Source organism: Brevundimonas sp. EU05-FHT14B07 (genome assembly GCF_058790795.1).
The window spans coordinates 110103-159481 of record NZ_JBYTCZ010000004.1; the positions used below are offsets into that span (position 1 = coordinate 110103).

The 49379-nt window shown below is 66.3% G+C and carries 54 protein-coding genes and 1 tRNA gene (1 of these 55 only partly in view); 39 read left to right on the plus strand and 16 right to left on the minus strand.

What is annotated here, in order from left to right:
* The 3 genes from AC3WRC_RS10940 to AC3WRC_RS10950 form a co-directional block, all read left to right on the plus strand.
* Positions 1-1515: the 3' portion of a response regulator gene (locus tag AC3WRC_RS10940; RefSeq protein ID WP_492303861.1), read on the plus strand. Its footprint begins 624 nt before the window's first position; 1515 of the gene's 2139 nt are visible here — the last part of the coding sequence; the start codon falls outside the window, past its left edge; it ends in the stop codon at positions 1513-1515.
* Between the two features lie 185 nt (positions 1516-1700).
* Entirely contained in the window at positions 1701-2750 is a 1050-nt protein-coding gene (locus AC3WRC_RS10945; RefSeq protein ID WP_055754647.1) for a ribonucleotide-diphosphate reductase subunit beta, read from the plus strand.
* Between the two features lie 48 nt (positions 2751-2798).
* Entirely contained in the window at positions 2799-3434 is a 636-nt protein-coding gene (locus AC3WRC_RS10950) for a glutathione S-transferase family protein (RefSeq protein WP_492303862.1), read from the plus strand.
* A gap of 6 nt (positions 3435-3440) precedes the next feature.
* Here the strand turns inward: AC3WRC_RS10950 and AC3WRC_RS10955 are convergent, their stop codons facing one another.
* A complete protein-coding gene (locus AC3WRC_RS10955; protein ID WP_492303863.1) occupies positions 3441-3941 on the minus strand; it encodes a hypothetical protein in 501 nt (166 codons plus the stop codon).
* 146 nt (positions 3942-4087) lie between these two features.
* Here AC3WRC_RS10955 and AC3WRC_RS10960 point away from each other — a divergent pair, with 146 nt between their 5' ends.
* Together AC3WRC_RS10960 and AC3WRC_RS10965 are read left to right on the plus strand one after the other, a co-directional pair.
* A complete protein-coding gene (locus AC3WRC_RS10960; RefSeq protein WP_066625141.1) occupies positions 4088-4351 on the plus strand; it encodes a hypothetical protein in 264 nt (87 codons plus the stop codon).
* A 65-nt stretch (positions 4352-4416) separates the two neighbouring features.
* The gene (locus AC3WRC_RS10965) at positions 4417-5508 is read left to right on the plus strand and encodes an NAD(P)-dependent alcohol dehydrogenase (RefSeq protein WP_492303864.1); all 1092 of its coding nucleotides are present in this window, start codon (positions 4417-4419) and stop codon (positions 5506-5508) included.
* A 4-nt stretch (positions 5509-5512) separates the two neighbouring features.
* On the opposite strand, the gene AC3WRC_RS10970 is transcribed toward AC3WRC_RS10965, so the two are convergent.
* Both AC3WRC_RS10970 and AC3WRC_RS10975 read right to left on the minus strand, forming a co-directional pair.
* Positions 5513-6985: a sensor histidine kinase gene (locus AC3WRC_RS10970; RefSeq protein ID WP_055809375.1), complete on the minus strand. Its 1473-nt coding sequence runs from the start codon at positions 6983-6985 to the stop codon at positions 5513-5515.
* A complete protein-coding gene (locus tag AC3WRC_RS10975) occupies positions 6982-7731 on the minus strand; it encodes a TVP38/TMEM64 family protein (RefSeq protein ID WP_284878085.1) in 750 nt (249 codons plus the stop codon). Before AC3WRC_RS10975 ends, AC3WRC_RS10970 begins: the two co-directional genes overlap by 4 nt.
* Positions 7732-7857: 126 nt before the next feature.
* Between AC3WRC_RS10975 and rpmH the strand changes: the two genes are divergently transcribed.
* From rpmH to yihA, 4 genes are read left to right on the plus strand one after another with little or no spacing between them, the layout of a single operon-like run.
* Positions 7858-7992 (plus strand): 50S ribosomal protein L34, encoded by a 135-nt coding sequence (gene rpmH, locus AC3WRC_RS10980; RefSeq protein WP_003164000.1) that lies wholly within the window; start codon positions 7858-7860, stop codon positions 7990-7992.
* A 30-nt stretch (positions 7993-8022) separates the two neighbouring features.
* Positions 8023-8427 (plus strand): ribonuclease P protein component, encoded by a 405-nt coding sequence (rnpA, locus tag AC3WRC_RS10985; protein WP_055754640.1) that lies wholly within the window; start codon positions 8023-8025, stop codon positions 8425-8427.
* The gene (gene yidC / locus AC3WRC_RS10990) at positions 8424-10220 is read left to right on the plus strand and encodes a membrane protein insertase YidC (protein ID WP_055754639.1); all 1797 of its coding nucleotides are present in this window, start codon (positions 8424-8426) and stop codon (positions 10218-10220) included. The genes rnpA and yidC overlap by 4 nt, the downstream gene beginning before the upstream one ends.
* Positions 10217-10870: a ribosome biogenesis GTP-binding protein YihA/YsxC gene (gene yihA, locus AC3WRC_RS10995; protein ID WP_055809369.1), complete on the plus strand. Its 654-nt coding sequence runs from the start codon at positions 10217-10219 to the stop codon at positions 10868-10870. Before yidC ends, yihA begins: the two co-directional genes overlap by 4 nt.
* 256 nt (positions 10871-11126) lie before the next feature.
* Here yihA and AC3WRC_RS11000 read toward each other — a convergent pair whose 3' ends face one another.
* Positions 11127-13982, minus strand: a complete 2856-nt coding sequence (locus tag AC3WRC_RS11000; RefSeq protein ID WP_492303865.1) for a M16 family metallopeptidase — start codon at positions 13980-13982, stop codon at positions 11127-11129.
* Positions 13983-14172: 190 nt separating this feature from the next.
* Between AC3WRC_RS11000 and AC3WRC_RS11005 the strand changes: the two genes are divergently transcribed.
* Positions 14173-15411 carry an argininosuccinate synthase gene (locus tag AC3WRC_RS11005; RefSeq protein WP_066625161.1) on the plus strand — a complete coding sequence of 413 codons (1239 nt, stop codon included), beginning with the start codon at positions 14173-14175 and terminating at the stop codon, positions 15409-15411.
* On the opposite strand, the gene AC3WRC_RS11010 is transcribed toward AC3WRC_RS11005, so the two are convergent.
* From AC3WRC_RS11010 to AC3WRC_RS11020, 3 genes are read right to left on the minus strand one after another with little or no spacing between them, the layout of a single operon-like run.
* On the minus strand, positions 15408-16709 hold the full coding sequence (locus AC3WRC_RS11010) for a PQQ-dependent sugar dehydrogenase (RefSeq protein ID WP_492303866.1): 1302 nt from the start codon (positions 16707-16709) through the stop codon (positions 15408-15410). The two genes, AC3WRC_RS11005 and AC3WRC_RS11010, sit on opposite strands and share 4 nt — an antisense overlap.
* Positions 16710-16752: 43 nt before the next feature.
* A complete protein-coding gene (locus AC3WRC_RS11015) occupies positions 16753-18090 on the minus strand; it encodes an acetyl-CoA hydrolase/transferase family protein (protein ID WP_492303867.1) in 1338 nt (445 codons plus the stop codon).
* Between the two features lie 37 nt (positions 18091-18127).
* The gene (locus AC3WRC_RS11020) at positions 18128-18904 is read right to left on the minus strand and encodes a phosphatase PAP2 family protein (RefSeq protein ID WP_492303868.1); all 777 of its coding nucleotides are present in this window, start codon (positions 18902-18904) and stop codon (positions 18128-18130) included.
* A gap of 273 nt (positions 18905-19177) precedes the next feature.
* On the opposite strand from AC3WRC_RS11020, the gene AC3WRC_RS11025 reads away from it, so the two are divergent.
* Positions 19178-21067, plus strand: a complete 1890-nt coding sequence (locus tag AC3WRC_RS11025) for a ribonucleoside-diphosphate reductase subunit alpha (RefSeq protein ID WP_492303869.1) — start codon at positions 19178-19180, stop codon at positions 21065-21067.
* Between the two features lie 171 nt (positions 21068-21238).
* Positions 21239-22090: a lipid A-modifier LpxR family protein gene (locus AC3WRC_RS11030; RefSeq protein ID WP_492303870.1), complete on the plus strand. Its 852-nt coding sequence runs from the start codon at positions 21239-21241 to the stop codon at positions 22088-22090.
* Between the two features lie 4 nt (positions 22091-22094).
* On the opposite strand, the gene AC3WRC_RS11035 is transcribed toward AC3WRC_RS11030, so the two are convergent.
* A complete protein-coding gene (locus tag AC3WRC_RS11035; protein ID WP_492303871.1) occupies positions 22095-23849 on the minus strand; it encodes a gamma-glutamyltransferase family protein in 1755 nt (584 codons plus the stop codon).
* Between the two features lie 144 nt (positions 23850-23993).
* Here AC3WRC_RS11035 and AC3WRC_RS11040 point away from each other — a divergent pair.
* Both AC3WRC_RS11040 and AC3WRC_RS11045 read left to right on the plus strand, forming a co-directional pair.
* Positions 23994-24070 (plus strand) — tRNA-Arg (locus AC3WRC_RS11040).
* 634 nt (positions 24071-24704) lie between these two features.
* On the plus strand, positions 24705-25310 hold the full coding sequence (locus AC3WRC_RS11045; protein WP_492303872.1) for a hypothetical protein: 606 nt from the start codon (positions 24705-24707) through the stop codon (positions 25308-25310).
* Here the strand turns inward: AC3WRC_RS11045 and AC3WRC_RS11050 are convergent.
* The gene (locus tag AC3WRC_RS11050; protein ID WP_492303873.1) at positions 25307-26431 is read right to left on the minus strand and encodes a tyrosine-type recombinase/integrase; all 1125 of its coding nucleotides are present in this window, start codon (positions 26429-26431) and stop codon (positions 25307-25309) included. The two genes, AC3WRC_RS11045 and AC3WRC_RS11050, sit on opposite strands and share 4 nt — an antisense overlap.
* A gap of 415 nt (positions 26432-26846) precedes the next feature.
* On the opposite strand from AC3WRC_RS11050, the gene AC3WRC_RS11055 reads away from it, so the two are divergent.
* Positions 26847-27539 (plus strand): hypothetical protein, encoded by a 693-nt coding sequence (locus AC3WRC_RS11055; protein ID WP_492303874.1) that lies wholly within the window; start codon positions 26847-26849, stop codon positions 27537-27539.
* Positions 27540-27547: 8 nt separating this feature from the next.
* On the opposite strand, the gene dnaN is transcribed toward AC3WRC_RS11055, so the two are convergent.
* The 6 genes from dnaN to AC3WRC_RS11085 are packed head-to-tail and all read right to left on the minus strand — an operon-like array spanning position 27548 to position 32560.
* Entirely contained in the window at positions 27548-28678 is a 1131-nt protein-coding gene (gene dnaN, locus AC3WRC_RS11060) for a DNA polymerase III subunit beta (RefSeq protein ID WP_492303875.1), read from the minus strand.
* The gene (locus AC3WRC_RS11065) at positions 28675-29040 is read right to left on the minus strand and encodes a hypothetical protein (RefSeq protein ID WP_492303876.1); all 366 of its coding nucleotides are present in this window, start codon (positions 29038-29040) and stop codon (positions 28675-28677) included. The genes dnaN and AC3WRC_RS11065 overlap by 4 nt, the downstream gene beginning before the upstream one ends.
* Complete coding sequence (locus tag AC3WRC_RS11070) at positions 29040-29708, minus strand: hypothetical protein (protein WP_492303877.1); 669 nt, start codon at positions 29706-29708, stop codon at positions 29040-29042. The genes AC3WRC_RS11065 and AC3WRC_RS11070 overlap by 1 nt, the downstream gene beginning before the upstream one ends.
* The gene (locus AC3WRC_RS11075; RefSeq protein ID WP_492303878.1) at positions 29708-30124 is read right to left on the minus strand and encodes a hypothetical protein; all 417 of its coding nucleotides are present in this window, start codon (positions 30122-30124) and stop codon (positions 29708-29710) included. The genes AC3WRC_RS11070 and AC3WRC_RS11075 overlap by 1 nt, the downstream gene beginning before the upstream one ends.
* Entirely contained in the window at positions 30124-32076 is a 1953-nt protein-coding gene (locus AC3WRC_RS11080) for a ParB N-terminal domain-containing protein (protein ID WP_492303879.1), read from the minus strand. Before AC3WRC_RS11080 ends, AC3WRC_RS11075 begins: the two co-directional genes overlap by 1 nt.
* Positions 32077-32089: 13 nt before the next feature.
* A complete protein-coding gene (locus AC3WRC_RS11085) occupies positions 32090-32560 on the minus strand; it encodes a hypothetical protein (protein WP_492303880.1) in 471 nt (156 codons plus the stop codon).
* 260 nt (positions 32561-32820) lie between these two features.
* Here AC3WRC_RS11085 and AC3WRC_RS11090 point away from each other — a divergent pair, with 260 nt between their 5' ends.
* The gene (locus AC3WRC_RS11090) at positions 32821-33396 is read left to right on the plus strand and encodes a hypothetical protein (protein WP_492303881.1); all 576 of its coding nucleotides are present in this window, start codon (positions 32821-32823) and stop codon (positions 33394-33396) included.
* A 24-nt stretch (positions 33397-33420) separates the two neighbouring features.
* On the opposite strand, the gene AC3WRC_RS11095 is transcribed toward AC3WRC_RS11090, so the two are convergent.
* Positions 33421-34125 carry a LexA family protein gene (locus AC3WRC_RS11095; protein WP_492303882.1) on the minus strand — a complete coding sequence of 235 codons (705 nt, stop codon included), beginning with the start codon at positions 34123-34125 and terminating at the stop codon, positions 33421-33423.
* Between the two features lie 78 nt (positions 34126-34203).
* Between AC3WRC_RS11095 and AC3WRC_RS11100 the strand changes: the two genes are divergently transcribed.
* The 23 genes from AC3WRC_RS11100 to AC3WRC_RS11210 all read left to right on the plus strand — a co-directional run bounded on the left by AC3WRC_RS11100 (position 34204) and on the right by AC3WRC_RS11210 (position 49192).
* Positions 34204-34497, plus strand: coding sequence for a hypothetical protein (locus AC3WRC_RS11100; RefSeq protein WP_492303883.1), 294 nt, complete (start codon positions 34204-34206; stop codon positions 34495-34497).
* On the plus strand, positions 34494-34955 hold the full coding sequence (locus tag AC3WRC_RS11105; protein ID WP_492303884.1) for a hypothetical protein: 462 nt from the start codon (positions 34494-34496) through the stop codon (positions 34953-34955). The genes AC3WRC_RS11100 and AC3WRC_RS11105 overlap by 4 nt, the downstream gene beginning before the upstream one ends.
* Positions 34952-35200, plus strand: coding sequence for a DUF6525 family protein (locus AC3WRC_RS11110; protein WP_483736274.1), 249 nt, complete (start codon positions 34952-34954; stop codon positions 35198-35200). The genes AC3WRC_RS11105 and AC3WRC_RS11110 overlap by 4 nt, the downstream gene beginning before the upstream one ends.
* Positions 35197-35643: a hypothetical protein gene (locus AC3WRC_RS11115; protein ID WP_492303885.1), complete on the plus strand. Its 447-nt coding sequence runs from the start codon at positions 35197-35199 to the stop codon at positions 35641-35643. The genes AC3WRC_RS11110 and AC3WRC_RS11115 overlap by 4 nt, the downstream gene beginning before the upstream one ends.
* A complete protein-coding gene (locus AC3WRC_RS11120) occupies positions 35640-36041 on the plus strand; it encodes a hypothetical protein (RefSeq protein ID WP_492303886.1) in 402 nt (133 codons plus the stop codon). Before AC3WRC_RS11115 ends, AC3WRC_RS11120 begins: the two co-directional genes overlap by 4 nt.
* A gap of 70 nt (positions 36042-36111) precedes the next feature.
* Entirely contained in the window at positions 36112-36762 is a 651-nt protein-coding gene (locus AC3WRC_RS11125) for a hypothetical protein (RefSeq protein ID WP_492303887.1), read from the plus strand.
* The gene (locus tag AC3WRC_RS11130) at positions 36759-36989 is read left to right on the plus strand and encodes a hypothetical protein (RefSeq protein WP_492303888.1); all 231 of its coding nucleotides are present in this window, start codon (positions 36759-36761) and stop codon (positions 36987-36989) included. Before AC3WRC_RS11125 ends, AC3WRC_RS11130 begins: the two co-directional genes overlap by 4 nt.
* Positions 36986-37333, plus strand: a complete 348-nt coding sequence (locus AC3WRC_RS11135) for a hypothetical protein (RefSeq protein ID WP_492303889.1) — start codon at positions 36986-36988, stop codon at positions 37331-37333. Before AC3WRC_RS11130 ends, AC3WRC_RS11135 begins: the two co-directional genes overlap by 4 nt.
* Positions 37334-37389: 56 nt before the next feature.
* Complete coding sequence (locus AC3WRC_RS11140; RefSeq protein WP_492303890.1) at positions 37390-37647, plus strand: hypothetical protein; 258 nt, start codon at positions 37390-37392, stop codon at positions 37645-37647.
* Positions 37640-38077, plus strand: coding sequence for a helix-turn-helix domain-containing protein (locus tag AC3WRC_RS11145; protein ID WP_492303891.1), 438 nt, complete (start codon positions 37640-37642; stop codon positions 38075-38077). Before AC3WRC_RS11140 ends, AC3WRC_RS11145 begins: the two co-directional genes overlap by 8 nt.
* A complete protein-coding gene (locus tag AC3WRC_RS11150) occupies positions 38074-38481 on the plus strand; it encodes a hypothetical protein (RefSeq protein WP_492303892.1) in 408 nt (135 codons plus the stop codon). Before AC3WRC_RS11145 ends, AC3WRC_RS11150 begins: the two co-directional genes overlap by 4 nt.
* On the plus strand, positions 38474-38701 hold the full coding sequence (locus AC3WRC_RS11155) for a hypothetical protein (protein WP_492303893.1): 228 nt from the start codon (positions 38474-38476) through the stop codon (positions 38699-38701). Before AC3WRC_RS11150 ends, AC3WRC_RS11155 begins: the two co-directional genes overlap by 8 nt.
* Positions 38698-39039: a hypothetical protein gene (locus AC3WRC_RS11160; RefSeq protein WP_492303894.1), complete on the plus strand. Its 342-nt coding sequence runs from the start codon at positions 38698-38700 to the stop codon at positions 39037-39039. The genes AC3WRC_RS11155 and AC3WRC_RS11160 overlap by 4 nt, the downstream gene beginning before the upstream one ends.
* Positions 39040-39075: 36 nt before the next feature.
* The gene (locus AC3WRC_RS11165) at positions 39076-39348 is read left to right on the plus strand and encodes an HNH endonuclease (RefSeq protein ID WP_492303895.1); all 273 of its coding nucleotides are present in this window, start codon (positions 39076-39078) and stop codon (positions 39346-39348) included.
* 28 nt (positions 39349-39376) lie between these two features.
* Positions 39377-40360 carry a helix-turn-helix domain-containing protein gene (locus tag AC3WRC_RS11170; protein WP_492303896.1) on the plus strand — a complete coding sequence of 328 codons (984 nt, stop codon included), beginning with the start codon at positions 39377-39379 and terminating at the stop codon, positions 40358-40360.
* Positions 40353-41150, plus strand: a complete 798-nt coding sequence (locus tag AC3WRC_RS11175) for a hypothetical protein (RefSeq protein WP_492303897.1) — start codon at positions 40353-40355, stop codon at positions 41148-41150. Before AC3WRC_RS11170 ends, AC3WRC_RS11175 begins: the two co-directional genes overlap by 8 nt.
* 242 nt (positions 41151-41392) lie before the next feature.
* Entirely contained in the window at positions 41393-42010 is a 618-nt protein-coding gene (locus tag AC3WRC_RS11180; RefSeq protein WP_492303898.1) for a hypothetical protein, read from the plus strand.
* Between the two features lie 13 nt (positions 42011-42023).
* Positions 42024-44093 carry a terminase gpA endonuclease subunit gene (locus tag AC3WRC_RS11185; RefSeq protein WP_492303899.1) on the plus strand — a complete coding sequence of 690 codons (2070 nt, stop codon included), beginning with the start codon at positions 42024-42026 and terminating at the stop codon, positions 44091-44093.
* Positions 44094-44095: 2 nt separating this feature from the next.
* Positions 44096-44323, plus strand: coding sequence for a hypothetical protein (locus AC3WRC_RS11190; protein WP_292045853.1), 228 nt, complete (start codon positions 44096-44098; stop codon positions 44321-44323).
* Entirely contained in the window at positions 44320-46014 is a 1695-nt protein-coding gene (locus tag AC3WRC_RS11195; protein WP_492303900.1) for a phage portal protein, read from the plus strand. Before AC3WRC_RS11190 ends, AC3WRC_RS11195 begins: the two co-directional genes overlap by 4 nt.
* Before the next feature lie 29 nt (positions 46015-46043).
* Entirely contained in the window at positions 46044-47630 is a 1587-nt protein-coding gene (locus AC3WRC_RS11200) for a S49 family peptidase (protein WP_492303901.1), read from the plus strand.
* A 71-nt stretch (positions 47631-47701) separates the two neighbouring features.
* Positions 47702-48070, plus strand: coding sequence for a head decoration protein (locus AC3WRC_RS11205; RefSeq protein ID WP_492303902.1), 369 nt, complete (start codon positions 47702-47704; stop codon positions 48068-48070).
* A 108-nt stretch (positions 48071-48178) separates the two neighbouring features.
* On the plus strand, positions 48179-49192 hold the full coding sequence (locus AC3WRC_RS11210) for a major capsid protein (protein WP_492303903.1): 1014 nt from the start codon (positions 48179-48181) through the stop codon (positions 49190-49192).
* Positions 49193-49379 lie beyond the last annotated feature (187 nt).

A 49379-nucleotide genomic window follows, 5' to 3' on the forward strand; every position in this document is an offset into this window, starting at 1 on the left:
GCCGCCCTGCTGGTGCTGGTCGGCGGCGTCACGCTTTGGGCCTTCACCCAGTCGTCGGCGCCGGTGATGTTCGCGGTGTTTCCGCCGCTGATCCTTCTGGCCTTCCGGCTGTGCCCGCCCACGACCGCCTGCGCGGTGGTGCTGGTCGCGGCCATTGGCGGCGCCGCCACGCTGAGCGGGCATGGGCCGGTCGTGCTGACCCGCCTGCCGTCCGATCCGGTTCTGGCGGCCCTGCCCGAAGTGATGCGCCAGATGAATGTGTTTCATCTGTTCTTGCTGTGCGTCGTCGGGTCGGTCCTGCCCATCACCACCCTATCGACCGAGCGTCGGCGGCTGACGGCGCGTCTGCGGGCGCGCACGGCGGCGGCCCTGGACGCCCTGGCCCGGGCCAAGCGCGCCGACGAGGCGAAGTCGCGCTTCCTGGCCTTGATGAGCCACGAGATGCGCACGCCTCTGACCGGGGTCACCGGCTATGCCGACCTGCTGTCGCGCTCGACCAGCCTGGACGCCGAGGGCCATCGGCAGGTCAATGCGGTGCGCCAGTGCGGCGAATCCATGCTGCGTCTGGTCGAGGACTTGCTGGAGATTTCGCGCGGGGGCGACGAGGTCGTGCTGAAGCCCGCCGATCTGCGCGCCCTGATCCAGGACGCCGTGGCGCCGGCGCGCGAGTGGGCCGAGATCCGCAGCCTGTCGTTCGATCTGCACATCGCGCCGGAGGCCGAGGGCTGGGTGCTGACCGACATGCGGCGGCTTCGCCAGATCCTGCATCACCTGACGCTGAACGCCTCGAAATTCACGACGCGCGGGGGCGTGACCGTCACGGTCGATCGGACCGACGACCGGCTGCGGATCGCCGTTTCCGATACCGGCTGCGGCATGGACGCCGAAACCCTGGCGGGCGTGTTCCGCCTGTTCGAACAGGCGGACGCCTCCACCAGCCGCGCGCATGAGGGGGCGGGCGTCGGCCTGGCTCTGGCCAAGAGCCATGCCGAGCGCCTGAACGGAACCATCGTCGTCGAAAGCGTCCAGTGGCAGGGCTCGACCTTCACCTTGGAGATCGAGGCGCCCCTCGTGGCCCCCGTAGAGACGGACGGCGGCGCGCCGCTGGACAGCCGCCGTATGCGGGTGCTGATCGTCGACGACCACCCGGCCAATCGGGATCTGCTGCGCATCATGCTGCAGGCCGCCGATTGCGATACCGCCGAGGCCTGCGATGGGCGCGAGGCGGTGAACGCCGCCTCGGCCGAGGCTTTCGATCTGATCCTGATGGATGTGCGCATGCCCGTGATGGATGGTCTGGCCGCCAGCCGTGCGATCCGCGCCCTGGCCGATCCCGCCAGCCGAACGCCGATCCTGGCCGTCACCGCCGAGGCCATGCCCGAAGACGCCGCACGGTGCCTGTCCGCCGGGATGGACGGTCATCTGGCCAAGCCGGTGACCCAGGCCAAGCTCTACGCCGCCATCGACGAGACGCTGAGCGCCGCCGCGTCTCGCCTGGACGCCCAAGCCGCCTGAGCCTTCGGGTGCGGCTTCATCCCCAGGCCCGTCCCCAGGCCCGTCCCCAAGAATGTGCGGCACGGACACAACATCTAGCGGTCGCGATAAATTGTGATCGCAACATAGACCTATTTTGACTTGGCGCCGACGTCTTCAAATCGCATGGTGAACGCATCTTCAGAATCGCCCTCAGGTCCAGTTCGATGAACGCCATCACTCCGATCATCCTCCCCGAGCGCGCCGGTCTTCTGACCCCGTCGGCCGCCTACAAGCCGTTCCGCTATCCGTGGGCGTTCGACATGTGGAAGAAGCAGCAGCAGGTCCACTGGATGCCGGAAGAAGTGCCGCTGGGCGAGGACATCAAGGACTGGGCCTCGACCCTGAACGACGGCGAACGCAACCTGCTGACCCAGATCTTCCGCTTCTTCACCCAGGCGGACATCGAGGTTCAGGACAACTATATGGAGCGCTACGGCCGGGTGTTCAAACCGACCGAGGTGAAGATGATGCTGGCCGCCTTCGGCAATATGGAGACCATCCATATCGCGGCCTACGCCCTGCTGCTCGAAACCATCGGCATGCCCGAGAGTGAGTTCGGGTCCTTCATGGAATACGAGGCCATGCGGGACAAGCACGACTATATGGGCAAGTTCGGCGTGGATTCCGACGCCGACATCTGCCGGACCCTGGCCATGTTCGGCGGCTTCTCGGAAGGCGTTCAGCTGTTCGCGTCCTTCGCCATGCTGATGAACTTCCCGCGCCAGAACAAGATGAAGGGCATGGGCCAGATCGTGTCCTGGTCGGTGCGCGACGAGAGCCTGCACTGCGAAGGCATCATCAAGCTGTATCACGCCTTCAACAAGGAGACGGGGGCCGTCACCAAGTCGGTCGCGGACGACATCGTCGACTGCTGCAAGACGGTGGTGAACATGGAGGACAAGTTCATCGACCTGGCCTTCGAGATGGGCTCGGTCCAGGGCATGACGCCGGACGACATCAAACAATACATCCGCTTCATCGCCGACTGGCGCCTGCGTCAGCTGAAGCTGCCGGAAGTCTATGGGGTGACGGAAAATCCGCTGCCGTGGCTGCAGTCGCTTCTCAGCGGCGTTGAACACGCCAACTTCTTCGAGGCCCGCGCTACCGAATATTCCAAGGCGGCGACGCAAGGAAACTGGCACGGCGCCGACGGCGTCTGGACCGAGTTCGACCGCATGATGGCGCGCCGCGACATGAGCCTGGTCGCGGGCTGACACCCCGGCCGGTTCAGGCGTAGGCTCTCCCGAAAGGGAGAGCACGCCATGAGCGAAGAGATCGTCTTCTACACCAACCCCATGTCGCGCGGACGCATCGTCCGCTGGATGCTGGAGGAGGCGGGCCAGCCCTATCGCACCGTCGTGGTCGACTATGCGGCGATGAAGTCGCCGGACTATCTGGCGATCAATCCGATGGGAAAGGTGCCGGCCATCGCCCATCGCGGCTTCGTCGTGACCGAATGCGCCGCAGTCTGCGCCTATCTAGCCGACGCCTTTCCTGAAGCCGGCCTGGCGCCGTCGACGGACGATCCGCTGCGCGGCCTTTATTATCGCTGGATGTTCTTCGCCGCCGGGCCGGTCGAGGCGGCGGTGACGGCCAAGTCTCTGGGCCAACTGCCGCCGCCCGAGAAGTCTGCCATGGTCGGCTACGGCTCGTTCGATCAGGTGATCGACGGGCTGGAACATGCGCTGGATCGCAGTCCGTGGATCCTTGGCGAGCGGTTCAGCGCCGCCGATGTCTACGTCGGCAGTCAGATCGCCTGGGGGCTGATGTTCAAGAGCCTGCCTGAACGGTCGGCCTTCACGGCTTATGCCGAACGGATCACGACACGCCCGGCCGCTGTGCGCGCCCGCGAAATCGACGACGCGCTGATCGCCGAGGCGAAAGCCAAGGCGGACTGATGACGTTTACTGCGCCGGCGCGACCCACGCCGGTCGGGCGGTGCAGGCGGGGCGGAAACCCGTGCGGCACAGTCGCACCTGTTCCTGCCAGGCGGCATAGTCGCGGTCGTATTTCTCCTGGGCCAAGCGGGCGGTCTCGGCGGCGGCGCGCGCCTGTTCCTCGGCCTGGCTGACCTCGATCTGATGACGGGCCAGGGCGGCGTCGTAGTTCAGCCGGTTGTCGGCGTCGGTCTTGTCGGCCAGCGCGTTCTGGGCGGCGATCTCGTCGTTCAGAGCGCGGGTGGTGCGCAGTTCCTCTTCGGTCTGCTGGGCGTCGCTGGCGCGATGATAGGCCTCGCCCCGCGCCTTCAGCAGGGCGTCGCGGCTGGCGGGATCGGCCGGGTCGGGCAGGGCGCGCTGATCGCGATAGGGGTCGGCGGTCGCTGGCGCCGTCGTCGTCTGGGCGGCGACGGGCGCGGTCAGGGCGGCGGCCAGCAGGGCGGCGGCGACGGCGGTGCGAACGATCATGACTGTCTCTCCCGAGGCCAAGGCGCCCTACGCAGCTTGGCCATTGTGATACTGCTGCACAACGCCGCAGCGATGAAAAGGTGGCGAAAGGCTCGGCTTCGCGTCATGGTCGATCTCTCCCGACCGCAGCCTATCCGAGAAGACCGATGATCCTGAGCACCGCGTCCGGCGACTTCCCCATTCCTGCGGATGTCGCGCGCCAGTTGCCGAACGTGCCGGCCCTGCCCGATACGACCGCCGCAGACGCCAGGCTTCAGGTCGAGGACTTCCGTCACTGGCTGGACGCCTCGCCCGAGCACGCCATCGACTATGAGCGGCTGCGGCGCTGGCATCTGGTCCAGGAGGAGCTGGCGGCCCAGGCCAAGGCGGAGAACCGGCCCTTCGTCGTGTCCGACGACGGTCTGGAATAGGCGACGCTGGAACGTCTTCGAGCGCGGGGGATTGCGGCAACATCCCCTTGCCCCCGGAGACTTTCATGTTCCAATCAATCGGTTACGGCGCAAAGACCTCCCGGTCCAAGCTCGAGCCCATGACGTTCGAGCGCGACGATCCCAAGCCCAACGAGCTGGTGATCGAGGTTCTTTACGCCGGCGTCTGCCACTCCGACATCCACCAGGTCAAAAACGAATGGGCCAATACGGTCTATCCGTGCGTACCGGGCCACGAGATCGTCGGGCGGGTCAAACAGGCGGGCGCCGAGACCTCGCGCTTCAAGGAAGGCGATCTGGTCGGCGTCGGCTGCATGATCGACAGCTGCCGCCAATGTGAGGCCTGCAGCGCCGGCGATCAGAACTACTGCGAGGGTCCGAACAGCTGGTTGGCGACCTATAACGGCCCCATGACGCCAGCGACCGAGACAGAAGACGGCGCCAACATGTACGGCCGGGACAATACCTACGGCGGCTATTCCGATGTGGTGGTCGTGCCCGAGGATTTCGTGTTGCGCATCCCCGAAGGCCTGGACCTCAAGGCGGCCGCGCCCATCCTGTGCGCCGGCGTGACCACCTGGTCGCCGCTGAAACACTGGGGCGTCAAGGCGGGGGATAAGGTCGTCGTCCTGGGCTTTGGCGGTCTGGGCCATATGGCGGCCAAGCTGGCCAAGGCTCTGGGGGCGGAAGTGACCGTCCTGACTTCGACGCCCGAAAAGATCGAGGACGCCAAGCGGCTGGGCGCCGACGCGGCCCATATCGAGACGGACAAGACGGCCCTGGCGCCCCTAGCGGGAACGTTCGACTTCATCCTGTCCACCGTGCCCGAGAAGCACGAGATCGGCGCCCTGCTGGACCTGATGAAGCGCGATGCGGCCTTCATCGTCGTGGGCAATCTCGATGTCGTGGATGGGGTCGACAACTCCAAACTGGCCTTCAAACGCCAGACGGTCGGCGGCTCCTTGATCGGCAATCTTCAGGAAACCCAGGACGTGCTGGACTTCTGCGCCGCCAACGGCGTGGCCCCCGAGGTCGAAATGATCGACATCGCCGAGATCAACGACGCCTATGTGAAGGTCGAGAACGGCGAGGCGCGCTACCGCTACGTCATCGACATGGCGACCCTGAAGGCGGCCTGATCGCCTATCCGGGCAGGCGCAGTTCGAAGGCTGCGCCTGTTCCGTCGGTCTCGACCAGACGCAGGTCGCCGCCGTGAAGGGCGGCCAGTTCGCGCGAGATGGTCAGGCCCAGGCCCGAGCCGTCCGAGCTCTTTGAGCTGACGAAGGGTTCGAACAGGCGTTCGGCCAGACGCGGCGGAATGCCGGGGCCGTCGTCGGCGATGCGCACAACGCAGAAGCCGTCCTGACCAAAGGCGCTGACGGTGATGGCGCCCTTGCCGCGGCGCTCGGGCGGACGCGTGGGATCGGCCTCGATGGCCTGGCGGGCGTTGCGCATCAGATTGACCAGGATGCGATACAGCTGATCCGGGTCGGCCTCGACGGCGAACCGGGGCGGCAGCTGTTTGACCAGGCGCACGCCGTCGGGGTCCAGTCCGGCGTCCTCGGCCGCCAGGGTCAGGGCCTTGGTCAGGACGACGCGAGTCTTCTGGGGGGCTGGCTCCTCGCTCTTGCCGTATTCCAGCACATTGCGCGACAGGCCGGCGGCGCGGCTGAGCGCGCGCTCCAGCCGGGGCAGGGCCTTGGCTACCTGCGGGTCGGCGGAGGTCGCCAGCCGCTCGGACGCCATCTGGGCCGAGGTCAGCATATTGCGCAGGTCGTGGTTGATCTTGGCCACCGCCTCGCCCAGCGCGACCAGACGCGCGCGAGAGCGCAGGGAATGGCGCACCTCCTCCTGCATCCGGCTGAGTTCGCGCTCGACGCGGCCGATCTCGTCGTGGCGATCGGACGGCGCCTCGGCCTCGCTCTCGGGATCGGCGGCGAACCGCTCCATCGAGCGGGTGACGCGACGAAGCGGCCGCAGCACCAGCAGGGCCAGACCGCCATACAGCAGCGCGCCCGCCGTCACCGACACCAGCAGGGACACCAGCAGGCTGTTCAGCAGGAAGGCACGCAGTTCCAGCTTCAACGGCTGGGCGGGGGTGACGATCTCGATGAAGTCGCCCGAGCGATAGCGCGGCTTGGCCTGAACCCTCAGCGAGCGGTCTGGATGGCCGAACAGGGTGCGCCACGGGTCGGTCAGGCGCGACCAGCTGTCCTGACGCCTCAGATCGATCAGTTCGGGCGCGCGGGGCAGGTTGGGGGCCTGAAGCAGCAGTCGGCGCACGCCTTGCTCCGTCAGGGCCACCGCCTGAACCCCGCCGATCCGCATCAGCTCGGCGGCCGTGTCGTCCTCGACCGCGCTATAGGGCAGAGCTTCGACCCCGACTGAGGCCAGTTCGGCGGCCTGAAGCCGGTCGCGCAGCCAGCGCTCATGGAACGCCGCGAGATTCGGCCCCAGAATAAGGGCCTCGACCGCCAGGGTGAAGGCGACGGTCAGCAGCAGCAGCCGCGCCGACAGGCCGTCGGGCGCGCGCGGGGTCAGGCGCTCGCGCCAGAGACTGGCCTGGTCCGGCGTCAGGTTCAGCCGCGCCGCGATCCGGTCGAACAGGGCGCTCATGCCGCCGTCGCCCCGATCCGGCGGGCGCGGATCATCTGGAACAGCTTGATGCCGATGGGCAGAAGCAGGGACAGGAAGACCACGCCCATCAAAGGCCAGAAGAACTGTTGCAGCAGCATCGGCAGGTCCGGCCGCACGCCCGCGCGCAGCAGGTCGCCCAACTGCGATCCGATCCAGGTGTAGATGAAGGTGGACGGCAGCAGTCCGATGAAGGTGGCGATGATGTAGGGCCTCAGCGGCACCGCCATCATCCCCGCCGTCGCGTTGACCAGGACGAAGGGCACGCTGGGGATCACGCGCAGGGTGAACAGGGTGGTGAAGGCGTTGCGGTCGATGCCCTTGGCCAGCCGATCCATGAAGCCGGCGTCGGCCTCGAACTTGGCGCGCAGCCACGAACCGATCGAGGTGCGATAGACATAATAGATGACGACCGAACCGATCGTAGCCCCCGTCGACTGCGCCAGGGCCCCGACATAGGGGCCGAACATCATCCCCCCCAGCAGGGTCAGGAAAACGGGCCCGGGAATGGTCGAGGCGGTCGCCACGGCATAGACGGCGATGAAGGCGACCAGCGCAATCCACCAGTTCTGTTGCGCATAGGCCTGAAGGTTCAGCCCGTGCTCGCGGATCAGATCCATCGACAAATAGCGGTTCCAGCCCAAGGCGAAGAAGGCGATCACCAGGCCGGCGATGGCCGCCAGCGGCGCCAGCCGCAGGGCCCATTCCTTCGCCGTTCGTTTCGCCATCCGTTTCATCGTCCCGAAATGCCGTCCGAGCGTTGACTCACGCGGACATGCGACTTATACGCCCGCCCTTCCTGCGGCGGACGCCTCTTGCCCCGTCGCCCAACCTTTTAACGTCAGGAGCCGACCGTGAAGCGGACCTATCAGCCGTCGCGACTCGTGCGCAAGCGCCGTCACGGCTTCCGCAGCCGGATGGCCACCAAGAACGGCCAGAAGATTGTTGCGCGCCGTCGCGCCAAGGGCCGCAAGCGCCTGACGGCGTAAGCGGCTTACGCGTCCGGATCTTTTGGACGCATGAGCGACCTTTTACAGATCAAGCGTCTGTTGCGGCGGCCCCAGTTCCTGGCGGCCGCCAAAGGCGTTTCCGAGGCGCGCGGCGCAGTGGTGATCCAGCGGCTGGAGCGCGGCGACGGTTCGCCGCACATCGGACTGGGCTTCACCGCCACCAAGAAGATCGGCGGGGCGGTTCAGCGCAACCGCGCCAAACGCCGTCTGCGCGAGGCCGCACGGGCCATGCTGGCCCAGCACGGCGTGCCCGGAAGCGACTATGTCTTCATCGCCCGCATGGGCACGACCGAGCGTGCGTGGGACCGTCTGCTTGACGACGTGAAATCGACGCTTACAAGGCTGGCGACACCCAAGGCCAATAGGCCTTCGCACGCCCGCGCCCCCTCCGGCCAGGACCGCCAGAATCCATGAAAAACGAAAACACGCGCAACACGATCATCTTCATCGTGTGCTCGGTCCTGATCATGGGGATCTACTATTTCGCCGTGCTGCGCCCGCAGGCCGAGCGTCGCGCCGTGCAACAGCAGGCCCAGGCCGAGCAGTCGCAGACCGCTGACAACGCCGCGCGCACGGCGCTGAGCCCGCAGGGGCCGACCTTCGTCACCGACCGCAGCCAAGCGCTGAGCACCGCCGCGCGCGTGCCGATTCAGTCCGGCACGCTGAAAGGCTCGCTGTCGCTTCAAGGCGGCCGGATCGACGACCTGTTCCTGACCGACTACCGCGAGGTTCAGGACAAGCCCCAGCCGGTGGAGCTGTTCCGCCCACAGGGGATGCAGAACGCCTATTTCGCCCAGTTCGGCTGGACCGGCCCCAATGTCGCCGGCGGCGTGCCCGGACCCAATACCGTCTGGCGCCTGACCAATGGGTCAACCCTGACGCCGACGACTCCGGTCACCCTGACCTGGGACAACGGCCAAGGCCTGCGCTTCACCCGCGTGATCTCGGTCGACGACAAATACGTCTTCTCGGTGCAGGACACGGTCCAGAACCTGGGCACGCAGGCGATCACCATCGCCCCCTACGGCAGCGTCCAGCGCCAGGGCGTGCCGCCCGCAGCCGGCTCGTCGCACATCGTCCACGAGGGCGCGATCGGCACCTTCGGCAAGCCGGGCGACTACCGGACCGAGCAGAAGAAATACAAGGACTGGCTGAAGGAGCCGCGGATCGAGAACGCCTCGACCGGCGGCTGGCTGGGCATCACCGACAAATACTGGCTGGCGGCCCTGCTGCCCCAGCAGAACGAGGCGGTCGAGACCGAATTCCGCGTGCGCGACCTCAACGGCGCCCAGCAGCTGGAAGCCAATGTCCTGGGCACGACCCGCACCATCCAGCCCGGCGCGACCGCGACCGAGACCCAACGCCTGTTCGCCGGGGTCAAGCGCGCCGAGGTGCTGAAATCCTATGAGCAGAGCCTGAACCTGCCGCGCTTCGTCTATGCGATCGACTGGGGCATGTTCTGGTTCCTGACGCGTCCGATCTTCTGGATCCTGGAGAACGTCTATGGCCTGGTCGGCAGCTTCGGCGTCGCCATTCTGGCCCTGACCGTCATCGTCAAGCTGGTGATGTTCCCGCTGGCCAACAACGCCTACGCCTCGATGTCCAAGATGCGGAACCTCCAGCCCAAGATGGAGGAGATCAAGAAGAAGTTCAAAGACGACCCCCAGAAGCAGCAGCAGGAGACGATGGCCCTGTATCAGCGCGAGAAGATCAATCCGGTCGCCGGATGCCTTCCGCTGGTGCTGCAGATCCCGGTCTTTTACGCCCTGTACAAGGTGCTGACCGTAACCATCGAAATGCGTCACCAGCCGTTCCTGGGCTTCATCCATGACCTGTCCGCGCGCGATCCGTCGTCGATCTGGAACCTGTTCGGCCTGATCCCATGGGATCCGGCGATGGCGCCCCTGATCGGCGGCCTGTTGGCCGGCCCGCTGCACCTGGGTCTGCTGGCGATCGCCTATGGCCTGACGATGTGGTTGCAGACGGCGATGAACCCGCCGGCGGCCGATCCGGTCCAGCGCCAGATCTTCCAGTTCATGCCGCTGCTGTTTACCTTCATCATGGCGCCGTTCGCGGCGGGCCTGCTGATCTACTGGGCCTGGTCCAACATCCTGACCATCCTGCAGCAGTATGTGATCATGCACCGCTACAAGGCCGAGAACCCGATCGATACCTTCTTCGCCCGGTTCAAGAAGTCACCGGCGTGATCGACGAGACCGAGTTCACGCCCGAGGACATCGAGGCGGCGCGCGTCCTGTTCGCGCGGCCTGCGACCTTCGTCATGGGCGCGGCCAAGATCGAGCAGTTGCCCGACCCCGATCTGCCCGAGATCGCCTTCGCGGGCCGCTCGAACGTGGGCAAGTCCAGCCTCATCAACGGGCTGGTGGGCATGCACAAGCTGGCCCGCGCCTCGAACGAGCCGGGCCGCACGCGCGAGGTCAACTTCTTCGACCTGGATGGCCGGATGCGTCTGGTCGATCTGCCCGGCTATGGCTGGGCCAAGGCGTCCAAGACTACGGTCAAGAAGTTCCAGGATCTGGGGCGCGACTATCTGCGCGGCCGGGTGACGCTGAAGCGGGTCTATCTGCTGATCGACAGCCGTCATGGGCTGAAGTCGGTGGATACGGAGGCGCTGGATGCGCTGGACCTGGCGGCCGTCAGCTATCAGATCGTCCTGACCAAGGCCGACAAGCTGAAGAAGGGCGAGGGCGAGGCCGTGCAGGCCGCGACCCTGAAGGCCATCTCCAAACGCCCCGCCGCCTTCCCGGTGGTGGCCCTGACCTCGTCGGAAAAGGGTCTCGGTCTGCCCGAACTGCGCGCCGAGATCATGCGCACGACGGGCGCGACGCTGGACTGACATTCTCTTCGTCATCCTCCGGCAAGCCGCATCGCGGCGCAGACCGGGGGACCCAGCGGCGCGCGTGAGCGCGAACCTGTCGCGAATGCAATTTCAAGAACCGCGCTGACGATACATCGCTTTCGGCGCCGCTGGGTCCCCCGGTCTCGCCCCGCTTTCGCGGGGGTCGCCGGAGGATGACGAAGGAAAAATGTCGCAAACGAAAAAGGCCCGGAGATCGCTCTCCGGGCCTTCGTCGTTCTGGTCTGTCCTCGCCCTATTGGGCGGCGGGGGCCGCCGCGCGGACCTCGACAGGGATGCCCAGGGCGTCCAGTTGCGGCTTGACCACCGAGGCGTCGCCGACCACGACCCAGACGAACTGGTCGGGCTTGATGACTTGGCGGGCGGCCTGGTCCATCTGTTCCGCCGTCAGGGCGCGGGTGCGGCTGGCAAGGGTCGCCTGATAGTCGTCCGGCCGGTTGTAGAGGGCGTTCGAACGCAGGGCGCCCAGGATCTGGCCCGAGGTTTCGAACCCGCCGGCCAGCGAACGGGTGTTGCCGTTGATCGTCCGCTCCAGCTCGTTCGGCTGCACGCCCTCGCTCTTCAGGAAGCGGTCGTACTGGGCGATCAGGGCGGCGATCGATTCGCCGGTCCGGTTCGCCTGCACCGGCGCGTTGACGATGTAGGGGACGCGGTGCTGCAGGGTGTTGACGTTGCCGCGCACCCCATAGGACCAGCCCTTGGTCTCGCGCAGGTCCGAGTTGATCCGCGACAGGAAGTCCGAACCCAGGGTCACATTGGCCGCGTTCAGCGCGAGGAGGTCGTCGGTGCCCGACGCCGGCAGGACCGCGCCGCCGTAGATCAGCGACTGGGGCGACTGCGGACGGTCGATCAGGACGATGCGATTGGTCGGCGCCGGGATCGGGGCCGAGAAGTCCTTGGTCCCCTTGGGCGTCGACGGTGCGCGCCAGTCGCCGAAGGCGGCTTCCAGCTGCGGCGTCACCTGGCTGAGCGGCAGGTCGGAGACGACGAAGATCGTGGCGTTGTCGGGCCGGATCCAGGTGTCGTGGGCGGCCTCGAGCTCCTCGCGCGTCAGGGCGCCGATCGTCGCCTCGTCGCCGGTTCCGGTGAAGGAGCGGCCATAGGGGCTGTTCGCGCCGTAGATCAGCGGCGGCAGGGCGCGGGCGGCGATGGCGCCGGGGTTGGTCTTCTCGCTGGCCAGGCCCGACAGGCGCGCGGCGCGGAGGCGCTCGACCTCGGACGGGGCGAAGGCCGGGTTGCGGACCACGTCGGCCAGCAGCGTCAACGACGGCGCCAGGTTGGCGGTCACCGTCGAAAGGTCGGCGGACGTGCGGTCCATCGAGGCCGAGACGTTGACAGACGCGCCCAGACGCTCCTCCTCCTCGGCCAGCTGGTTGGCGTTCCGGGTTGTGGTGCCTTCGTCCAGCAAGTCGATCATCATCGCCTGGGTTCCCAGACGATCGGGACGGTCGGCGGCGAAGCCGGCGTCGAAGTCGATGCCCACGCGGGTCACCGGAACAGTATCAACATTAGCGTAGACGACCTGGATGCCGTTCGACAGGGTGGCGCGCTGCACGGCAGGGAAGTCCAGATCCGGCACCTGGCCGATCTCGGGCATGGGCGGACGCGACACGCGCTGGATCTCGGCTGCCGGAGCGGCTTGGGCGGCCCCCGCCGGCGCAGCTGCGGCTTCCTCATAAGCCTCGCGCTCGCCGGGCGCGATGGTGATGTCCAGCACCGGACGCGTCAGCCAGCGCTGCATGGCGTCGCGGACCTGGGCCGGGGTGACCGAGGCGTACTGGGACAGCTCCTTCTTGTAGTGGTCCGGATCGCCCGCATAGAGCTGGCCCTCGGCGAGCACGTTGGCCTTGCCGTTGACCTGTTCCAGGCTTTGGACGACGCGCGACACATACTGGGTGGCGACGCGGGCGACCTCTTCCTCGGTCGGGCCGGTGCGGATGAAGTCCGCGACGATTTCGTCCAGGCGGCGGCCGACCGCATCGGCGTTCTCGCCGGGCTTCACATCCGCCGTGATCGTGAACATTCCGACGCGGTGGAAGTCGGAGTTGGAGGCGCTCACGTTGACCGCAGTCTGTTCATCACGGACCAGGATGTTATCCAGGCGCGACGATGCAAGTCCGCCCAGCACCGCGGCTCCGACCGACAGGGGCACGGCGTCGTCGCTCAGCAGGCCGGGCACCGCCCAGCTGCGCGTCAGGCGGGTGTTGGCGACGCGATCGTGCATCACTTCCTTGACTGGAGCGGCCAGGGTGGGGACGTCGGCCTGAGCCGGCGCGTTGACCGGACCGCTCGGGATGGCGCCGAAATATTTCTCCATCAACGGCCGGGCCTCGGCCTCGTTGATGTCGCCCGACAGCACGACGATGGCGTTGTTCGGGCCGTAGTTCTCGCGGAACCAGTTGCGCACCGTTTCCAGGCTGGCGGCGTCCAGGTCGGCCATCGAGCCGATAGTCGAGTGGCGGTAGGGGTGACCTTCCGGGAACAGGCCTTCCAGCTGGGCGTACTGGAACAGGCCGTAGGGCTGGTTGTCGCCTTGGCGCTTCTCGTTCTGGACCACGCCGCGCTGCAGATCGAGCACCTTCTGATCGACTGCGCCGAGCAGATAGCCCATCCGGTCGCTTTCCAGGAACAGCGCCTGTTCCAGCGCCGGCGTCGGGACGGTCTCGAAATAGTTGGTGCGGTCGAACCAGGTCGTGCCGTTCAGGTTCGACGGTCCCAGATTGCGCATCCGACCCAGATAGGAGCCCGGCGCGTTCTCCGACCCGCCAAACATCAGGTGTTCAAACAGGTGGGCGAAGCCGGTCGAACCGGCCGGCTCGTCCTTGGAGCCGACGTTGTACCAGACGGAGACGGCGACGACGGGGGCCTTGCGATCCTCGTGGACCAGGACGGTCAGGCCGTTGTCGAGGGTGAACTTGGTGTAGGGGATGTCGACTTCGTTGATCAGCTGCGACACCGGCGCGGCCTGGACGGCGGGCGCGGCGGCCTGACCGGCGGCCTGGGCGGCGGGTGTAGAGGCCGCGGAGGCCCAGACGGGCGTTGAAACCGCCAGAAGGGCGGCGGCGGCGACGAGAGAGCCAGTGCGGCGCATGCGATATCCTCGGGATTGCAGTTGGAGGGGACCATAACGCCGGTCTGCGGTCTGGCAACGCGACCAAATGGAACATGACGAAAGGTTCATGTTCTCCCCCGCGCGACCCGGAAAAGGTTGCATCGCCGCACCCCCGGTCTTATGCGCGCGTCAACTCCCCGACTGACCGCCCCTTGCTGAAAGAGCCGCCATGTCCGCCCCCGCCGACAAGCCCGTCAAGAAAGTCGTCCTCGCCTATTCGGGCGGGCTGGACACCTCGATCATCCTGAAGTGGCTCCAGACCGAATATAACGCCGAGGTGGTGACCTTCACCGCCGACCTGGGCCAGGGCGAAGAGTTGGGCCCGGCGCGCGAGAAGGCGCTGAAGCTGGGCATCAAGCCCGAGAACATCTTCATCGACGACCTGCGCGAAGAGTTCGTGCGCGACTTCGTCTTCCCCATGTTCCGCGCCAACGCCCAATATGAGGGCGACTATCTGCTGGGCACCTCCATCGCCCGCCCCCTGATCTCCAAGCGCCAGATCGAGATCGCGCGTCAGGTCGGCGCCGACGCCGTCTGTCACGGCGCGACCGGCAAGGGCAACGATCAGGTCCGGTTCGAGCTGGGCTACTATGCGCTGGAGCCCGACATCCGCGTCATCGCGCCGTGGCGCGAGTGGGAGTTCCGCAGTCGCGAGGCCCTGCTGGACTTCGCCGAGAAGAACCAGATCCCCATCGCCAAGGACAAGCGCGGCGAGGCGCCCTTCAGCGTCGACGCCAACCTTCTGCACTCCTCGTCCGAGGGCAAGGTGCTGGAAGACCCGGCGGTCGAGGCCCCCGAGTTCGTCCACCAGCGCACGATCAGCCCAGAAGACGCGCCGGACGTGGCGACGGTCATCGAGATCGGCTTCGAGAAGGGCGACGCCGTCTCGATCAATGGCGAGGCCATGTCGCCCGCCACGATCCTGACCGCTTTGAACCAGTATGGCCACGACAATGGGATCGGTCGTCTGGACCTGGTCGAGAACCGTTTCGTCGGCATGAAGTCGCGCGGCGTCTATGAGACCCCCGGCGGGACCATCCTGATCGCGGCGCACCGCGGTATCGAAAGCATCACCCTGGACGGCGGCTCCATGCACCTGAAGGACCAGCTGATGCCGAAGTACGCCGAGCTGATCTACAACGGCTTCTGGTTCTCGCCCGAGCGCGAGATGCTTCAGGCGGCCATCGACAAGAGCCAGGAAAACGTCTCCGGCACGGTCAAGGTCAAGCTGTACAAGGGCAATGTCTCGGTCATCGGCCGTGAAAGCCCCAACAGCCTGTACGATCAGGACCTGGTGACCTTCGAAGAAGGCGTCCAGGCCTATGACCACAAGGACGCGGCCGGCTTCATCAAGCTGAACGCCCTTCGCCTGCGCGTCCTGGCCAAGCGCGACGCACGCAAGAGCTAGGGCGTCTTGTCCAACCGGGCGATCCTGAGGATCGCCCGGTTGCGGTCGTCCGTGACCCAGATCGATCCGTCGGCGGCGACGGCCAGCACGACCGGCGCGCCGCGCGGCTGACGGCCTGCGACCGTGTCCCAGCCCGGCGTCAGAACCTTGCCGCGCAGGCTGGGCGCGCCGGCGGGATAGGACAGGGCGCCGCGCGGATAGATGGCGTAGCGGCCGCCGATATCGGTCAGGGGGCGACCCTCGCCGTCCGTCTCGGCCGCCACGATCCGGCCGCCCGCGCGACGATAGCCGTGCCAGCTCATCAGCAGCCGGCCGCGCAGTTCGGGGAACATCGCCCCGTCGTAATAGATCAGGTCCAGCGGCGCGGCATGGGGCGGCAGCAGGGCGACCGGGCGGTTGCGCTGGCCGCATCGCGCCTGGCCCGCGCTCCAGCCGGGCAGGGGCGTCGCCAGATCGACGCAATAGGGCCAGCCGTAATGGCCGCCCTGACGCAGGACATTGATCTCGTCATAGGGATGGTCGGGCGTGGTCAGATCGACCGAGTTCTCACCTTGCAGGATTGTGCCCGACGGGTGCCTTGCCAGGGCGATGGAGTTCCGCAGGCCCGAAGCGAAGACGGTGCTGTCCTCGGCCCAGCGGCCATTTCCCATATAGGCGTGGCGCCGCACCTGGGCTGTCGTCGCGCTGTCGATGCAGGCCCCCGCCGCATTGGCGCGCGCTCTGCCCCGCGCATCCACACAGCGGTCGCTGGGCGCGCCGACATTGACCAGTAGGCCGCCGTTGGCGTCGAAGACGAAGCTGGACAGGGGGTGGCGATTGGCGTGTAGCCGATTGTCGGGCAGGTCGCCGATCACGGTGTGCACCGTCGCCGCCGGATCGGCCGCGTCGGGGTCCAGCGTCAGGATACGGTTCATCTCGGACACATAGATGCGCCCGTCCGGCCCGCGCGCCGCCGTGTGCGGCATGTTCAACCCCTGGGCCAGTCGTCTCCAGCGCGGCGCACCGTCGGCGCCGAACGACAGCCGCCAGATCGCGCCATTGCCCGGATACCAGTTGCCGAGATCCGTCACCAACCAGTCACCATTGGTTAGCGCCAGCAGGCCGCGCGGCATTCGCGGTCCCTCAGCCCCCGCGCCCTGCCAGACCAGTCCCAGGCAATAGCCGGGCGCCATGCGCACGGTGGTCATTGGGCGGCCGCCGCAGTCGCCATCGGTGGCATAGGCGCCTTGCGCGGCCCTCGCGCTGACAGGCGCGGTGACGAACAGGGACAGCAGGGCCAGAAGGCGGACGGTCTTCATGACGCCAGAAGTCCCGACAGACGGCCCGAGATCAAGTGCGGTGTCAGATCAGACCCTGCTCGCGCGCCGCCGCCGTCAGGCCGTCGCGAAACTCCGGCGCGGCCAAGGCGATCAGGGCGCAGGCGCGCTCGCTGGACGATTTGCCCTTCAGATTGGCCCAGCCGTGTTCTGTGGCGACGATGTGGGTGTCGTTGCGCGGGGTGGTGACCGGCCCGTCCAGACGGGCGACGATGCGTGAGGCCGTGCCTTTCGCCGCCGTGGAATGACAGGCGATGATCGACTTGCCGCCCTCCGACCCATAGGCGCCGCGCACGAAGTCCAGCTGTCCCCCGGCGGCCGTGAACTGGCGCCCGTTCAGAAACTCCGAGCAGCAGGCGCCGGCCAGGTCGATTTGGAGCGTGGCGTTGACCGAGAACATCTTCGCATTGCGCGCGATCACGGCCGGGTCGTTCACATAGGAGACCGGATGAGCCTCCATGCCGCGATTGCCGTCCAGGAATTCATAGGTGTTGAGGTCGCCCATCGAGAAGGCGAAGACGCCCACGCCCGGATGCAGGGTCTTGCGGGCATGGTTGGCCACGCCGGCCTGCATCAGCTCGACCAGGCCGGGCGTCAGCATCTCGGTGTGAACGCCCAGGTCGCGGTGGTCCATCAGGGCGTCGCAGACGGCGTTGGGCAGGGCGCCGATCCCCATCTGAAGCGTCGCGCCGTCCTCGACCAGGCCGGCGATGATGCGGCCGATGGCCAGGTCCGCCGGTTGAGGCTCGGCGCGCGGCACGACCAGCAGGGGCGCGGCATGTTCGACGATGCCGGCGACCTTGGACACATGGACGGTGCAGTCGCCGAACACGCGCGGCATGTGCGGATTAACCTCGACGATCACGGTCTTCGCCGTCTGCGACACCGGCTTGGCGTAGTCGGTGTTGGTGCCGAACGAGAAGAAGCCGTCCGCATCCATCGGCGAGACGGTGCAGATCAGCGCATCCACCTTGACCTCGTCGCACAGAAGGCGGGGCGACTGCTGAAAGCCCGTGGGGATGAACTGCACGGGGTTGGGGCGACCCTCCTCGTGTGCGCGCTGCTCAAGCCGGCGTTCGATGGCGCTGTGGAACAGGCTCCAAGGGCGGATCCGGTCCATCAGTTCATAGCGCAGCACCGTCTCCCCGGCGATGGCGGTCGAGAGCAGATAATAGAGGTTCACATCCTCCACCTCGCCGCGCGCGGCCCGTTCGGCCAGGGCCCTGAGCAGGGCGGGCGGCTGGGACACGCCAAGACCCATGGCGACCTTGGCGCCCGAGACGATCAGGGCGGCGGCCTGGTCGGGGGTCTTCAGGCGTTCGGCGTAGAGGGCGGCGTGATCCATGGCGTGCATCTCCGACATGTCTTCAGACTAGCCTGCCGCGAGGCGGATGGCGGGCCTAGACTTTGGTCGGGTCGGGGGCGGCTTCGATCGGGGAGGCTTCGTCCTGCAGCGCCGCACGGTGGCGCTTCTGCCAGCGCGCCACCCCATAGGCGACCAGCCACAGGGCCATGGCCCAGGCCGCGCCGACCGCCCAGCCGGCGAAGACGTCGGTGGCCCAGTGGGCGCCCAGATAGATGCGCGTCAGCCCGACCAGCAGGGCCAGCAGAATGCCGACGCCCAGCACGAAGACCTTGAACCGCTCGCGCGGGAAGGCGCGGGTCAGCATGACGGCGACGCTGAGATAGAAGACGGTGGACAAGAGGGCGTGGCCGGAGGGGAAGCTGGCGTTGATCGTCTCCACCGCCTGCATGGCCGCAGGGGGCCGGGCGCGTTCGAACACCGCCTTCAGGCCCTCCGAAAGCGCGACGCCGCCGGCCAGGCCAATGACCAGCAGCAGGGACGACAGCCATTTCCGCTGGCTCAGCAGGAAGACGACCACGATCAGGGCGAACAGACCCAGCACAGAGATGCCGCCCAGCGAGGTGATGTCCGCCGCCGCCTCCTTCAGCCACCACGGCCCCCACGGCCGGCCGGGATCGTTGGCATAGGGCCGCATCAGCGCCAGGACATGAAGATCGAAGGCTTGGCCCTCGCCCTCAGTCATCTCATCGGCAAGCCCGGCGAAGGTCAGAACGCCGCCGGCGACGACCAGCAGGGCCAGAAGCGCGGCGATTTCCGTGCGGGCGACCGTCAGGGCGCGTATCAAAAAGGCGCGTAAGTCAGAAAGCGTCATGCGCGAGCCAACGGCCAAGCTGAGCAGTCGTTCCGATCACGCGTTCGTGATCATGCCGTCGCGGGCTCGTAAAACGGACGTGCTGGCTTGCACGCGGGCTTTTCCCCAGACGGCTGGGACTTGTCCGACCGATTCGCCCACAATGGTCGGCGTCAACCCGTTGACGGGTCATTAGGCATATGCGCCCTATATGTGGGCTCGGGGAGCGCAGAGGCCACAAGATGATGTGGTCGCGGCGCGGGCGGCTCAAACGATTTTTTGTTCAGGACGCAGATGACCATGGCTGGCGGCGAGGCATTGAAGACGACGGAATTCCAAGGCGTTGCGGCGACGCCGACGCCGGAGCGCCCCCACCTGACCGTGGTCAAATCGGTCCAGGTTGACCGCTCGCGCGACAATCTGCTGACCGACTTCGGCAAGAAGACGCTGGAAGATCGCTATCTGCTGCCGGGCGAAAGCTATCAGGACATGTTCGCGCGGGTCTCGACCGCCTTCTCGGACGACGCCGAACACGCCCAGCGCCTGTATGACTATATGAGCCGCCTGTGGTTCATGCCGGCGACCCCGGTCCTGTCGAATGGCGGCGCGGATCGCGGCCTGCCGATCTCCTGCTTCCTGAACGCGGTGGGCGACAGCCTGGACGGCATCCAGAACGTCTGGAACGAGAACGTGGCCCTGGCCTCCAACGGCGGCGGCATCGGCACCTATTGGGGCGGCGTCCGCTCCATCGGCGAAAAGGTGAAGGGCGCGGGCAAAACGTCGGGCATCATCCCCTTCATCCGCGTGATGGACAGCCTGACGCTGGCGATCAGCCAGGGTTCGCTGCGCCGCGGTTCGGCCGCCGTCTATCTGGACATCCACCACCCGGAAATCGAAGAGTTCCTGGAGATCCGCAAACCGTCGGGCGACTTCAATCGCAAGTCCCTGAACCTGCACCACGGCATCAACGTCACCGACGAGTTCATGGAGGCGGTCAAGGTCGGCGGAACCTTCGATCTGAAGTCCCCCAAGGACGGCGCGGTCATGAAGACCGTCGACGCCCGTTCGCTGTGGACCAAGCTGCTCGACATCCGCATGCAGACCGGCGAGCCCTATCTGATCTTTTCGGACACGGTGAACCGCCAGATGGCGCCGCACCAGCGTGACCTGGGCCTGAAGGTCAAGCAGTCGAACCTGTGCGCCGAGATCATGCTGCACACCGGCCGCGACCATCTGGGCGTGGACCGGACCGCCGTCTGCTGCCTGTCGTCGGTGAACGCCGAGACCTTCCTGGAATGGCGCGAGGAGCCGCGCTTCGTCGAGGATCTGATGCGGTTCCTGGACAATGTGCTGGAGGACTTCATCCGCCGCGCCCCGCCTGCCATGGCCGCCGCCGTCTATTCGGCCAAGCGCGAGCGTTCGGTGGGGCTGGGCCTGATGGGCTTCCACTCCTTCCTGCAGGGGCAGGGCGTGGCCTTCGAAAGCGCCATGGCCAAGTCGTGGAACATGCGCCTGTTCAAGCATCTGCGCCGCGAGGCCGACAAGGCCAGCCGCCTGCTGGCTGAAGAGAAGGGCCCGTGCCTGGACGCCGAGGAGCGCGGCGTGATGGAGCGGTTCAGCCACAAGCTGGCCATCGCCCCGACCGCCTCGATCTCGATCATCTGCGGCGGCACCTCCGCCGGAATTGAGCCGATCCCGGCCAACATCTACACCCACAAGACCCTGTCGGGCTCGTTCGCGGTCAAGAATCCTTATCTGGAGCGCCTGCTCGACGAAAAAGGCATCAACACCGAGGCGGTGTGGAGCTCCATCCTGGAGAACGAAGGTTCGGTCCAGCACCTCGACGCCCTGAACGAGGATGAGAAGGGCGTGTTCAAGACCGCCTTCGAACTGGACCAGCGCTGGGTGATCGAACTGGCCGCCGACCGCGCGCCGGAAATCTGCCAGGCCCAGTCGCTGAACCTGTTCATCCCCGGCGACGTGAACAAATGGGACCTGCACATGCTGCACTGGTCCGCCTGGGAGCGCGGCGTGAAGTCGCTGTACTATCTACGCTCCAAGTCGGTGCAGCGCGCCGCCTTCGCGGGCGCCGAGGACAAGGCCGAAGAGGTGATCGATCCCAATCAGCCGGATCTCTTCTCCCTGCCCAAGACCGACTACGACGAGTGCCTGGCCTGCCAATAAGGCCATCTGCACCAAACGACCCGAAGGGCTCCGCGACAGCGGGGCCCTTTTTCGTTTGGGAACCCCTGCTTGGCGTCCTCGTTCAAAAGCGACGAAACCATGACCAAAAGCCGTTGGACTCTTGCGCCTGAGGGTTGCAGTGTGTGTCCAGCGGATCGGTGGGGAGACCGGATGCGATTAAAGGCCTGTATTGTCGGCTTTGGGGGCGTGTTGGCGATGGCCGGCGCGAGCGCCGCCTGCGCACAGACTTGGGCCCCCAACGCCTTCGACGCCTCGCCCGATGTCGAGGCGCGCCTGACTGAACAGACCAGTTTCCGCGTAGCACCTAACGCCCGGTTCGGCGCCCAGATCGAAATCCCGACCGCCTTCCGTCCCGATGACCGATCCGGCCTGTCCGCCAGCACGCGCAACGACGTCTGGATCGATCGCACCGACTTCACCGACCGGGTGACGCTGGAGACGGCCGGCCGTCTGCGCCGCGCCGACGGCTCTCCCTTGCCGGTCACGCCCGTCGATCGGGCCGAACTGGACCCCGACGCCTATGATCTGCGCTATGTGCGCGGTTTCCGCGGCGCGCGCGGCCACACCGCCTCGGGCCTGGAAGTCAGCCTGACGCCCCACGCGGGCCTGGGCGTCGGCAGCGAAGGCCGTTCGGCCGAGGCTGGCGTCACGCTGAAGATCGGCGAGGGGCTGGATCGTCTGGCCCCCAACGGCCGCGAGCGTTTCGGAGAGCGGCCGCGCTGGTATCTGTACGCCGCGGGATCGGGCCGGGCCGTCGGCTACAACTTCGCCCGCACCCGCGACGGCGACTACGCGCGCTCCGGCTATACCCAGGACAAGGGCAGCTTCCTGGGCGACGCCTCGATCGGCGTGGCCTATCGCAAGGGCGACATGCAGACGTCTTTCGGCGTCGTCTATCGCGAGATCGACGCCGGCAAGGGTCTGCGCGGCATGAACGGCCTGGACACCGACGTCAGCGAAGGGCTGCTGGCCTTTCAGCTGTCGATCCGTCCCGGCCGCTGAGCCTTTAACGAATCTCCGAGAGCGCCACGCCCTCGCGACGCGGGTCTGCGCCTCCGTCCCAGCGCCCGTCGCGCCAGATCGCGCCATGCAGGCCCGAGGTCTCGGTGGCGTTGGGCCTCAGGGCCATGCCCGCCGCCGCCAGGGCGTCGCGGATATCCGGCGCGATCATGTCGGTGTCGGCCCCGACCATCTCGCCCCGCACCACCAGATTGGGCAGGGCGATCGCCTGCTGCATCGACAGGCCCCAGTCCATCGTGCCGACCAGGGCCTTTGCGACATAGGCCAGGATGCTGGACCCGCCTGGCGAGCCGATTGCGCCGACCAGTCGCCCCTGACGATCCAGGATCAGCACCGGCGTCATCGACGAGCGCGGCCGCTTGCCCGCCGCCACGGCATTGGCGGCCGGATGTCCGTCCTCCTGCGGCGTGAAGGAGAAATCCGTCAGCTGGTTGTTCAGGAAGAAGCCGTCGACCATCCGGCCATTGCCGAAGATGCTCTCGACCGTCGTGGTCATGCTGACCGCATTGCCCCAGGCGTCCACCACGACCATGTGCGAGGTGCCGCCCGGCTCGGCGGTCTGGTCGACCCCGCGCGGCGGCGATCCCGTCGGGGCGCCGGCCTCGACCGGCCCGTTCACCTGCGGGGCCAGGGCCGCGCGCGACGCGACATAATCGGGATCCAGCAGACCGGCGATCGGCACCCCGACGAAGTCGTTGTCGCCGATATAGCGGTCCCGGTCGGCATACATCAGCCGCTGCAACCGCCCGAACGCGACCCAGGCTTCAGGGCTCTTGGCCCCCTTGTCCAGATCGGGCGTCGCCTCGGCCATGGCCAGGAACTGCAGCAACGCCACCCCGCTGGACGGCGGCGGCGGCACGCAGATCACATAGGCCTGATAGGGCCGGCAAAGGGCGTCGCGGCGAAGTGGTCGATAGCCGGCGATGTCCGCCTCGGTCAGACCGCCGGGACGCGGTCCTTCGCGAACCGCCGCCGCGATGTCGCGCCCGATCGGCCCGCCATAGACGACGCCCGGCCCCTGCTGCGCCAGTCGCGCGACGGTGTCGGCGTAGGCGGGGTTCTTCAGCGTATTGCCCACCTGATACCGCGTGCCGTCCGGCTTGGTGAAATAGGCGCTGGCCCAACGCGTCCGCGCCTGGGGATAGCGTCCATTGATCATGCCGGCCAGACGCGGGCTGACGGTGAACCCGTCGCGCGCCAGCCGTTCGGCGTCCCCGAACAGATCGCGCCAGGCCAACTTTCCATGATCCTTCTGCGCCATCGCCAGCATGGCCACCGCCCCCGGCGCCCCGGTCGAGCGGCCCGACAGCACTGCGTCGATGAAGGGCAGGGGTTTGCCGTCCTCATAGAACAGTTCGGGCGTCGCTGAGGCCGGCGCCGTCTCGCGCCCGTCATAGGCCGTGACGGTCCCGGTCTCGGCGTCATAGCTCATCAGAAAGGCTCCGCCCCCGAGGCCCGACGACTGCGGCTCCACCAGACCCAGAACCGCCTGGATCGCCACCGCCGCATCCACGGCCGATCCGCCGCGCCGGAGCACGGTCATCCCCGCCTCGACCGCCAGCGGATTCGCCGCCGCCACGAACGGCCCCCGAGCGGGCGATGCAGCAGGTGGTGGGGCCGACACGGCCGCCGACGACGCTGTCGTCGGCGAGTGCGCGCCGTGGATGTCTGTCGCGGTCTGGCATCCCGCCATCAGGACGGGAACCAGCACAGCGGCGATCTGGCGACGGAATGAACGCATGGAAGATCCGAAAGCAGGGGAGCGTCAGACAGGCCTAAGCCGTCGCAGCCGCCACGCCAACAGCTTCAGACGCAGAAACTGCATTCCCCCGCTTGCGTCCGCCCGATCCACCGGCTAAAGACCCGCCCTCGCCGCAAGGCAGCCGCACCCGTAGCTCAGCTGGATAGAGCATCAGACTACGAATCTGAGGGTCGGGCGTTCGAATCGCTCCGGGTGCGCCATTTACTTTCAATGACTTACCGACGTTAGGCCATGAGCGCGCTCATGGTCGTTACAGTCTCGTTACAGTCGTTGTTACAGCGAAAAAAATGTCGTTCCGAATCAAACTTAGCTCTTCCGCTGAGCCACTTTTTTGGGCAGGCGCACTTGCGTGAATTCAACGTGCACTATCTATTGAGGGACTAGACGACGATTCTTAGTTTTTCGCCCAAAACTGATTCTCGCTGTCAACCCTTTTTTGTAGACTTTTTGGAACAATCCCCGTAGGGTTGGGTTGCCCTAAGAGTTCGCTCTGGTGGAATTGGTAGCCATTATGGCTACACGGATTGGAACGGTGATCGCGTGACGAGATCAAATGATCTGTCGAATGGACATGATGGAACGGGAAGGAGGCTCTCTATGAATACGCAAGTTGACCGTGCAGTGGCTTTGCTATTTCCCGAAGCCGGCCGTCGGGCGATTGACGTAAAGTTTTTGTTTGGGGCTGGCGCAACCGCTGATGCTCTTGCCGAGCAGACAATCGTATGTCTGGCGGCGTTGGACGATGACTCCAGCACAATCGCACATATTGACCAAGGCTTGACGGTTTAAGCCACAATTGGTTAGCTGGCACTCTTTAACTAAGAGTGCCAGCCTTTGCTCTACCCCGCGTTTTTCAAGTGTTTGTCCGAAAAGCCGCGTGGGCCGCGTATCGAGCTGGACGCTCTGCGCGATATCGTTGACACGCGGCACACTGGTGTCGGCACTGTCCGGTTTAAGTTCTTCGACGATTTCCCAGGCGCACAGCTCGGCACATTTATCTGGCTGGACGAAGAGCGGACCTCAGCTCACGAAGAGCCCTACAATGACGCGGTGATATTCATCAACTCGCGGTTCCGTGACGATCGGGCAATGCGACGCCTCGTTGGCGCTAAGGAGCTGATGCATGTCTTCGACACGCCAGAGCAGAAGACCGACGACGCAGCGAAATATCGCCATCTCCTAAAAGAGATCGAATCGACGCCAGTCCACGAAGATATGTCGCAGCAGTATGCGGCAGATCGTGGTGCGTTGTGGAAGGCCGTCATAGCGCTGGTACCGCCTTGGATCCGGGATGAGTTCAAAGGCGATTGGGACGCAGGCTCAATCAAAGCGCCAGAAATCGCAGCAAGGCTTTGGTTGCCTGAGGTAACTGTATCGGCTGCTATGGGTGACTACTATGACGTCATGTATGAACGTTTGCTCGGCAAAGCTCGCTTTTAGCCAGCTATTTCTGACCTGACAGGCTTGGCCGCTCTGTTTCGGATCGAAACTACCCGGTCGATTTTGTCTTGTGCTGCATCAGCCAGCTTCCGTCGCTCCGCTTGGCGGCGGTAGATCTTCGCCGCACGATCAGTCGCATGCTCCAGCTGGGACATGATCTCGGCATCGGATGCGCCGGCGAGCGCCAGCTCGACACCCCGGGCATGGCGTAATCCATGAATGGTCAGGTTGGGGCGAACCCGGTTCGTCTCGGCAAGCTTTTCAATCAGACGGTCGATGGCCTGGTTCAGCTGGCGCGGCTTCCAGGCTCCTCCACGCTGATTGTAGGCGACCGTGAGGGCGACGTTCGGCGTTGAGGTGAGGATGGCCGTCAGGCGCGGGTCCTCCGGCTTGTCCGCCAACACCTTCCGCTTTTCCGTCACCCAATACAGCCGCTGGTGCTGGCGGCCGCGATCGTCGAAGCCAATCGTGCGAGCATTCAGCGGCAGGCCGCAGATCGTGCCGCGCCGGAATCCGCCGTAGCGTCCAAGGGCGATGGCGCGGGCCAGGCCAGGCATTTTGCGCGCGATCGCCAGATCGATCACGGCGTCCACCTCGTGATCCTCCCAGGTCGGGTGCGCCTCCTCAGTGTCGTGCGGCCGCCGAACCTTCTTCAAGCGAGCGAACGGATCGGCGGGCACCCGGCCATCGTCGATGGCCGGCTCCAGCGCATTCTTCATCACCTGAAGACGATCGTTCGCCGCCTTATATCCACGGATCGCCCACACATCGCGCATGTCGCGCATCCACGCCCCGTCGACTTCCTTGAGCAGCGTGTCGCCGGCGTCGTCGGTCATCTCGTCGATGAGGCGCTGATACTCCTTCTGCGTTGACCGCGCGAGGGCGAGGAACTCCGCCGACCTATTGTATTGCTTCAGCATGGCGCCGACGGTGCCGGCGCGGGGTATCGTCGCCTGGGTCGCGCGATCGATGCGCTGCAGGATGGCATCCACCTCAGCTTGAAGCGCCTCGGTCCCATCGGGCGAGAGCAGGGGGCCTTCGCGGAAGTCGCCCTTGCGGAAGTAGAGGTCTACCCGGCCGCTTGCCCGCTTGATGCGCTGGACGTGTTTGATTTTCTCCACGGTGATCGTCCTTTGCCGCTCAAGCCGAGGGCGCGTTGTCTTGCCCTCTCAAGGGCTGCGGCTGGGCGGGACGCGGGTTCAGCCTCTGGATCATTCGGCACCGCGACTCGATCACACGCCTCATCATCGTGACTCGCCTTCAGGTCGTGCTGCAAGGCCTTCGGCAAACGTGGCGGCAGACCGGCCGCCCAGGCGTCGATCTGCGGACGACTGTAGCGCAGGACATTCGCGCCGAGATCGAGTGGGGCCACGGGCAGGACCTTAGATAAGGTGCCCCACGATAGACCGCCCAAATAGGCGCACAGCTGCTCACGCGTGAGAAGCAGGGGCCAGGCCGAAGGGATGTCACAGGCAGGGGCCATGGTCAGGCGGCAGTTCCTGCACTAATCAGGAGTTGATTAGATTGGGGGGCAATTTGAAACTTATAGATGCTGTCGTATGCGGCTTTGTGGCTCTTGCAGCGTGCGCGACTTTGGCGTTGGTTTACATAGCGACAGGAACTCATTGGGGTTTGCGCGTCTATGCACCGATAGTGCAGGCCATCCTTACTGCTGCTGCGATATTTTCTGCGTGGTTTCTGCAAAGTCAGAAAAGAAAAGAGGATCGCGCAGACACCATCAAAGATAATGTATCTTCCATTATCGCGCTGTCTGCCAACGCAGAATGGACCTTCGCTAGAATGTTGTCTCATATTTGCAGTGGTATGAAGCCGGCTGCGCTTATAATATACCTGCCAGTTATAGCGGACACTGTTGAGATACTGAGAAAGCAAAATATTCACAGCCTCCCATCGAAGAAAGCAGTAGAGGCGTACATTGAGGTGCTTCACAAGCTGGCCGCATGTATTGCTCTTATTGAGTATGTGAAGTCGCAGGGGGGCGAAGAAGAAGTCTCGCGAGAAAACTTCAAGCAAATGTACGAGATGATTTATGAGTCGAGAGATGATTTTCTTCGAGCGGTTGGTGAGCCAAATGAGCCGAAGCGGCCGCCTCAAGAGGTCGAAGATGTCGTCAAGTGGGCTCCTATGCCGAAGAGCGAAGGTGTTCCCGAAAACCTCACCGCGGCCGATGAATCCAGCGACGAACATAACGAACAAAATCTGACTTGAGCGGAAAGTCACACCCGTACCGGCATGACGATGTTGACCAGGCCCTCGGCATTCTTCGCGCCGGGGCCGGGGTCGAGGCGGGCCGGACTGCCGGGGTCGGTGACGCGGAACAGCATCTGGTCGGCGTCGGTCTGGTCCAGCAGGTCGAGCAGATATTTGGCGTTGAAGCCGGTCTCGAATGACGGGCCTTCGCCCCTGACCTCGATCTCCTCGGCCGCGACGCCCGCCTCCATGTTGCGCACGGTCAGCGTCAGCACCTCGTCCGCGATCGTCATCTTCACCGAACGCGACTTCTCGCCGCTGATCAGGGAGACGCGCTTGATCGCCTCCTTGAACAGGGCGCGGTCGATGGTGATCTCGCGGTCCCACTGGCGAGGCGTGATCCGCTCATAGTCAGGATAGCTGCCGTCCAGAGCCTTGGTGATCAGGCGTCCCGTTCCGGTATGAAGCGCGAGGCCTGTGCTGGCGACCTCCAGCGTCACCGCGTCCTTCAGGTCGGCGAGGATCCGGCGCATCTCGTTGGCGGCCTTGCGCGGGATGGTGACCGACGGCATCCGTTCGGTGTCCCCGCGCGGCGTCTGATCGCGGACCATGCGATGCCCGTCCGTGGCGACCGTTCGCAGCACGCGTTCGCCTTCATCCGACACCATGCAGAGATGGACGCCGTTGAGGTAATAGCGGGTCTCGTCCGTGCTCTGGGCGAAGTGCACCCGGTCGAGAAGCCGGTGAAGCACGGCTGCGTCCAGCGTGAGCGAGACGGCCTCGGTTAGGTCGCCGCGAATGGGGAAGTCGCCGGCCGGCAGGACCGGCAGCTGATACCGCGATCGGCCGAACTTGACCGTCGCGCGCGGGTCGTCGTGGCTGGCCCACTCAATCGCCAGTTCGGCGCCGGGCGGGGCGTTGCGTGCGATCTCGGCCAGGGTGGCGGCGCTGACCGTGAACTCGCCCGGCTGGACGATCTCCGCCGGCAGCTTCTCGACGACCTCGATGTCCAGGTCCGTGGCGGTGATCGACAGGCGATCGCCTTCGGCCCGCAGCAGGACGTTGGATAGGATCGGAATGGTGTTGCGGCGCTCGACGGCGCTGACGACGCGGGCGGTCGCGCGTTGCAGCGCGGGTTGCTGGACCAGGACTTTCACGACTCGGACGCCTCAAGCTTAGTGTTGATGATGGCGATGAGGTTGCTGAGTGCAGTCATCCGCTGACGCGCCAACACCAGGTCTGGCTTCTCGCCGGAGAGGGTGGCAGCGAGGTTGTTTGCTGTCGCCTGCGCTTCTTCGGCCGCCTCAACGAGACTGTCGCTCGGGCCAAAGAAGTCCCAGCCGTCTTCAGCGTCTGTCGCCGCCTCCGATCGTGACAGCGCCGCTTCGCCCCAGTCGCGGCTCCAGGCGGCTTGCTCGGCTTCGCCGCCCTGGTCGATCGCCTTGTGCAGTTCGTAGCGCGCCTGGGTCAGGTTGCCGTCGAACGCCAAGTCACGGTTGGATGGGATCATCGGGGACATCAGTAGTCCCCGACTGAGGTGACCACGGCATCCTCGTCCAGAACGATCTTGGTTCCGGCGGCATAGTAGGCGCGGATCCTGTCAGGCAGGCCGTAGCTCCGTCCGATGTGCTGGGTGTCCTTGAGGTCCCGTTTATCAAGCCGGGCGCTGCTGATGGTGCCGTCCTGGTTCAGCAGCAGGCTGTGCCGGCACTGGTACTTGTCGCGGGACGAATGGTGCTGCTCTTCGTCCAGATACAGCCAGACCGAGCCGTACTCAGACCGCTCGACGATGACCGTGATGACTTCGCCATAGCCATCATCATGCCTGCCCTCGATCATGCCCTTGGCGATCTCCGACAGCTTGATCTCGGCCGGCGCTATGTTCAGCAGCTCGCGGATGTCTTCGGCCAGGCGCGCGTCGATTAAGGCGCTGGCGTGATCCGTGACCTGCTTCTCGATCATGCCGGTGACCAGAAGCCCGTAGGACGGAAGGTTGAGGTCGTTGACCGCAAGGCTGGCCTTCACCGCCTCTTTGATCTGTTTGCCGATGTCGCTGTAGCTGCGGAGGGCGTCGTCGACCGCTTCCACCACCAGCTTCTGGACCCGGCTCGCCACCTGACTTTTCACGAAGTCCGGGGTCATGACTTCGGCGACGGCCTTGTTGATCAGGTCCATGGTGTCGCTCATCACGCCGCGTCCTTCATGTCGTCGGCCATGACCAGCCGGTTGCGGCGCAGGGCGGCTTGCAGGACGTCGCGCCCTTTGCCGTCGAGGTAGGCGTGGCCGATCAGGCGGTCGCGGTCGTTGCCGGCGTCCAGGGCGAAGACGGAGACGGCGCGGCGGTTCTGGGTGTCGCCGTCGATTTCGAGGTCTTCGATCTCGACCAGTTCGAGCGCCTGAAGGCCGCGCTCGCGCTGGATGTGGCGGGCCAAGGCTTCAAGGTCGGGGAAGGCTTTCGGCTTGTCGGCGGGGTTCGCCGTCAGGATGGCGAAGCGGACGTCGTGGGACATGCGGTATCTCCGGCGATACAGGTTGCGGGGGGCGGGGGTTGGGAAGTTATGGGCGGCCAGCAGGGCGACGCCTTCGATCCAGGGGCGGTCCATCAGGCGGCTTCGTCCTGATCCGCGTCGGCGTCGGCCGTGCCGTCATCGCCTGTCGGCGTGTCGCCGGCGGCGAGGTGTTCGTCGGTCAGGATGACGGCGCCCTCGTGGGTCCAGTCGAACCCGTCCTCGCCGAACGCGACGCCATTGTCGTCAAGGAAGCTGGCGAGGATCTGCGCGGCCAGTTCGGCGGCCTGCTCTTCCGTCAGATCGGGGCGGCGGTCGGCGGCGACGGCGGCGATCGCCTCGACGAACTCTTCTTCGCTGGGCGCCTCAGGTTTGGGAGGCGTCGGAGTCAGGACGCCGCCGGCGGCGTTCGCGGCGACAACGATCATCTGATTGATCGCCAGTTCCTGCTCGCTCGGCGCCAGATAGTGGTTGCGGTCCTTCACCGTCTTGCCGTTCGCGGCGACGATCACACCGGACGGCAGGGCTTGCCACGGCAGGGGTCGGTCAAGGTCGCTGGCGATGCTGACGACTTCATGCGGCTGACCGGCCTCAGGTCGCTCTTGGGCGACTGCGAGAAGGCGCAGATGGCGCTGGCGGGCCTCGGCCCAGGCCGCATCGCGCGCGGCCATCGCGGCGGTGCGGTCGCGATCCTGCTGCTCGCGTACCGCAGCCTCAGCGCGGGCCGCCTCGACCAGGGCTACACCCTCCTCCGTCATCTCACCAGGTTCAGCCAGCCATGGCGTCGCAAGGATTGGGCTCTCGTCGTCCCAAACGGGCGCTTGCTCACCGAGCACCTTGGCCTGCGCAGCGCGAAGCATGGCTTTGCGCGCTTCTGTTCCGTCGTGCAGGCCCGCCGGTAGCGTGGGATTGCACCAGTCGACGCCGTGGGGTGCGCTGTAAGCTCGTTTTACGGTGTAGCGCCCAAGGTTCTGCCCGTAGGCCTGAAGGCCGCAGAACTGCAAAACGCCCAACTCTTGCAGGCGTTGAAACTCTGCGGAGCTGCTGGCCTCGGGAGCGACCACAACCTCATTCCAGAAGTTGCCGTGCCGCGTCATCTCCAAGGCCGCGAAATGAACCTCAATGACAGTCAGCCATTCGGCCGGGGTCAGGTCGATCGGCTTCGGCGCGTTGTCCTTCGCCGTCAGCTTCTGACGGGCGTCGCGCACCGACAGGTGTTTGGGGTCGTCGCGCGGCAGGGTCATCCGCTGCTGGTCGGCCTCGTCCAGCTTCAGGAAGCGGCGATGCTGCTGGACGTGTTCGGGGGTGTAGCCGAGGCGTTCGGCGATCAGCTTGTTCTCGAAGCCCAGCTCCGCCAGCTGTTCGAAACCCTTGGCTTTCTCGATCGGGTTCAGCTTGCGACGCAGCAGGTTCTCGGCGATGGCGGCGAAGCGAGTTTCCTTGGCGTCGCGGTCCAGCAGGCGGGTCAGGATCGGCTCTTCGGCTTCCCAGTCGCCGTCGTTGATCGCCTCGCCGATGGCGCGCCAGCGGCGTTCGCCGGCGACCAGGCGATAGCGCGGCAGGGTCAGTTCGCCGGCCGGGGTGACGACGGTGAACGTCGCATCCTGGAGGTCGTCATCGGCCATGGGCCGCACGACCAGGTTCTGAAGCAGGCCGTTCTTGACGATGTCGGCGCGCAGGGCGTCCAGCTCATCCTTCGCCTCGTCGCTGGTCCAGTCCTGACGGGCGTTGTCCGGGTCGGGCAGGATCTGGTCGTGGCGCAGCGCCAGCAGGCCGTCCGGAAGGCCCTCCCCGCCCTCCGCGGTCTCGGCGCGGTTTATGGCCTCCAGCTGCAACAGGCCGTCCGGAGTGAGGCCGTTGGCAATCGGCTCGGCGAGCAGCAGGCCCGCGCCCTCCATCCCCTTCAGCGTCTTGCTGAGGTTGGAGTGGTCGCGGCCGATCAAAGCCGCCAGGGCGCTGATCGACGGGATTGTCCGGCGGCCCGCCGGCGTGGCCAGGGCGCGCAGGACATCAGCGTTCTGGACGGCGAGGATATTCAGTTCGAGCATGATCGGGATCCGGTCAGGCGAAGGCGCGCAGCGCGCAGATGGCGGCGGCGATCAGGGTGGCGACGATGAGGAAACGGGCGCCCGTCTTGTTTGGGCGAGGGTTCAGCGGCCCGCCGTCTGGATGGCGGCGATCGGCTTCGTCGGCGACCTGATCCAATCGGAGGGCCGCGCCGAAGGCGCCGGCGAAGGCGTTGTCGGCGCGCAGTCTGTGGGCGACAGCGCGCGCGTCGTCCGAGGTCAGCAGGCGGTCGTAACCGGGCATGACGACGGCGATGCGCGTTTCTCGGGCGATATTGCGCGCCGCCACGATGCACGGCTCGGTGTAGCAGGACGCCTCCATCGCGAGGACGCAGTCGGCGACGCGATCGACGCCGGGGCGGACCGATCGGGCGACCATGGCGTCGACCCGCTGCGCCAGGCGCAGGGTCGATCCGGCGGAGAGGTGACGAACCGGGTTCGTCGGGAAGGGCAGGACGTTGGACATGGCGCGGACGCTCCCGTGGGTGGGTGTCCGCACCGGACCCGGCGGGATTGCCGGTGGCGCCTGCGGCGACGCCTTGTCGGTGCGGACAAGGCGAGGAATAGTGGGTGAAGTTTCACCCTGTCAAGCGGAAGGGGTGATATTTCCCCCTTTCGACATTTTGCGACGTCTTTGGAAGGGGTGCATTTCACCCGTCCAGTCGCGCTCTATCAGCTTGACCCTTCACTCAGGGGTTGCGACCTTGAAGCGGCTGAGGGGCGCGCATGACCGACGACAAAGACCAAGAACTTCGAGCGCTTCGCGAACGCGTGGCTCAGCTGGAGGCGTCGGGCGAACAGGTCGTCGCGCCGACCGCAATCGCTCCCGTTCAGCCCAAGCCCAAGGGCATGGGCGGGTGCGGCGTCGCGGCGGTCGTTGTCAGCGGTTTAGTGGTGGCGGGCTGGCTGATCGCGACGATCTTTTCCTCACCCGCGCCGTCGGGCGGATTCGACATCGCCGAGGACATCAAGGCGCAGCAATCGCTCTGGACTCCGCCGTCGGGCTATAGCGTCCACGAGACCGACGCCGGCGATCGGATGGGGATCGAGTGGACCAAACCTTCGCGCAGTGAGTGTCGCGGTGGCGGCGTGACATGCTTCGCCGTCAATCTGGTCAGCGAGAAGGACTGCCCTCGAAACCTCTACGCATCGATCACCCTGTTCGACGCAGCCAATCGGAATATCGGCTGGACCAACGACACGGCCCAAGGCGTCAGGGCGAATGAGCCGATCCGGCTTGTGTTCACGACCTATACTGAAAACGTCGATGCCGCGCGCGTGGCCGAACTCAGCTGCTACTGACCGCCGGGCGGCCTGTGCGACGGGCTAGAAACGCCGCAGAGAGCCGATAACCCAGCCCCGGATCCGCACCTCGGTGTCGGAGGCGTCCCCGTCGGCGTAGGGAATGGGGGCCGTCCAGCGCGGATTGGTCGAGCGCGGCCACAGCTGCACGACGCCGCCGATGTTCTCGACCTGTTTCAGCGTCACCTCGCGAACGCCGCCTTGGGCGCGGACCCGTTCGACCTCGACGATGTCGCCATCGCGCGGGCTGTATTCGATCGCCGTGACATCGACGCAGTGGACCATGTCGCCGTCATAGATCGCGGCCGGTTGGCCATTCCGCTCCAGGGCGTTCATCGAGTCGCCGCGCACGACCGACAGCCATTGAGCAGCGATGGGGAAGCGGAGATCTGCGGCCGCCGGGTAGGTTTCCGGCTCGCTCTGATCCTCATCGATCTCGAGCCATGCGCCGGCCTGGACGACGCCCCGGATCGGCAGGGTGGCGGCGGCGATCGTCGCCGCGCGCTCGGCCGCGTCGCTTCCGGACATGAAGGCGCTGGACGGCACCTCCAGATAGTCGGCGATCTTGGCGATCGTGTCGGCGCGCGCGTTTCGGCTGCGGCCGGAGAGGATGTCGCGGACCAGATGATCGTTTCCGCCCACGCCTCGCGAGACGGCGCGAGGCGATGTGCCTCGGTCGGCAATCAGCTGGCGCAGCTTGTCACGGTCGATCTCGATCATGCGCGGCATTGTGGCAGGTGCCGTTTCCACCTCTGAGGGTGAATATCCCCTTGACGACGGGTGAAGTTTCACCCTATCCGGCAAGTTATGAGCATCGCCCCCTTCCTCGCGGCTTGTGACGCCTTCTGCACCGAAACGGGTCAATCCCGCCGTTGGCTGTCCAAGCGTCTGTTCAGCGACACCTACCGGCTCGAGCGTCTCGAAGACGGTTCGATCGACGTCGGCGTCCGGCGACTGGAGCGCGCCCGGGCGGATCTGGCTTTGCTGGTCTCTGAACATCTGGCGGCCTCGTCGTCTGGTGACGCGGTTGTGGCGCCGGGCGTCGATCATGGCGCCGAGAAAAGCTTGGCCGTTTTCTCCCCAGCCGGAGGCGTGGCGTGAGCGTCGAACCCAATCGCTGGCTGAAGCTGAAGACGAAGCTGCTGATCAAGGCCTGCGGCGGGCTGGAAGAGGCCTCCGCCGCCTGCAAGGAGTCGTGCCGGTCCTATTCGGTGCAGCATCTGTCACGATGCCAGCGGCCCGAGACACCCGACTTCCTGCCGATCGACATCGTCCTGTGCCTGGAGGCCTATTGCGGCCAGCCGATCGTCACGGCCGCGATGGCGGAGGCGCGCCCGGCCGGCGACGTGGTCGGATGCCTGCGCGACGAGGTGGCGGATGTCATCGAGCGCGGCGGCGACCTGTCTAAGGCGGTGCGGGCGGCGATGGCGGATGGTCAGGTCGATCCGCGCGAGGGCGCCGAGATCGGCGTGATGCTGGACGCCTTCTTCGAGGATCTGCACCAGGCGCGTCAGGCTCTGGCCGAAGCGATGCGGCCCAGAGAGGCGGCGGCGCGATGAGCGGCAACACCTTCCGCACTGGCTTGGGCGTGTGCCCGACGACCCCGCAAAAGGACATGGCGGCCTTTGACGCCCTGCCGCCGATGGTGCGGGCGCGGCTGCGCGACGCGCCGTGCAATGTCGCCAGCGAGCCGCTGTTGCGGTTCTGGCGCTCGGATATCGGTGACGCCTCCGAACGGCACGACGCACTGCTGGCCAAACTGGATCGCGGCCTCGGCCGTATCGCGATGGGAGCGGCGGCATGACGCGGATCGATCACGTCGATGCGGACTTCGTGCTGCGCAAACGCGCCCTACGCGCCAGCTGGAGCGCGATCGCCGGGATGACGGGATGCTCCGAGCTGGAGCTGCGGCGCAAGTTCGACGCGTCCATGCCTGCCCTGCCCGTCGCCAAACCGACCCTGTCGCCGCGCGAGAAGGCGGAGCGGGCGCTGGTGAAGGCTGGCCTTGGTAAGGATGCAGCGGCCATCGTCGCGCGCCTGTGGCACGCCAACGGCGCCGTTCTGCCCAGCGCACAGTTGGCCCAGGGCATCGCCGGCGGCGGCGCGGCGCGCGCGGTCTGCGTCACGGCGCGAGAAATCGCCAAGGCGCGGCTGGGCCTGACCTTCCGCGACAAGGGGTTCGGCCTGACGCCCGGCGATCTGGCCGTCGTGTCGCGGCTGGCCGAAGCCTGGGAGGCCGCTCAGTGAACCGGCGCGCCGGCAAACCGCAGTCGCGACCGGCCGGCGTCAAGAGCCGGGCCGATTGGCGCGGTCTGGTCGAGCTGGCCAAGGCCTGCGCCGACGACGCCGCTGAAGAGGCGTGGGGTCAGGACGCCGAACTGCGTCTGGCCAGCCTGGGCAACCGGGTCAACGGCGCCTCGACCGAGGTGTTCGCGCGCGAGGCCGGGGCGGCGACAACGGATGCGGCGAAGGCCTTCGTGCTGGCCGCCAAGGCGTTCGCGCGTCGCGAGACGCCCGGCGAGGTGCGGCGGCGACTGGCGGCCTCGGTCGCCGACCTTTCGATGTTTTTGGATCAGCAGCTGACCGGCCTGGCGGACCGGGATTTTCGACAGGCCCATCGCGGCCGTCCGGAGGTGTGGGGATGAGGCTCTTTTCGTGGCGCTACCGGCCCTTGGCCTACTTGAGCGCGGGTTCGCCGTCGCGCCGGAGGCCGACATGAGCGCGCAGATCACAGCCGCCCATGTGGCGCTCGCGGTCGTGGCGGCGTGTCGGATGACGGGGGCGGATCCGCAGGCCGTGTTCGGCCCTGCCCATGGCAACAAACGCGCCCGGCTGATCGCGGCGGCGGGCCTGATGACGGCGCTGAAGCTGAAGCCCCGCGACGTCGCCGGCGTGTTCAAGGTCGATCGGTCGCGGCTGGCCCCGTCCATGCTGCGCAACGCGGACATCGAGGCGGATCACCTACTGACCGTCGCGGAGGCGCTGCGGACGGGCGGCGTTCTGGATGGCGCGCGCCCACAGCCAAAGGCGGCGGACGCGGATGCGTCGGCGCGTAAGCCCTCGCCGGTTCAGATGCGCCCGGATCGCCCGCTCGCCCCGCCGCCTCCGCCCACGCCACCGCCGCCCGCCCAGCCCCCCGAACCCGATCGCCCCCGTCCCGCCGCGACAAACCCGGTTCGTTCGCGGCCGACGCCGGCGCGGTCCGGCGCGGTCGAAACGCTGAAGGCCGTCAGCGACAACATGGTGCGCTGGTCGCGGATCTATCTGTCGCGCGGCGTGCCGATCGGCGACCTGGCCGACCTGTTCGACGTCGATGTCGAGGCCTTGGCTGGCCGCCTGAAGCCCGAACTGGCGAGGGCGGCATGATGCAATATCGCTATCCCAATGGGCAGATCGTCACGGTGATCGAACCCTTCTATCCGGCGTCATGCGACGGATGCGGATGGCAGGGTTCTTCCGGCGACTGCGGAACCGATGGCTGGGGCGACGACAGCGACGTCTACTGCCCTTCATGTTCGAGGAACGGCGCGGATTGCGGCAAGGCGGCTGAAGCGGCCGTCCGCATCAAAGCAAGCGGGCAGGACGCGCCATGACCGCCGACATTGTCGAATTCCCCGCTCGCCCGGCCGGCGAGCCTGTCCGCGTGCGCCGCGTCGCGGCCGAGGGCGACATCGTCGTTATCTGCCTGAACGCCACCGTCGGGCTGTGGGCGGCCTGGCCTGTCGCTGCCGTCGATGACGACGGGGTGGTGATGGGCGTCACCAATCGCGCCGGCAAGATGCTGGGCGTCGGTCGGCTGAACTGCGCGCCGGACGTGCTGGCCTTCCGCGCCGCCGACCATGATCCGGAGGCCTTCGCCGCCCTGCGCTGGCGGACCTGGATGGATCAGGGCGATGCGGTGCTCGCCTTCGCCGAGATCGCGACGGTGTCGTCATGACGAAACCGAAGGCAACACGTCAAAAGATGGCGCCTGCGTCTCCGGGCGATCTCGTTGTGCTTCAGATCCAAGGAACCGTCGGTTGGACTGTCCTGTCGGTCGCTGAGGTCGATGAAGACGGCGCGATCACCGCCGTGTTCGATGTCGATGGCCGGGCAATCGCCATCTATCGGATGACGGACAGCCTCTCGTCATGGTTCGTATGCGGCTCCGAACGGCTGCGCGAGGGCGCGCACGCAGAACTTCAAGGCCTGACCTCGCCTGACATCGCCGCCATCAAGGCGGCCTTCCGGGAGTGCGCGGCTGATGTGTGAGCGGTGCGATCTGCTGGCGGCCGAGTTGGCGCAAATGAAGGATGAGCTGGCCGAATGGCGGCGACAGGCGTCGGAAGAGCGCAGCGTCATCGTTCGCGGCGAGGTGCGGGACCGCTGGTCCAGGACGCTGCGCCTGGCCCCGTTGCTGTCGCAGGCTGTCATCCTGCTAGTCGAACGCGAGGGGCGCGCGGTCCGCTACGACGCGATCGCGAGGGCGACCTGCCGACACTTCGACGACCTTGCCGACCCCTGCACAAGCGCCAAGGTCACGGTGCACAAGGTGCGCCGGGCGATAGCGGCGGTCGGCATCAACGACGGGATCGAGACGGTCTGGGGCGTCGGCTATCGCATGCGCCCGAATGCAGCAGCCGCGCTGAGGCGGGTCGTATTCGGGCCTGACGTGCCCTCCATCGTCGGGGTGGCGGCATGATCCGCGAGCCTGTGGTCAACACGATCTGGGGGAACAGCGGGCCGTATCTGACCCGCGTCACGTGGGGCCGGTTGCGTCTGCACGTCTTTCATCGCGGCGATGAAGACCCAGACTGTCATGACCATCCAGCGGACTTCTGGACCTTTCCGCTTGTCTCCTACGTCGAGGAGTACCGCGCTGCGGATGGGTCGGTTCGCGAGCGACCAGTCCACGCCTTCCGTCTGCATCGGCGGCGAGCCGAGTTTGCGCATCGCGTCCTTCGCGCTCTGCACCATGACGGCCAGATCCTGACGATCGTTTGGTGGGGCCGCAGCCGTCGAGCGTGGGGCTTCCACACCGACAACGGCTGGGTGCCTTGGCGCGCCTACATCGCGGCGGCGGCTGAAGGTGCGGACCATGCGTGACCTGTTCGGAGAGACGCCTCGGCCGGCCCCGAAGACGGGCGAGATCGCCTTGGCGATGGTGCTGCACGGGCAGACCGACAAGGCGTGGCTGCTGGCCGAGACCAACGATCGGCGCGACGCGCAGTGGGCGCCGAAGTCGCATGCGAAACGCGGCGAGGGCCGCGACGAGACCATCTGGACCATGCCGACCTGGCTGGCCCAGGAACGGGGGTGGATGTGAGTAAGCTTGGGGAGGCCGGCGCGTTCGAGGCGGCCTTGAACCTGCTGCGCGAGCAGCTGCGGGCGGTGGCGGACGTGCGCCGTCAGATCGCCAGCGATGAGGCGCTGCGGGCGGAAGATCCGAAGCATCAGCACGCGCTGATGGTCCAGACGCTGAACGAGATGGGGCAACTGGGGCGGGCGATCAGCACGCTGGAAGCCGTCGAGGCCGGGCGGATCGTGGTCGCACCGGAGACGGTGCTGCGGCCCCGCGTGGCGGCGGCCGACTTGCCGCCGATAGAGCGGACCAGCGCCTTGGCCGTGAAGACGCCCAGCGCGCCTCCGGGGGCCTTGTCATGAGGCATAGTGGGCATGGACTGATGGAGGCGAATCGCTATGGCGGTCAGCAAGGCGCAGCGGATGCGCATCTTCGTGCGCGACAATCTCATCTGTCGCTATTGCCGTCGGGTCTGCGTCATCATGACGACGCCCTCGCTTCAGCCGCCGGAGACGGCGACCATCGATCATCTGGACCCGGACGGCGGGGACGACGATCGCAATCTCGCCACCGCCTGCAAGGGCTGCAACAGCCGCAAGCACGCGCGCACCGAAGAACAGTTTCAGGACTACATGCTGGAACGCTTCGACTGGGACGAGACGCGGCTCTAACGCCTGCTGCTCTGGTCGGAGATCGACCATGAGCGATGTCGCTGTCACGTGGGCGAAGGCTCAAAGCTGCCTGACCAAGTCGGGTAAACCTGATCGCACAGCCAAACAGGTGCTGGTGCACATGGCCTCCTACGCCGACGCGGCGGGTGAGGCTTGGGCGCTTGTGTCCGTCCTAGCCCTGGAAATGGAGGTGGACGAGCGCACCGTCGAACGGGGACGCAAAGCCCTGGTCGCCAGCGGCCTGCTGCTGAAGACCGATCAGATGAAGATCCACCGGGGCAAGCGGGTGCCGATCTATCAGCTGCCTTTAGACGTTGGACATGCCTCGACGGTTCGACGACTAAAAGCGGAACGGGCCGCTTGGGGCGACACGGGTGACGCCCCTAGGGGCGACATGGGTGTCGCCCGTGGAGAAACTGGGGCGACACCCGTGTCGCCCCAAGATGTCGCAGATGTCACCCCTAGGGGCGACACGGGTGTCGCCCAAATAGGGAATAGAATTACTCAAGGGCTAAAGCCCTCCGCGAGTGCGTGCGCGAGCGAGGCTGCAAAGGCCTGGGCGACGAAGGCGCCGGAGCGGGTCGCGCCTCCGATCATCGATGCGGCTTGGGCTCGCGCCATCGAGCGCAGCGGTGAAACCGACGAGCGGATGCTGAGCGCGGTTCGGGCCTGCGTCGCTCGTGATCCCGACTTCGGCCGGGGCAAGGCGATGAACCTAAACCGCTGGCTGGATGAGGATCGGTTCATGGCCTGGCTGCCGGACGACGGCGCGCTGGCGCAGGCCCCGATCGTCCTGGGCTGGGCGGGACCGGCGAACGTGAAGGCGGCCGTCATGGACGCGATGGGGGAAGCGGGCGTAGCCAGCTACCTCAATCACGCGGGCTGGGACGAAGGGCTCTGCGCGGTCGTCGCCGCGACGAAGATCGGGGCGCAGCGGCTGACGGATGGGGCGGGTTCGGCGCTGAAGGCGCTGGGCGTCCGGGTGATGACTAAGGGGGCGGCGCATGGGTAAGGCGGTTATGCCGATGCGGCTGAGCGCAGAGCAGCTGGCACGCATGGAGGCCAGCCGGGCGCGGCGCTTGGCCGGTCCGGTCGAGGTGGTGGTGTCAGGCGTGACCCTGCGCCCTTCGCAGCGGGATGCGCTGATGGAAGCCGAGCGTCTGGCGGGCGGCGGCCTGGCTGAGCGACGCAAGGCGGCCATGCTGGTCCGTCTGGTCGAGGGGCAGTTGAAGGCGGCGCGCGATGGGGCGGCCGTCGAGGCGGCGATCGAGGACACACTGCTGCGGGCCGAGGCGCGCGGCGAGGCGTTCGAGGTCGAGACGGTGGCGGTCGGCGAGTTCCGGCGCGACGACAACGGCGGGCTGGCGCGGCTCAAGGGTCAGCCCATCCTCGACGTTCAGACCGTTCGGCGGGCGCGGCGCATCGATGGGATCGCCAGCCTCTATCGGGCCGGGCACCTCGACGATGACCAGCTGCGGATTGCCGACGAGTATCGCCAACTGGTCGAGGCGGCCCGCCCGCCGGTCGGCGTCGCGACGATCGAGCCACGCGTGGGCCGGGCATGGGCGGATCCAGAGGCTCCGATGGCGGCGGCGATCGAGCGAGGACAGGCCGGCGCGCTGCTGTCGAGAAAGCACGCGGCGCTGACGCCGGAACAAGCCGCCGTGCTGCAGGCCGTCGCCGGTCGCGGTGAGAGCATTCGGGGGCTTACGGGAGGCGGTCGTCGGTGGCAGGCGAATCGGTCGCTGCTGATCGAGGCACTTACACTTTCCGACAAAGTTCGATCGGTCGAGAAAATGTAGGTTGTCGGACGGGAACGCTAAGTGCATCCGTTCCCTCACTTCCAGAGGTGCGACCCCAGCCCGCCCGGCCCTGCCGAGGCGGGTTTTTGGTGGCCGCAATAGGCCACGGGTCCTTCCCCCAAACCCTGACGTATACGGGCAGCTTGGGCATGCAGGTTCTCAAGCGAAGACCTAAAATGCGGATAGCACGGATCGCGCACGGATCAGGTTTGGCGCACGGGTGAACGCACATGAACGCACGGATGCAATCAGCACCGTCCGGCTTCGTGACTGTCGCCCAGGCGGCGGCCGAACTGACGCGGCGCGGCGATAAGATCGACGCCTCGAACGTGTCGAGGTACATCGCCCGCAACCCCGACATCGCCTCTCGAAAAGAAGGCCGATGCCGATACATCGATCTGGCGGCGTTGATCCTTCATCGCTCGGGCAACACGCTGTCGATAGGGCGGCGCGACATGGTCCCGGAGGATGCTGCATCAAGCGGCCTGGACGATGATGATGGCGGCGGCGTACCGCTGACGCCCGGCATCGCCTCGGAGATCCAGCAGGCCAACCTTCGCCTGAAACAGCTTCAGGTCCGCGACAAGGAACGTGAAGACGCACTGGCCGAGGGCGACCTTGTGCCGGCGGCTGACGTCCTGGCCGTCATCAACGGCGTGATGCAGACCTTCGTGACAGAGTTGGAGCGGGTCGAGATGTCCATCGCCACCCGCCACGGCCGCGTCGTCGCTGCTGATTTCCGCAAGGCGCGAAAGGATGCCCAGGCAGCGGCATCTGCCAAACTAAAGGTCGCGGCCGAAGCGCAGCTGCACCCGTCTGTCTCCGGCATGATCGCCGCCGATCAGGCCGCTGCGCCCTGACGCGATGACAGCAATGTCGCTGGCCGCTGCGGCGGTCTACGCGGGTGTGGCGGCGGCGATGGCGCCCGCCCCTGAAACGAGCATTTCAGAGTGGGTTGCGGGCGGCCCTGACGGCGGGCCGGTTATCCTGTCGGCGCGAACGAACACGCCCAAAGAGGGGCCGATCAGTTTCGACGGCGTCGAGTATCTGCGCGAGCCGCTGGATCGGCTGCACCCTGACGATCCGGCATCGCGGGTCACCATTCGTGGCGGGGCGCAATCCGCCAAGAGCACCGTCGGACAGCTCTGGGTCTGCTGGTCGGTCGAGAACAATCCGCGCTCCTTCGCAATCGGCCTGCCTTCGGCGGGCGAGATCATGAAATACAACGAGCTGAAGCTCGAGCCACTGCTGGACGATAGTCCCCGGCTGAAAGACCGCATCGACCGCCGCGTCATCCGTGGCCGGCCGATGTCGGATGGCAAGAAGAAGACGCTGAAGACGGGCGCGCAAATCCGCCTCTTCAACCTCGCGTCACCGAAAGAACTACAGATGATCTCGACCGGGAACCTGATCTTGGAAGAGGTCGGCAACGCCCTCGTCGATGTTGGTGAGCGCGGCTCCCCGGTCGCCCAGGCGCGTGAACGTCAGGCCGCCTATTCGGTCATCGGTTCCAAGGAACTGATGATCTCGACGCCGTCCGTGCTGGGCGAGTGCGAAGTTTCAAAGGCCGAAGAGGCGGGCGACCAGCGCCGCTTCTATGGCCAGTGCCCTCACTGCACCGGCTTCTTCCACCTCGAGCCGGAGGATTTCAAACCGGCCTCGCCGAACGGCACGCCTCATCACTTCGTCTGCCCTCCCTCGGAGGGCGGATGCGGCGGCGTGTTGGAAGAGACGGACATGCTGACGTTCCGCCCCGCCGGGATCTGGCTGCCCACCTTCCCGAGCCAGAACGAGGATAACCCGGCGCCAGCCAAGTTCGTCGCAGCTGAAGACGTCCATGGCTATACGCGCCGAAACTGCGAAGGCCGCGAGCCCAGCTACTACATCTGGCAGGCGTACTGCGGCCTGATCAGTTGGGCGAAGATCGCCAAGTCCATCGCCGACGCCAAGTCGCCAGCGGAATTGAAGACCCTGGAGCAGCAGACCTTCGGTCGCGCTTGGGATCCTTCGGTCGAGGCGATGAGCTGGGAGGAACTTCACCGCCTACGCGAGCCATACGAACACTCCATCGTCCCGGCAGGGGCGGAATACGTCACGGCCTTCACCGACGTCCAGGGCGCCTATGTCGAAGGCGGGGCCATCGCCTGGGGGCCGGGCGGCGAGTGGTGGGTCATCGATCGTTGGGTCATTCCGGGCGACACAGCCGGCGACCAGGTCTGGTTCGAACTCGACGAGATCTACCGCCGAACCTACCCCCATGCCGAAGGCGGCGAGCTGGGGATCGAGGCGTTCGGCGTCGACACCGGCTTCAGAACCCAGCGCGTCTATTCCTTCTGTCGCGGGCGTCCCCGGTCTTATGCCATGGACGGGCGGCCGGGCTGGAAAGTGCCGATCCTGGGCAAGGCCAAGCCGGTGAAGGTGGTCGAGCAGGGCCGGGTCAAAGGGCGCGTCAAGCTATGGCCGTCCGGCACGTGGGAACTGAAGGCCATGTTGGCCTGGTCCCTGAAGCTCTCGACCGAAGCGGGCTACGCGGTTCGTCAGCAAGGTCGGGGACACTGGTCAATGGCCGAAGACGAGGCCTGGGCGCAGCAGATCACGGCAGAGGGTCTGGCCGAGGAAACCGACGACCGCACCGGCGAGATCAAGCGTTGGTGGAAAAAGCTGCGGGATCGCAACGAGTGGGTGGACATCTGGGTCGGCGCCCGCGCGCTGGCGTGGAGCCTCGGGGTCGGCGCGCCGGCTAAGAACGGCGCAGAGAATGTGGATTGGGCCGCACGCGCCGCTGCGCGCGGCCAGGCCTCGGCATCGGCGCCTGACCTCTTCTCCGGCGAAAAGACGGCGCCGAAGTCCGCAGTTGCGTTGGAGCCGTCCGATCCGACGCCGCCGGCGAATGACAAACCGGGTTCGTCGGAACGTCGGTTCTTCCGTAAGAAACGAGGCTGACCATGGCGCTGACCGATGACGATGTGATCCGTCTCGCCCGCCTGCGGGCTGACCGCGACGCCCAGATCAGCGGCCGGGCGGTGTCCAAGGTCGCTTCAAATGGTCGCTCAAAGGATATGGCGGCGGCGGATCTGAAGCGCCTGGATGGTGAGATCGAGGCTCTGGAAGCCAAGGCTCTCACTGGACGGTCGCGTCGTCGCGGTGCGATCACCTTCCGGTGGGGCCGATGAGCGGCGTGTTCGGCCTGCGCGGCCCTGCCTATCCTTCCACCCGTTCGGCGTCGGTGGCTCATGTGCCTACGGCGTTCGAGCGACCCTATGAAGCGGCGCGCCGCGAGGGCGTGCATGCAAACTGGCGGCCGGGCCTCCGCTCGGCGGATGCCGACTGGCTGGATGACCGCGATGAGGTCATCGCCAAATCGCGTGACATCGGCCGGAACGAAGGCGTCGGCGCGTCCGCCACCATGCGGGTCGTCAATGCGTCCGTCGGCTTCCGCTGGGATTTCACCTCCAAGCCGAACCATCGCGCGCTGGGCATCAGCTATGAGGCGGCCCGCGAACTGGGCCAGGCGATCGGCGCTGAGTGGGAGCAATACGCCTACGGCATCCACTTCTGCGCCGATGCTGAACGCACCCTGACCTTCGGCCAGCTGCTGCGCCTGTCAGCCGCCCACATCTTCAACGACGGCGAAATGTTGGGCCTCGTCGAGTGGGCTGAGGAAGAGCTGACGAAATACAAGACGCGCCTGCGTGTCGTGGATCCTGACCGCCTGTCGAACCCTAACGGCAAGCCGGACACTCCAACCTTGCGCGGCGGTGTCGAGAAGAACTGGAGCCAGGCGCCGATCCGCTACTGGATCCGCGAGGGTCACCCCGACGACGTCGGCATGGGCGCCGGTCGCGTGTCCATGAACTGGAAGCCGTGGGAGCGTTACTCGACCAATCTGGGGCGCCCCCAGGTGCTGCATGCGTTCGACAAGCTGCGTGCCGGTCAGACACGTGGCGTGACCCGGTTCGCCTCGGTGTTGAAGCTGTTCAAAAGCTTCTCGCGGTTCACTGACAAGACTATCGAAGCAGCGGCCCTCAACGCCCTTTTCCTCGGTTTCATCAAGTCCAATGCTGGTCCGTCGGCGGTCTCGGATTCGTTCGACACCGACGACATGTCGGGCTTCGCGGCCGAGCGCGAGGACTTCTACGACGAGAACCCCGTTGAGGTTCAGGGCGTCCGCTTCCCCGTTCTGGGACCGGATGACGAAGTCCAGATGCAGACGACAGCCCGCGACACCTCGGGCTTCGACGGCTTTACGCGGGCGATCCTGCGGCTCATCGCGGCGGCGCTCGGCGTCACCTACGAAGAGCTGTCCATGGACTTCTCGACGACGAACTATTCGTCGGCGCGGGCGGCCCTGATGATCGCCTGGAAGGAAACGCTCGCTCTGCGCGGCTTGATCGAGCAGCAGATCGTCTGGCCCTTCTTTGCGGCCTGGCTGGAAGAGGCGATCGACATCGGCGCGATCCAGCTGCCGGCAGGCGCTCCCGACTTCTACGACGCGATAGACGCCTATGTCGAAGGCCGCTGGCGCGGTCCTGGTCGCGGCCACATCGATCCCACGAAAGAGCTGCTGGCGGCGGCGGGTCGGATGGAAGAGGGCATCACGACCATGGAAGACGAGTGCGCTGAGTACGACGGCTCGAACTGGGAAGACAAGCTCGAGCAGAAGGCCCGCGAGAACGCCTACAAGCGCGAACTGGGCCTGCCGGTCGATGGCGATCCCGTCGTGCCGGACGATGACCCTGAGGCGGATCGCCAGCGGGATGAGCGCCCTCGCTCCGCCCGCCGTTCGGCCATGTCGCGCGTGGCCGCGATCGCCGACAGCGTCGATCACAACGCCTTCCTGGATGCCCGGCCCGTCGCGGCCTGACCGGCCTTCGAGCCATCTGAGGACACCTCATGTCGAACCTGACCAGTCTGGCGACCCGCCACGCGGGCCGTCCCCTTCTACTCACGCCGCGCGCCGCTTTCGAGCTGGCCAACCGCGTGCGCGATGTCGATGCCGAGGCCAGCGTCAAGCCCGGCCGCTTCTCCGCTCTGATCCGTAAGCTGGCGGGCCTGGACCGCCAACCGACCGCCATGGACGACGATGGCGATTACACGCCCGTCCCTATGGAGACGCGCCTGGCCTACACGCCTCTCTATGCCGGGGAGCCGGATGACTTTGGCTTTTGCTGGACGCTGAAAGACAGCGTCGCCTTGATGCAGATCGACAAGCCGCTGCTCGATCGCGGCGAGATGTTCTGCGGCGAGGTCTATCACGGCTACGACACCATCCTGCAGGGCCTGCGCGAAGCCAACGAGGACGACCGCGTCCGGGCCGTCTTCATCCGTGAAGCGACGCCGGGCGGCGTCGTCGCCAGCGGCCTTCCTGCGCTCGCCGAATACATGCGCGAGAACAGCGCGCGGGGCGGCGGCAAGCCCATCCACGTCTATGCCGACATGGCATGCTCGGCCGGATACTGGATCGCCTCCGGCGCCGATAAGATCGTCGCCGGCCGCGTCGGCTTGGTGGGGTCCATCGGCGCCGTCATCGTGCATGAGAACTGGTCCGGGGCCTTGGAAAAGGCCGGCGTCGAAATAACGCCTATCCAGTTCGGTGACGCCAAGACCGACGGCGCCTGGTTCGCCTCACTGTCGGATCGGGCGCGCGCGGATCTCCAGGCCGAGATCGATCAGTGCGGCCGGGACTTCGTCTCGGATGTGGTCGCCGGCCGGCCCCAGCTTTCTGCGGAAGAAGTTCTGGCGACGCAGGCGGCCGTCTTCATGGGCCATCACGACGAAGCGCCCCGTTCTGCGCTCGGCCTGAAACTGATCGATGCCATCGCCTCCGAAGAGCAGGCGTTCGCCGAGCTGCGCGACCAGGTCGCCGGCTCCAAAACCAACACCGTCCCGGGTTCACAAGGATCGGCCGGCAGCGCGCGGGACCGCGCTTCGGCTTCCCCTGCAAAGGAGGCCCCTGTGGCCAAGACACCGAAAGCGGGCGGCAAGCCGTCCGCGAGCACCGCTCTGGCTGCCGCCCAGGCCGCCGCCCGCAAGGCGCAAGCCGAAGTCGCTCGACTGAAGGCCGAGGCCGCCCAGGAGGCACCGCCGGCGGACGATGAAGACGACGCCGATGCGCCGAATGCCGAGATTGAAAACGACGACGCCGACGACAATGACGCCGATGCTGAGGCGGATGACCCCGCTGAAGGCGACGAAGACAGCGACCAGACCGAAGCCGAGAAAATCGCTGGGTCGCCCGAAGCTGAAGCCAACCCGAAGGCGGCGACGGCGGCGATTGCAGCTGGGCTGACCTATGCCCAGTTCCGCAAGACGTCGGCTGCCTACTCCGGCGGCGGAGCGCGCCGTCTCGAAGCGACGCTAAAGGGCTCGCCGCGCCTTGGCGCCGATGCTTCTACGTCCAGCAAGCCGGCGTCTTCCGGTCTCGACCCGTCGGCCATCTACAAGCGCCGCGCCGAACGCGCCAAGGGCAGCGTCAAATAAGCCTCGCCTGAGCCTTCCAACCTCAATCGCCTGAAGGCGCCGCAGGGCGGCGTCGGATCTGGAGACCTCTCATGACCATCCTCAAGGACTCGCCTGGTGCGGGCCATTTCATCCTGTCCGAAGCCAATGGCTATCGGTCGCGTCAGCGCATTGTCGTCGGCCTGTCGCAGACGCTCCTCGCCGGCCAGGTGCTCGGCAAGGTCACTACGAGCGGTGACTATGTGAAGCTGGCGCCGTCGGCCACCGACGGCAGCCAGACCGCCGCTGGCATCGCTTTCGACGACTACGTCACCACGACCGAGAAGGTCGATGGGGTCAGCTTCGAACGGGATGGCGAAGTGACCCTCGCCAAGCTGGTTTGGCCTGCCGGCGCCACGGACAATCAAAAGGCGGCGGCCGTCGCCCAGCTGGCCGCGAAGGGCGTCCTCGCCCGCGTCTGATCAAGGCGCCTTCTTCCCTCATCTCGGCCCGGCCAGCGGCCGGGCCGGTCTCTTTTCACCGACGTCGCCCTGACGGCCGTCGGCTGCCAACACGCAAGGAAACCGACCATGTCTTTGGTGAACGTCTTCAAGTCGAGCCTTTTCAAAACCACCACCCTGACGGCGGCGATCAACGCCACCGAGACCCCGCCGCAGCGCATCGCGCAGCTGGGCCTGTTCGAAGAGCAGGGCGTGCCGACGACGTCCGTTGTCATCGAGCGCAAAAACTCGCGTCTGGACATTGCCCCCGTCCTGCCGCGCGGCGCGGATCCCACGCCGATGAAGGATCCGACGCGCCAGGGCGTTTCCCTGGTCATCCCGCACGTACCCGTGCGCGACCGTCTGATGGCGGACGAACTTCAGGACGTGCGTGAGTTTGGTTCTGAGGATCAGCTCGTCGGGATCGAGGCCGCGCGCGACGAGAAGCTTCAGACGATGGATGATACCCTGACGGTGACCGAGGAATATCACCGTCTGGGTGCGATCCAAGGCTTGATCCTGGACAAGGATGGCAGCGTCCTGCTCGACCTTTACGATGAGTTCGAAGTCACAGAGCCGGCCGCAATCGAAATCGATGTGACACGTGAAGGCTGGACTATTGGCGATGCCGGTCTGCTGCGGGCGCAGTTTTCGGGGCTTAAGACGAAGATGCGCCAGATCCTCGGCAACAAGCCGGTTCGTGGCATCTGGGCACCGTGCGGTGATGCCCTCTACGATCAAGTCGCCAACCATCCTGAAGTGATCGACACCTATCGCGCCACGATGGAGGCCAAGGATCTGCGCGGCGATCCTTCCGAGTCCTTCACCTACGGCGGCGTGATCTGGGAGAAGTATCCGGGTTACGGCGATGTCGAGATGGATGCGGACGAATGCCGCTTCATCCCCATGGGGGTTCCTGGCCTGTTTATCAGTCGCTACGCCCCGGCGAACTGGTTCTCGGCCGTCAACCGCAAGGGTCTGCCGCGCTATGCCATGGCGACCCTCGATCCGACGGGCGAGAAGTGGATCGACCTGGAGGGCCAGACCAACGGTCTGCACATCTGCACCCGTCCTGAAGTCCTGATCCCCGGCCGCCTGAAGTAAGTCGGCGCTCCGCTTTACCCCGCCGCCCGATCGCCTCGGGCGGCGGGCTTTTCCGAGTGCGCGGCGTCGCGCCCTCCGACAAGCCCGTCGAAAGGAACACGTCATGGACAATACGAACACGCCGACCTCGACCTCACAGCTCGCTCTACAGGCCGCGTCCAGCCAGGCGCAGCCGTCGCTGGACGCG

Bases quoted from the DNA above. Each gene is read 5' to 3' on its own strand.
- AC3WRC_RS11070 (WP_492303877.1), bottom strand. From the start codon at position 29,708: ATGAGCGACACCATGGACCTGATCAACAAGGCCGTCGCCGAAGTCATG.
- AC3WRC_RS11155 (WP_492303893.1), top strand. From the start codon at position 38,474: ATGCGTGACCTGTTCGGAGAGACGCCTCGGCCGGCCCCGAAGACGGGC.
- AC3WRC_RS11205 (WP_492303902.1), top strand. From the start codon at position 47,702: ATGACCATCCTCAAGGACTCGCCTGGTGCGGGCCATTTCATCCTGTCC.
- AC3WRC_RS11025 (WP_492303869.1), top strand. From the start codon at position 19,178: ATGACCATGGCTGGCGGCGAGGCATTGAAGACGACGGAATTCCAAGGC.
- AC3WRC_RS11145 (WP_492303891.1), top strand. From the start codon at position 37,640: ATGTGTGAGCGGTGCGATCTGCTGGCGGCCGAGTTGGCGCAAATGAAG.
- AC3WRC_RS11000 (WP_492303865.1), bottom strand. From the start codon at position 13,982: ATGCGCCGCACTGGCTCTCTCGTCGCCGCCGCCGCCCTTCTGGCGGTT.
- AC3WRC_RS11020 (WP_492303868.1), bottom strand. From the start codon at position 18,904: ATGACGCTTTCTGACTTACGCGCCTTTTTGATACGCGCCCTGACGGTC.
- AC3WRC_RS11080 (WP_492303879.1), bottom strand. From the start codon at position 32,076: ATGCTCGAACTGAATATCCTCGCCGTCCAGAACGCTGATGTCCTGCGC.
- AC3WRC_RS11135 (WP_492303889.1), top strand. From the start codon at position 36,986: ATGACCGCCGACATTGTCGAATTCCCCGCTCGCCCGGCCGGCGAGCCT.
- AC3WRC_RS11115 (WP_492303885.1), top strand. From the start codon at position 35,197: ATGACGCGGATCGATCACGTCGATGCGGACTTCGTGCTGCGCAAACGC.
- AC3WRC_RS10960 (WP_066625141.1), top strand. From the start codon at position 4,088: ATGATCCTGAGCACCGCGTCCGGCGACTTCCCCATTCCTGCGGATGTC.
- AC3WRC_RS11175 (WP_492303897.1), top strand. From the start codon at position 40,353: ATGGGTAAGGCGGTTATGCCGATGCGGCTGAGCGCAGAGCAGCTGGCA.
- AC3WRC_RS11005 (WP_066625161.1), top strand. From the start codon at position 14,173: ATGTCCGCCCCCGCCGACAAGCCCGTCAAGAAAGTCGTCCTCGCCTAT.
- AC3WRC_RS10970 (WP_055809375.1), bottom strand. From the start codon at position 6,985: ATGAGCGCCCTGTTCGACCGGATCGCGGCGCGGCTGAACCTGACGCCG.
- AC3WRC_RS11090 (WP_492303881.1), top strand. From the start codon at position 32,821: ATGACCGACGACAAAGACCAAGAACTTCGAGCGCTTCGCGAACGCGTG.
- AC3WRC_RS10975 (WP_284878085.1), bottom strand. From the start codon at position 7,731: ATGGCGAAACGAACGGCGAAGGAATGGGCCCTGCGGCTGGCGCCGCTG.
- AC3WRC_RS11130 (WP_492303888.1), top strand. From the start codon at position 36,759: ATGATGCAATATCGCTATCCCAATGGGCAGATCGTCACGGTGATCGAA.
- AC3WRC_RS10945 (WP_055754647.1), top strand. From the start codon at position 1,701: ATGAACGCCATCACTCCGATCATCCTCCCCGAGCGCGCCGGTCTTCTG.
- AC3WRC_RS11010 (WP_492303866.1), bottom strand. From the start codon at position 16,709: ATGAAGACCGTCCGCCTTCTGGCCCTGCTGTCCCTGTTCGTCACCGCG.
- yidC (WP_055754639.1), top strand. From the start codon at position 8,424: ATGAAAAACGAAAACACGCGCAACACGATCATCTTCATCGTGTGCTCG.
- AC3WRC_RS11180 (WP_492303898.1), top strand. From the start codon at position 41,393: ATGCAATCAGCACCGTCCGGCTTCGTGACTGTCGCCCAGGCGGCGGCC.
- AC3WRC_RS11165 (WP_492303895.1), top strand. From the start codon at position 39,076: ATGGCGGTCAGCAAGGCGCAGCGGATGCGCATCTTCGTGCGCGACAAT.
- AC3WRC_RS11200 (WP_492303901.1), top strand. From the start codon at position 46,044: ATGTCGAACCTGACCAGTCTGGCGACCCGCCACGCGGGCCGTCCCCTT.
- AC3WRC_RS10955 (WP_492303863.1), bottom strand. From the start codon at position 3,941: ATGATCGTTCGCACCGCCGTCGCCGCCGCCCTGCTGGCCGCCGCCCTG.
- AC3WRC_RS11125 (WP_492303887.1), top strand. From the start codon at position 36,112: ATGAGCGCGCAGATCACAGCCGCCCATGTGGCGCTCGCGGTCGTGGCG.
- AC3WRC_RS11075 (WP_492303878.1), bottom strand. From the start codon at position 30,124: ATGGACCGCCCCTGGATCGAAGGCGTCGCCCTGCTGGCCGCCCATAAC.
- AC3WRC_RS10950 (WP_492303862.1), top strand. From the start codon at position 2,799: ATGAGCGAAGAGATCGTCTTCTACACCAACCCCATGTCGCGCGGACGC.
- AC3WRC_RS11035 (WP_492303871.1), bottom strand. From the start codon at position 23,849: ATGCGTTCATTCCGTCGCCAGATCGCCGCTGTGCTGGTTCCCGTCCTG.
- AC3WRC_RS11095 (WP_492303882.1), bottom strand. From the start codon at position 34,125: ATGCCGCGCATGATCGAGATCGACCGTGACAAGCTGCGCCAGCTGATT.
- AC3WRC_RS11195 (WP_492303900.1), top strand. From the start codon at position 44,320: ATGAGCGGCGTGTTCGGCCTGCGCGGCCCTGCCTATCCTTCCACCCGT.
- AC3WRC_RS11015 (WP_492303867.1), bottom strand. From the start codon at position 18,090: ATGTCGGAGATGCACGCCATGGATCACGCCGCCCTCTACGCCGAACGC.
- AC3WRC_RS11210 (WP_492303903.1), top strand. From the start codon at position 48,179: ATGTCTTTGGTGAACGTCTTCAAGTCGAGCCTTTTCAAAACCACCACC.
- AC3WRC_RS11030 (WP_492303870.1), top strand. From the start codon at position 21,239: ATGCGATTAAAGGCCTGTATTGTCGGCTTTGGGGGCGTGTTGGCGATG.
- AC3WRC_RS11150 (WP_492303892.1), top strand. From the start codon at position 38,074: ATGATCCGCGAGCCTGTGGTCAACACGATCTGGGGGAACAGCGGGCCG.
- rnpA (WP_055754640.1), top strand. From the start codon at position 8,023: ATGAGCGACCTTTTACAGATCAAGCGTCTGTTGCGGCGGCCCCAGTTC.
- AC3WRC_RS11190 (WP_292045853.1), top strand. From the start codon at position 44,096: ATGGCGCTGACCGATGACGATGTGATCCGTCTCGCCCGCCTGCGGGCT.
- AC3WRC_RS11170 (WP_492303896.1), top strand. From the start codon at position 39,377: ATGAGCGATGTCGCTGTCACGTGGGCGAAGGCTCAAAGCTGCCTGACC.
- AC3WRC_RS11185 (WP_492303899.1), top strand. From the start codon at position 42,024: ATGTCGCTGGCCGCTGCGGCGGTCTACGCGGGTGTGGCGGCGGCGATG.
- AC3WRC_RS11085 (WP_492303880.1), bottom strand. From the start codon at position 32,560: ATGTCCAACGTCCTGCCCTTCCCGACGAACCCGGTTCGTCACCTCTCC.
- AC3WRC_RS10965 (WP_492303864.1), top strand. From the start codon at position 4,417: ATGTTCCAATCAATCGGTTACGGCGCAAAGACCTCCCGGTCCAAGCTC.
- AC3WRC_RS11065 (WP_492303876.1), bottom strand. From the start codon at position 29,040: ATGTCCCCGATGATCCCATCCAACCGTGACTTGGCGTTCGACGGCAAC.
- AC3WRC_RS11100 (WP_492303883.1), top strand. From the start codon at position 34,204: ATGAGCATCGCCCCCTTCCTCGCGGCTTGTGACGCCTTCTGCACCGAA.
- AC3WRC_RS11110 (WP_483736274.1), top strand. From the start codon at position 34,952: ATGAGCGGCAACACCTTCCGCACTGGCTTGGGCGTGTGCCCGACGACC.